The 57,671-nt window shown below is 59.3% G+C and carries 42 protein-coding genes, 2 tRNA genes, 2 pseudogenes and 2 riboswitches (2 of these 48 only partly in view); of the genes and pseudogenes, 23 read left to right on the forward strand and 23 right to left on the reverse strand.

The genetic code is table 11. The features are described 5' to 3' along the window. The 5 genes from EDC26_RS01140 to EDC26_RS01160 form a co-directional block, all read right to left on the reverse strand. Positions 1 to 605, reverse strand: the 5' portion of a protein-coding gene (locus tag EDC26_RS01140) for a transporter substrate-binding domain-containing protein (protein ID WP_243700746.1). Its footprint begins 148 nt before the window's first position; 605 of the gene's 753 nt are visible here — the first part of the coding sequence; the start codon lies at positions 603 to 605; its stop codon lies off the left edge, out of view. A 125-nt stretch (positions 606 to 730) separates the two neighbouring features. Then, positions 731 to 1,813 (reverse strand): ABC transporter ATP-binding protein, encoded by a 1,083-nt coding sequence (locus EDC26_RS01145; RefSeq protein WP_132579423.1) that lies wholly within the window; start codon positions 1,811 to 1,813, stop codon positions 731 to 733. A gap of 64 nt (positions 1,814 to 1,877) precedes the next feature. Beyond that, entirely contained in the window at positions 1,878 to 2,720 is an 843-nt protein-coding gene (locus tag EDC26_RS01150) for an ABC transporter permease (protein ID WP_132579424.1), read from the reverse strand. Next, positions 2,717 to 3,625 (reverse strand): ABC transporter permease, encoded by a 909-nt coding sequence (locus tag EDC26_RS01155; RefSeq protein WP_243700736.1) that lies wholly within the window; start codon positions 3,623 to 3,625, stop codon positions 2,717 to 2,719. Before EDC26_RS01155 ends, EDC26_RS01150 begins: the two co-directional genes overlap by 4 nt. A 12-nt stretch (positions 3,626 to 3,637) precedes the next feature. Continuing rightward, positions 3,638 to 4,732 carry an ABC transporter substrate-binding protein gene (locus tag EDC26_RS01160; protein ID WP_132579426.1) on the reverse strand — a complete coding sequence of 365 codons (1,095 nt, stop codon included), beginning with the start codon at positions 4,730 to 4,732 and terminating at the stop codon, positions 3,638 to 3,640. Between the two features lie 18 nt (positions 4,733 to 4,750). Between EDC26_RS01160 and EDC26_RS20030 the strand changes: the two genes are divergently transcribed. Next, a complete protein-coding gene (locus tag EDC26_RS20030) occupies positions 4,751 to 4,897 on the forward strand; it encodes a hypothetical protein (RefSeq protein ID WP_165930866.1) in 147 nt (48 codons plus the stop codon). Between the two features lie 207 nt (positions 4,898 to 5,104). After that, positions 5,105 to 6,004 (forward strand): LysR substrate-binding domain-containing protein, encoded by a 900-nt coding sequence (locus EDC26_RS01165; RefSeq protein ID WP_132579427.1) that lies wholly within the window; start codon positions 5,105 to 5,107, stop codon positions 6,002 to 6,004. A 211-nt stretch (positions 6,005 to 6,215) separates the two neighbouring features. On the opposite strand, the gene gcvP is transcribed toward EDC26_RS01165, so the two are convergent. The 9 genes from gcvP to apbC all read right to left on the reverse strand — a co-directional run bounded on the left by gcvP (position 6,216) and on the right by apbC (position 21,906). Next, the gene (gcvP, locus tag EDC26_RS01170; RefSeq protein ID WP_132579428.1) at positions 6,216 to 9,101 is read right to left on the reverse strand and encodes an aminomethyl-transferring glycine dehydrogenase; all 2,886 of its coding nucleotides are present in this window, start codon (positions 9,099 to 9,101) and stop codon (positions 6,216 to 6,218) included. A gap of 150 nt (positions 9,102 to 9,251) precedes the next feature. Further along, positions 9,252 to 9,632: a glycine cleavage system protein GcvH gene (gene gcvH, locus EDC26_RS01175; RefSeq protein ID WP_132579429.1), complete on the reverse strand. Its 381-nt coding sequence runs from the start codon at positions 9,630 to 9,632 to the stop codon at positions 9,252 to 9,254. A gap of 47 nt (positions 9,633 to 9,679) precedes the next feature. Then, positions 9,680 to 10,777 (reverse strand): glycine cleavage system aminomethyltransferase GcvT, encoded by a 1,098-nt coding sequence (gcvT, locus tag EDC26_RS01180; protein ID WP_132579430.1) that lies wholly within the window; start codon positions 10,775 to 10,777, stop codon positions 9,680 to 9,682. Between the two features lie 49 nt (positions 10,778 to 10,826). Then, positions 10,827 to 10,942: riboswitch (glycine riboswitch) on the reverse strand. 26 nt (positions 10,943 to 10,968) lie between these two features. After that, positions 10,969 to 11,057: riboswitch (glycine riboswitch) on the reverse strand. 64 nt (positions 11,058 to 11,121) lie between these two features. Continuing rightward, positions 11,122 to 12,357 (reverse strand): BaiN/RdsA family NAD(P)/FAD-dependent oxidoreductase, encoded by a 1,236-nt coding sequence (locus EDC26_RS01185; RefSeq protein ID WP_132579431.1) that lies wholly within the window; start codon positions 12,355 to 12,357, stop codon positions 11,122 to 11,124. Continuing rightward, positions 12,357 to 14,618 (reverse strand): arginine/lysine/ornithine decarboxylase, encoded by a 2,262-nt coding sequence (locus tag EDC26_RS01190; RefSeq protein WP_132579432.1) that lies wholly within the window; start codon positions 14,616 to 14,618, stop codon positions 12,357 to 12,359. Before EDC26_RS01190 ends, EDC26_RS01185 begins: the two co-directional genes overlap by 1 nt. A 14-nt stretch (positions 14,619 to 14,632) precedes the next feature. Continuing rightward, positions 14,633 to 15,196, reverse strand: coding sequence for a dCTP deaminase (gene dcd, locus EDC26_RS01195; RefSeq protein ID WP_132579433.1), 564 nt, complete (start codon positions 15,194 to 15,196; stop codon positions 14,633 to 14,635). A gap of 88 nt (positions 15,197 to 15,284) precedes the next feature. Continuing rightward, positions 15,285 to 19,046 carry a translocation/assembly module TamB domain-containing protein gene (locus tag EDC26_RS01200; RefSeq protein ID WP_243700737.1) on the reverse strand — a complete coding sequence of 1,254 codons (3,762 nt, stop codon included), beginning with the start codon at positions 19,044 to 19,046 and terminating at the stop codon, positions 15,285 to 15,287. Continuing rightward, entirely contained in the window at positions 19,043 to 20,815 is a 1,773-nt protein-coding gene (locus tag EDC26_RS01205) for an autotransporter assembly complex protein TamA (RefSeq protein ID WP_132579650.1), read from the reverse strand. The genes EDC26_RS01200 and EDC26_RS01205 overlap by 4 nt, the downstream gene beginning before the upstream one ends. 8 nt (positions 20,816 to 20,823) lie before the next feature. Next, positions 20,824 to 21,906 (reverse strand): iron-sulfur cluster carrier protein ApbC, encoded by a 1,083-nt coding sequence (apbC, locus tag EDC26_RS01210; protein WP_132579434.1) that lies wholly within the window; start codon positions 21,904 to 21,906, stop codon positions 20,824 to 20,826. Positions 21,907 to 22,004: 98 nt separating this feature from the next. Here apbC and EDC26_RS01215 point away from each other — a divergent pair, with 98 nt between their 5' ends. The 3 genes from EDC26_RS01215 to EDC26_RS01225 all read left to right on the forward strand — a co-directional run bounded on the left by EDC26_RS01215 (position 22,005) and on the right by EDC26_RS01225 (position 26,275). Further along, positions 22,005 to 22,253 (forward strand): hypothetical protein, encoded by a 249-nt coding sequence (locus EDC26_RS01215; protein WP_132579435.1) that lies wholly within the window; start codon positions 22,005 to 22,007, stop codon positions 22,251 to 22,253. A 241-nt stretch (positions 22,254 to 22,494) separates the two neighbouring features. Further along, positions 22,495 to 24,531, forward strand: coding sequence for a hydantoinase/oxoprolinase family protein (locus EDC26_RS01220; RefSeq protein ID WP_132579436.1), 2,037 nt, complete (start codon positions 22,495 to 22,497; stop codon positions 24,529 to 24,531). Positions 24,532 to 24,544: 13 nt separating this feature from the next. After that, on the forward strand, positions 24,545 to 26,275 hold the full coding sequence (locus tag EDC26_RS01225) for a hydantoinase B/oxoprolinase family protein (RefSeq protein WP_132579437.1): 1,731 nt from the start codon (positions 24,545 to 24,547) through the stop codon (positions 26,273 to 26,275). 37 nt (positions 26,276 to 26,312) lie between these two features. On the opposite strand, the gene EDC26_RS01230 is transcribed toward EDC26_RS01225, so the two are convergent. Beyond that, positions 26,313 to 27,233 (reverse strand): LysR family transcriptional regulator, encoded by a 921-nt coding sequence (locus EDC26_RS01230; protein ID WP_207915033.1) that lies wholly within the window; start codon positions 27,231 to 27,233, stop codon positions 26,313 to 26,315. Positions 27,234 to 27,370: 137 nt separating this feature from the next. Between EDC26_RS01230 and EDC26_RS01235 the strand changes: the two genes are divergently transcribed. The 7 genes from EDC26_RS01235 to yghU all read left to right on the forward strand — a co-directional run bounded on the left by EDC26_RS01235 (position 27,371) and on the right by yghU (position 35,453). After that, complete coding sequence (locus EDC26_RS01235) at positions 27,371 to 28,348, forward strand: Bug family tripartite tricarboxylate transporter substrate binding protein (RefSeq protein ID WP_132579652.1); 978 nt, start codon at positions 27,371 to 27,373, stop codon at positions 28,346 to 28,348. 53 nt (positions 28,349 to 28,401) lie between these two features. Beyond that, complete coding sequence (locus tag EDC26_RS01240) at positions 28,402 to 29,574, forward strand: NAD(P)/FAD-dependent oxidoreductase (RefSeq protein WP_132579438.1); 1,173 nt, start codon at positions 28,402 to 28,404, stop codon at positions 29,572 to 29,574. Continuing rightward, entirely contained in the window at positions 29,555 to 29,863 is a 309-nt protein-coding gene (locus EDC26_RS01245; protein WP_132579439.1) for a (2Fe-2S)-binding protein, read from the forward strand. The genes EDC26_RS01240 and EDC26_RS01245 overlap by 20 nt, the downstream gene beginning before the upstream one ends. Further along, positions 29,860 to 31,305 carry an FAD/NAD(P)-dependent oxidoreductase gene (locus EDC26_RS01250; protein WP_132579440.1) on the forward strand — a complete coding sequence of 482 codons (1,446 nt, stop codon included), beginning with the start codon at positions 29,860 to 29,862 and terminating at the stop codon, positions 31,303 to 31,305. Before EDC26_RS01245 ends, EDC26_RS01250 begins: the two co-directional genes overlap by 4 nt. A gap of 197 nt (positions 31,306 to 31,502) precedes the next feature. After that, positions 31,503 to 33,575 (forward strand): methionine--tRNA ligase, encoded by a 2,073-nt coding sequence (metG, locus tag EDC26_RS01255; protein ID WP_132579441.1) that lies wholly within the window; start codon positions 31,503 to 31,505, stop codon positions 33,573 to 33,575. Positions 33,576 to 33,614: 39 nt separating this feature from the next. Then, the gene (locus EDC26_RS01260) at positions 33,615 to 34,520 is read left to right on the forward strand and encodes a cation diffusion facilitator family transporter (RefSeq protein WP_132579442.1); all 906 of its coding nucleotides are present in this window, start codon (positions 33,615 to 33,617) and stop codon (positions 34,518 to 34,520) included. A 54-nt stretch (positions 34,521 to 34,574) separates the two neighbouring features. After that, positions 34,575 to 35,453, forward strand: a complete 879-nt coding sequence (gene yghU, locus EDC26_RS01265) for a glutathione-dependent disulfide-bond oxidoreductase (RefSeq protein WP_132579443.1) — start codon at positions 34,575 to 34,577, stop codon at positions 35,451 to 35,453. 12 nt (positions 35,454 to 35,465) lie between these two features. Here the strand turns inward: yghU and EDC26_RS01270 are convergent. Then, positions 35,466 to 35,539, reverse strand: a tRNA-Gly gene (locus EDC26_RS01270). A 113-nt stretch (positions 35,540 to 35,652) separates the two neighbouring features. Here EDC26_RS01270 and trmB point away from each other — a divergent pair. Both trmB and pip read left to right on the forward strand, forming a co-directional pair. Further along, complete coding sequence (gene trmB, locus EDC26_RS01275) at positions 35,653 to 36,411, forward strand: tRNA (guanosine(46)-N7)-methyltransferase TrmB (protein WP_132579444.1); 759 nt, start codon at positions 35,653 to 35,655, stop codon at positions 36,409 to 36,411. Continuing rightward, positions 36,408 to 37,346, forward strand: coding sequence for a prolyl aminopeptidase (pip, locus tag EDC26_RS01280; RefSeq protein WP_132579445.1), 939 nt, complete (start codon positions 36,408 to 36,410; stop codon positions 37,344 to 37,346). Before trmB ends, pip begins: the two co-directional genes overlap by 4 nt. Before the next feature lie 111 nt (positions 37,347 to 37,457). Here pip and ffh read toward each other — a convergent pair whose 3' ends face one another. After that, positions 37,458 to 38,873 carry a signal recognition particle protein gene (gene ffh / locus EDC26_RS01285; RefSeq protein WP_132579446.1) on the reverse strand — a complete coding sequence of 472 codons (1,416 nt, stop codon included), beginning with the start codon at positions 38,871 to 38,873 and terminating at the stop codon, positions 37,458 to 37,460. 101 nt (positions 38,874 to 38,974) lie between these two features. Between ffh and EDC26_RS01290 the strand changes: the two genes are divergently transcribed. From EDC26_RS01290 to ampD, 3 genes are read left to right on the forward strand one after another with little or no spacing between them, the layout of a single operon-like run. Continuing rightward, the gene (locus EDC26_RS01290; RefSeq protein WP_132579447.1) at positions 38,975 to 39,817 is read left to right on the forward strand and encodes a cytochrome C assembly family protein; all 843 of its coding nucleotides are present in this window, start codon (positions 38,975 to 38,977) and stop codon (positions 39,815 to 39,817) included. 1 nt (position 39,818) lies between these two features. Next, positions 39,819 to 40,082 carry a PP0621 family protein gene (locus EDC26_RS20035; protein WP_165930867.1) on the forward strand — a complete coding sequence of 88 codons (264 nt, stop codon included), beginning with the start codon at positions 39,819 to 39,821 and terminating at the stop codon, positions 40,080 to 40,082. Then, a complete protein-coding gene (gene ampD / locus EDC26_RS01300) occupies positions 40,079 to 40,657 on the forward strand; it encodes a 1,6-anhydro-N-acetylmuramyl-L-alanine amidase AmpD (RefSeq protein WP_132579449.1) in 579 nt (192 codons plus the stop codon). The genes EDC26_RS20035 and ampD overlap by 4 nt, the downstream gene beginning before the upstream one ends. A 134-nt stretch (positions 40,658 to 40,791) precedes the next feature. Here the strand turns inward: ampD and htpG are convergent, their stop codons facing one another. Continuing rightward, complete coding sequence (htpG, locus tag EDC26_RS01305) at positions 40,792 to 42,711, reverse strand: molecular chaperone HtpG (protein WP_132579450.1); 1,920 nt, start codon at positions 42,709 to 42,711, stop codon at positions 40,792 to 40,794. A 106-nt stretch (positions 42,712 to 42,817) separates the two neighbouring features. Here htpG and EDC26_RS01310 point away from each other — a divergent pair, with 106 nt between their 5' ends. The 3 genes and pseudogenes from EDC26_RS01310 (at position 42,818) to EDC26_RS20270 (ending at position 45,088) form a co-directional block, all read left to right on the forward strand. Beyond that, positions 42,818 to 43,651, forward strand: coding sequence for a DMT family transporter (locus EDC26_RS01310; RefSeq protein ID WP_243700738.1), 834 nt, complete (start codon positions 42,818 to 42,820; stop codon positions 43,649 to 43,651). Between the two features lie 154 nt (positions 43,652 to 43,805). Beyond that, positions 43,806 to 43,890: transfer RNA gene (locus EDC26_RS01315), tRNA-Leu, on the forward strand. Between the two features lie 132 nt (positions 43,891 to 44,022). Then, positions 44,023 to 45,088 (forward strand): annotated as a pseudogene (locus EDC26_RS20270) (site-specific integrase). Positions 45,089 to 45,364: 276 nt separating this feature from the next. Here EDC26_RS20270 and EDC26_RS01330 read toward each other — a convergent pair. Genes EDC26_RS01330 through EDC26_RS01340 form a run of 3 tightly spaced genes read right to left on the reverse strand, consistent with a single transcriptional unit; the run spans position 45,365 to position 49,796 of the window. Then, positions 45,365 to 47,797, reverse strand: a complete 2,433-nt coding sequence (locus tag EDC26_RS01330; RefSeq protein ID WP_132579451.1) for an AAA family ATPase — start codon at positions 47,795 to 47,797, stop codon at positions 45,365 to 45,367. Next, positions 47,794 to 48,372, reverse strand: coding sequence for a hypothetical protein (locus EDC26_RS01335; protein WP_132579452.1), 579 nt, complete (start codon positions 48,370 to 48,372; stop codon positions 47,794 to 47,796). The genes EDC26_RS01330 and EDC26_RS01335 overlap by 4 nt, the downstream gene beginning before the upstream one ends. Then, complete coding sequence (locus EDC26_RS01340) at positions 48,369 to 49,796, reverse strand: SIR2 family protein (protein WP_165930868.1); 1,428 nt, start codon at positions 49,794 to 49,796, stop codon at positions 48,369 to 48,371. The genes EDC26_RS01335 and EDC26_RS01340 overlap by 4 nt, the downstream gene beginning before the upstream one ends. Positions 49,797 to 50,337: 541 nt before the next feature. Here EDC26_RS01340 and EDC26_RS01345 point away from each other — a divergent pair. The 3 genes and pseudogenes from EDC26_RS01345 (at position 50,338) to EDC26_RS01355 (ending at position 53,804) form a co-directional block, all read left to right on the forward strand. Next, positions 50,338 to 51,134 (forward strand): annotated as a pseudogene (locus tag EDC26_RS01345) (type IV secretion system DNA-binding domain-containing protein). Between the two features lie 181 nt (positions 51,135 to 51,315). Further along, the gene (locus EDC26_RS01350) at positions 51,316 to 51,945 is read left to right on the forward strand and encodes a hypothetical protein (RefSeq protein WP_132579454.1); all 630 of its coding nucleotides are present in this window, start codon (positions 51,316 to 51,318) and stop codon (positions 51,943 to 51,945) included. Between the two features lie 386 nt (positions 51,946 to 52,331). After that, a complete protein-coding gene (locus EDC26_RS01355) occupies positions 52,332 to 53,804 on the forward strand; it encodes a S1 family peptidase (protein ID WP_132579455.1) in 1,473 nt (490 codons plus the stop codon). 741 nt (positions 53,805 to 54,545) lie between these two features. Here the strand turns inward: EDC26_RS01355 and EDC26_RS01360 are convergent. Continuing rightward, positions 54,546 to 56,072, reverse strand: coding sequence for a DEAD/DEAH box helicase (locus EDC26_RS01360; protein WP_132579456.1), 1,527 nt, complete (start codon positions 56,070 to 56,072; stop codon positions 54,546 to 54,548). After that, positions 56,069 to 57,671: the 3' portion of an ATP-dependent nuclease gene (locus EDC26_RS01365; RefSeq protein ID WP_132579457.1), read on the reverse strand. Its footprint extends 74 nt past the window's final position; the window shows 1,603 of its 1,677 coding nt (coding positions 75-1,677); the start codon falls outside the window, past its right edge — the gene reads right to left on this strand; its stop codon occupies positions 56,069 to 56,071. The genes EDC26_RS01360 and EDC26_RS01365 overlap by 4 nt, the downstream gene beginning before the upstream one ends.

The raw sequence follows: 57,671 nt of genomic DNA on the forward strand, positions 1-57,671 counted from the left end.
AACAACTGGAATTTCTGTTCGATACTGACGCTGGGATTTTTGTCGATAATCGTGGCGCCCACATCATTGCCAACCACCATCAATTGCGCCTGCCCGGACAGGAAAGCGGTAATGGCGCCACTCGGATCGTCAAAGCGTTTGATGACCGCAGTAGGAGGCGCCACCTTGGTAATACTTAAATCCTCCAGCGTGCCGCGTGCCACGGCAACCGTCTTCCCCGCCAGGTCCGCACTGCTTTTCACCGCCAGTTTGGCCCTCCCGAAAGCGGCCAGATAATAAGGCGCATAGGCATCCGAAAAATCGATCACTTTGGCGCGCTCCGGTGTTTCTCCGACCGACAGCAGCATGTCGGCCTTGTGGCCCGCCAAATAAGCCATGCGGTTGTCCCCTGTAACCTGAACCAGCTGGACCTTGGCCTTCAGCGCTTTGCCTATCATGTCGGCCATATCAATGTCGTAGCCCAAAGGCTTCATGTCGGGCCCGATGGATCCAAACGGCGGATAGTCCAGAAATACGCCTATCTTTACCGTGCCGGTCTTGGCGATATTGTCCAGAGTGTCGGCCTGGGTCGGCGCGGTGTGCAGCATCCCAAGAGCCAGGACCATTGCGGCGCCGACGCTCAAAAGCGTTTTATTGAAAGATATCGAAATACGGTTGGTGCTGATCATGATGATTTCCCTTTTTTTAGCTCGGCGAGCATAAATACCAGTTAAAGCTTTCTGAAAATGCGTCATTGCAATCCCGGACCGGCATCGAACAGCCGGCACGCATGCGCGGGCAGCCTGGCCGCCACGGACATGCCCACATGCAGGTCGGGCACTTCGCGCGGCGTGGTGGCGGCCGTCAGCGAAAAACCCGAACACGCAATGGTGACTTCCAGCGACGACCCGACATCGCGAATGAACTGAATCTCGCCCGCGACGCTGTTGGCCGCAGCAGGGTCGGGCGGCAAAGCAGGGCTCAGGCAAACATCTTCGGGGCGAATAAGCAGTCTGCATGATTGATCGGTGGCGAGCTTGCGGGAATGGTCGATGCCGATCCGCTGGCCTCCGGCCAGACGTACGCTGTTTTCACCATCGGCCACCGCGGAAATAATATTTCCCAAACCGATGAAATCGGCCACGAACTCATTGACGGGATTGCGATAGACCTCCAATGGAGAGCCGATTTGCGCAATCCTGCCTTGATGCATCACCACAATCACGTCGGCCATGGTCATGGCTTCGCGCTGATCGTGCGTAACCATGATGGTGGTGATCCCAAGCCGTTGCTGCAGGAGGCGGATCTCGACCTGCATCGCTTCGCGCAATTTGGCATCGAGCGCCGACAAGGGTTCATCGAGCAGCAGCATTTTGGGGTCGGAAGCCAGGGCACGCGCAATCGCAACCCGCTGCCGCTGCCCTCCGGATAATTTCGAAACCGGGCTTTGGGCCATATGAGGCAGCTGAATCAACTGCAGCAGATCGCTGACGCGCTGTGCCTGCTTGCTCTTGCCCGTACCGCGCAGACGCAGTGGATAAGCGACGTTGCCCGCCACCGACATATGCGGAAACAAGGCAAGGGACTGGAACACCATGCCAAAATCCCGTTTGTTGGCGGGTACGTCGGTCAGATCGGCGCCCGCCATGCTGATGCGGCCCGATGTTGGAATCTCGAGGCCGGAAATCATGCGCAAGAGCGTCGTTTTCCCACAGCCCGACGGCCCCAGAAAACAAACCAACTTCCCATCGGGGACAGTCAGGTCGACATGGCGAACCACGTCCACGGCGCCGAACCGCTTGCACAGGCCCTCTATGACCAGATCGTTGTTCATGCTGCGCACCTCATGCTTTTGTTCCCATACCATTCGCAATGACTAAAGGTTGTTGTGCTGACCATCAGAGAGAGACTCCCTTGTCACCCACCATTTTTTCCAGCAGCCAGATCAACACGAAATCGATCAATACAATAAATACGGCAAGGGAAAAAACGGTCGGATCCAGCGATGACACCGTGCGGCTATAAAGCCATATCGGCAAGGTCATGCTGTTGATGTCGTACAGAAAGAAGGTCACCGTAAATTCGTTGAAAGAAATAATGAAGGCGAACAACATGCCTGCCAGAATGCCGGGGCGCATCAATGGCAGCACCACGTCGATCATGGCCCGAAAGGGGCCGGCGCCCATGGAGAGCGCCGCCTCTTCAAACTCGATGCCGATGCCGGCAATCGAGGCGGAGCAATTCTTCACCACAAAGGGCAAGGACAAGATCACGTGCGCAATCACCAGGCGAAACAGCCCAAGATCGACCGGAAGGTAGCTGAACACCATCAACAGCGATATGCCCAACATGACCATGGGATAAACCAGAGGCAAGGCAATCAACTGCTCGATGCTTGCTTTCCCGGGGAAATCGTAGCGGTTCAAGGCATATGCGGCAGGTATCGATACGGCCGCAGCAATCAGCATGGTAGCCACGGCGACGATCAGGCTGTTGCTCAAGGCCTGCCCCATCGACAGCACGTCGCTGGCATCGGGTACGACAAACGTGCGCCAGGCGGCGTGATACCAATGCAGGCCATAGCTGGGCGGCGGGAACTGCAGCGTGTCGGACGCGCTGAACGACATGATGATCATGGCGATGATAGGCAGCGCGGCCAGCAGCAACACCACAGCGGCCAGAACGCTGGCCAGCCGGCCAGGCTCGCCGGGCATTGTCCGGCGCATCAGGCGAAGGCTCATTGAACACCTCCTTCAATTTTTCGCGTACGCAACACCAGCTTCTGCGATACCGCCATCACACCCAACGTCACCAGCATCAGAATAACGCTGGCCGCGGACGCCGCAGGCCAGTTGAGCAAGGGCGCAATCTGGTCGCGTATGAGGACGGCCAGCATCGTGACGCGCCGCCCGCCCAGCAGCAGCGGTATGGCAAAAGCGCTGGCGTTGTAGGCAAATACCAGCAAGGCGCTGGCCAGGATTCCCGGCATCGCGAGCGGCAACAGCACGTGACGCAATATCTGCCAGCGGCTTGCACCCATGGTGGCCGCCGCTTCTTCATACGTGGTCGAAACCGACTTCAGCGCGCTGGCCATGGGCAATACGGCCAGAGGCAACGCGGTTTGCACCAGCCCCAGCAATACGCCGTTTTCACGATACAGCCACAACACAGGCCGCTGCACGACGCCCAGGGCAAGCAAGGCGTTATTCAATACGCCGCCCGGGGCCAGAATGATGAGCCAGCCATAGCTTTGCAAAAGCAAATTGACCAGCAATGGCAACAGTACACCCGTCAACAGCAAACGGCGCGCCAGCGCCGACCGGGTGCGGGCCATTGCCATCGCCACGGGAACGGCCAGCAGCATGGCCAGCACGGTGCTCTGAAAAGCCAGGCTCAGGGTGAGCCACAGCGAGCGCGTGTAATAGGGTTCGAGCAGTCCGGCATAACTGTGCAGTGAAAAGCCGCTCCACTCGTGCCCCTGGACCCCGAAGCTCATGCGCAGCACAGCCAATGTAGCGATGGACAGCACTGCAAGAAATGACAGCACCGGCAACAACAAAAGCCAGCGGCGCGCGGGAAAGCCGGGATCCGGCGCATCGTGTGCCCCAAGCCCGGCTTTGATAACGCCCTTTTTGGTCTGTGTCATTTCCATGGCAGCTTATGCGGAGAACATCTCGGTATAACGCCGCACCCATTCGCCTTGCACCACCGACAGGGCCTTGTCGTCGTGGACCAGGGCCTTCTCTGCAATCTGTTGCGCAGTGGGTACATAGCGCAGGCTGTCGGCCGGTACGACCGCCTTGGAATTCACGGGGCCATTCAACACATCGGCCGCCATTTTCCCCTGCACCGAAGCGTCAAGCGAATGGTTGATGAAGGCGTGGATCAGGGCAACATCGCCAGGATGCGATTTTGGAATCACCGTATACATAAGCTGGGCGGCAAACCCTTCTTTCATGCCGTACGCGGCACCCATGTTGTACTCGGGCTTTTTGATGGCCGCCGGAAAGAACGCGGGCGAATAGATCCCGCCCAGGTCGAGCGACTTCGTGCGGAACAGTTCGGCCACCTGGTTCGGGTTTTCGCCCAGCATCAAGACTCGGTCCTTGAGCAGCGCCATTTTCTTGAAGCCGGGCTCGATATTGCTTTGCGAACCACCCGACATGCCTGCGGCAATAATGACGGTGTCGACCGCCTCGACAAAGCTGGGAGGGGGCAGGAATATCCGGCCGCTGTATTTTTTGTCCCACAAGGCTTCGTAGCTGTCAGGCGCCGCCTTGACCGTGGCTGTGTTGTAAATCAGGCCATCGGTCCACAGCAAATAGCCCACGCCAAAACCATTGGCGCCCGTACGGTAAGCCTGAGGCACATCCTTCAAATTGGGCAGGCGGTTCAAATCGGGCTGCATCAGCAGGCCCGCTTCGGCCAGGCCGCTCGCGCCCACTCCGGCCAACGTGATCACATCGTATTGCGGCTTGGTACCCGCGGCCTTCAGCTTGGCCACCATCCCGGAGGTTCCGTCAGCGCGATCGGCAATGACCTTCGCGCCGGTCTTCTCGGAAAAAGTGGCCGCAATATTGCGCAACGCCGCCAAGCCGGTGTCATCGGCCCAGGTCAGAAAACGCAGTGTCTTGCCCTTGAAGTTCTGCTCCTGGGCATAGACATTGACAAATGGCGCCGATATTACCGTTGCGGCCGTGGCAAGGCCCAGGGATTGAATGATCTGACGCCGCCGAGTATTAATATTTTGCATAGCTCTCTCCTGTAATGGATGAGTAAAATTGAAGGCGAAACCGAGGGTTTACGCGACCTGCCGCAAATAGAGAAACCGATCAACAGGGCGTGGCAAATGTGGCGAGGCATGGCGCAAGGCCGGCAGGCTGTCCGGGTTGAACAGCGCGCCAGTCAGCAAGAATGACCGAGGGGGTAAATGCCGCATATTGTCTCTCTCCGTATCCGGGGAATTTTTGATTTTTCGGGAATAGCCGCAGTAACGCCCATTTCCCTTTCTCATGACTGGCATTCTTATGTATTGCGATCGCCCCCACAATCGAAATATAATCATGGCAGCCATGCAAAATTCTAATGGCTTAATACAAAGTGATTCGTGCTAGCGGAGTTTTATATGAACAGGCTGCCGCCCCTGAAGGCCTTGCTGGTATTTGAAACCGTGGCGCGCCACCAGAATATTACGCGTGCGGCCAGCCACTTGTGCCTGACGCAAGGCGCCGTCAGCCGGCAAATATTGCTGCTTGAAGAGTATTTCGGTTTCCCCCTGTTCCAACGCCACGCACGCGGCATCACGCTCACCAGCGAGGGCGAATCGTTGCTGCCGACCCTGCGCGAAGCTTTCGCCCAAATCGAAGAAGTATCCACGCGCCTGATGCGCCGCCGTGTCGAGCTGACGTTGAAAGTGCCTACCTGCGCCATGCGCTGGATATACCCAAAAGTAATATCGTTTCAAGCCGAACACGCCGACATTCCTCTGCAAGTGACGACAACGCTGCAGCACAGCGTCGATTTTCAGCGCGAAACTTTCGATGCGGCCATCGTCTACGACATGCCGGTCGACAAGAACCTCCATGCACAATTGCTGTTCACGGAACAACTGACGCCCATGTGCGCTCCGTCTCTGCTCGATGGGCGCGACGCCATGACGCAAGAGGACTTGAGCCGCATGACGCTATTGCACCCGACCAGGGATCACCGCGATTGGGAGGCATGGGCGCGTTACGCGGGCTTTCAGAACATCGATACCGGGAGCGGGCAAAGCTTCGACACGCTGGACCTGGCCGTCAACGCCGCAACCCAGGGGTTCGGCGTCGCCATCGGCGATTGCGTGCTGGCCAGCGAAGACATCGAGATGCAACGGCTGGTAAAGCCGTTCGATTGTGTCATGCCCGGCCAAAGCTATTATTTCGTCTACCCCAAGGCAAGCGCCAACCAGGAAAAATTGGCCGCGCTGCATTCATGGCTAAGCCGCTATTGCGTCGACAATACGCAGGCCGAGATCGTAGCGTTTTAATGCGGGGTGGTATCCGCCAGCCCTGTATCGGCACCCCTGTAGCGCCACCCCTTGTGGGTGGCACACAATCTTGGCAATCAAGATCGTATTGCATAGATGACAGGCACAAGGCCTGTCGCTACAGGCCTGTCGCTACAAGCGACAGATACGTTTGTAGCGGCACCCCTTGTGGGTGCCATTCGCGGCAAGCCATCCTAAACCGCAAAAACGGTCAGGCCAGCGCCTTCTCGCCCGCGTCCAGATACGCTTCTATCGGCGGGCAGGCGCAGACCAGGTTGCGGTCGCCATACGCGTTATCGACACGCGCGACCGGCGGCCAGTACTTGCCGGCGCGCAGGCTGGCGACCGGGTAAGCCGCGGTCTCGCGGGTATAGTCGTGGTGCCAATCCTCGACCAGCAGCATTTGCGCCGTGTGCGGGGCATTCTTCAGCACATTGTCGTCGGCGTCCGCCGCCCCGCTTTCAACCTGGGCGATCTCGGCGCGGATGGCAATCATCGCATCAATAAAACGATCCAGTTCGGCCAGGCCTTCGGACTCGGTCGGCTCGACCATCAGGGTGCCCGCCACCGGAAAGCTCATCGTGGGCGCGTGAAAGCCATAATCGATAAGGCGCTTGGCAATGTCTTCGGCCGAGATTCCGCTGCTGTCTTTAAGAGCACGCATGTCCAGTATGCACTCGTGAGCCACGCGGCCGTTCTTCCCCGCATACAGCACCGGGTAATACTTGCGCAAGCGCTCGGCGATGTAGTTGGCATTCAGAATGGCGACTTCGGTGGCCTGCAACAGGCCTTCGGCGCCCATCAGAGTGATGTACAAATAGGGAATGGGCAAAATGCTGGCCGAGCCGTAGGGCGCGGCCGATACCGGTCCCACCGGCGCCTGCGCGGACAGCTCGCCCCGATCATTCAGCAGCCCGGGCAGATAAGGCGCCAGATGCGCCCGCACGGCGATCGGACCAATACCCGGGCCGCCGCCGCCATGCGGAATACAAAAGGTCTTGTGTAAATTCAAATGCGAAACATCGGACCCGAACTTGCCGGGCTGCGCCAGACCCACCATGGCATTCATGTTCGCGCCGTCCAGATACACCTGGCCGCCCGCTTCATGCACCATGGCGCAGATCTGCGTCACGGCCACTTCGAAAACGCCGTGGGTCGAGGGGTACGTAATCATCAGCGCCGCCAGGCGATCCCCTGTCTGGGCGATTTTGGCCTGCAAATCGGCAACGTCGATATTGCCGTGGTCGTCGGACGCGACCACCACAACGTCCATCCCGGCCAAATGGGCCGACGCGGGATTGGTGCCATGGGCCGACGACGGTATCAGGCAAACATTACGCTGATTTTGCCCTTGCGACTGATGATAGCCGCGGATAGCCAGCAGCCCGGCATATTCGCCTTGCGCGCCCGAATTGGGCTGCAGGCTGATCGAATCGTAGCCGGTGATTTCGCACAAGGCCGCCGACAGGCGGGCGATAAGCTTCTGGTAGCCCTTGCTTTGCTCGGGCGGGGCAAAGGGATGCATGGCGCCGAACTCGGGCCAGGTCACCGGTATCATCTCGGCCGTGGCGTTTAGCTTCATGGTGCACGAACCCAAGGGAATCATGCTGCGATCCAGGGCCAGGTCCTTGTCGGCAAGGCTGCGCAAATAACGCAGCATATCGGTTTCGGACTGAATTTTAGAGAATATGGGGTGAGCCAGAACGGCCGACGTACGCTGCAAGCCGGCAGGGATGCCGTGCTGCGGGGGTAAAGCCTCGCTGGCCGTCCAGGTCTTGCCCAGCGCGCGGGCAAAAATCTGCACCAGTTGCGTCACATCAGACACGGTCACGGTTTCATCGAGCGACACCGCCAGTTGGCTCGCGCCCACCTGGCGCAAATTGATCGAAGCCGCCTGGGCACCGCGCACGATCGCCTGCGTGTGCTCGCCGCTATCGAGCAGCAGGGTGTCGAAAAAACTCGCGTTGCGGCTGGCCAGGCCCAGCGACTGCAGCGATTCCCGCAAATAGGCCGTGAGGTACGCCACGCGCTGGGCTATGCGTGTCAGGCCATGCGGGCCATGCCACACCGCATACATGCCGGCCATCACGGCCAGCAGCACTTGCGCCGTGCAGATGTTGGAGGTGGCTTTCTCGCGGCGTATGTGCTGTTCGCGCGTTTGCAGGGCCAGGCGCAGCGCAGGCGCGCCCTGGCTATCTTTGGACACCCCGACCAGGCGTCCAGGCATGCTGCGCTTGAAGGCGTCCTTGCAGGCCATGAAGGCCGCATGCGGCCCGCCAAAACCCAGCGGCACGCCAAACCGTTGAGCCGAGCCGATGGCGATATCGGCGCCCCATTCTCCAGGCGGCGCGAGCAAAACCAAAGCCAGTAAATCGGTGGCGACCGAGACAACGCCGCCCGCCGCGTGCACGGCCTCGGCAAGACCACGATAGTCTTCGATCGCGCCCAGGCTATGCGGGTATTGCAGCAACACGCCAAAACAATCGGGGATGCCTTGGGATTCGTCGCCCACGACGATATCTATACCCAGCGCTTCGGCCCGGGTGCGCAGCACGGCCAAGGTTTGCGGGTGACAATGCTGCGAGGCAAAGAACACATGGCTCTTGGAACGCGAACTGCGCCGCGCCAGCGTCATGGATTCGGCGGCCGCGGTTCCCTCATCGAGCAGGGACGCGTTCGCAATGTCCAAGCCCGTCAGGTCGGCCACCATGGTCTGATAGTTAAGCAGCGCCTCGAGGCGCCCTTGCGAGATTTCGGGCTGATAAGGCGTGTAGGCCGTATACCAGGCCGGATTTTCCAGAATATTGCGCAGGATGACGTTCGGGACATACGTACCGTAATAGCCTTGCCCGATGTAGTTGCGAAAAACCTGGTTTTCGCCAGCCAGCGTTTTCAGTTCGGTCAACGCTTCGGCTTCGTTGCGCGGCCCGGGCAAATCAAGCACACCGCGCTTTAGGATGCTGGCAGGCACCACTTCCCGAATCAGGCTCTCCAGGCTATCCACGCCGATTGCCGCAAGCATTTTCGCCTGGTCAGCCCGGGCAGGCCCAATGTGACGAGGCACAAAATCGGTATGGGGATCTAATTCACGCAACATGGAAAGAACCTAACTATGTAGCGACACCCCTTGTGGGTGTCATTGATGGTGATGATGAGTTCGTTTTTGTAGCGGCACCCCTTGTGGGTGCCATGGGCGGTGGCACCCACAAGGGGTGCCGCTACAACAAGGGGTGCCGCTACAAAAGAATTAACCCGCGTTGACCACGGCCTCGTAGGCCGCGGCATCGAGCAACGCGCTGACGTCAGCGGCGTTCGTGGGCTTGATCTTGAATATCCAGGTATCAAAAGGCGCTTCGTTGATCAGATTCGGTTCGGCATCGAGCGCCTCGTTGAAGGCCACGATTTCGCCGGCGATGGGCGCATAAATATCCGATGCGGCCTTGACCGACTCGACAACCCCGGCGGTTTCATCCGCCGCCAGGGTCGTGCCCGGGTGAACATCGCCCACAAAAACCAGGTCGCCCAGTTGATCCTGGGCCGTGTCGGTAATGCCAACGAGGAACACATCACCCTCGGCTTTGACCCATTCGTGAGAGGACGTGTACTTGCGATCGCTGGGTAGACTCATGATTGACCTCGTTTGAAAATTGATAAGTGTTTTATAAAGCGCAAGCCCTAAGGGGCCAGGATTTTACCGTGGCGCACGAAAGGCAACGGCGCCACCACCGCAGGCGCCCACTTGCCGCGAATTTCGATTTCGACCTTGTCGCCGGGCTGCGCGCCGCTGGGGACGCGGGCCATGCCCACCGAAATGCCTATCGTAGGAGACATGGTGCCACTGGTTACTTCGCCCTCGCCCTGAGCGGTGCGCACCTTCATGTGGGCGCGCATCACGCCGCGCTCGAGCAATTTGAGCCCTACCAGCGAATGCGCCACCGGCACGGCTTCAAGGGCGGCGCGGCCAATAAACTGGCGTTGCGCGTCTTTCAGCGATACGGTCCACGACAGGCCCGATTCCTGCGGGTGCACGAAATCATCCATATCCTGGCCGTACAAGTTCATGCCGGCTTCCAGGCGCAAGGTATCGCGCGCGCCCAGGCCGCAGGGGCGCACGCCGTGCGCAGCCAGGTCGCGCCACAACGCTTCAGCCTGCGTGGCGGGCAACACGACTTCAAAGCCGTCCTCGCCGGTGTACCCGGTGCGCGCGACCAGGGTCAATTCGTCGACCAGGGTGGCCACGAACGGGGCCAGCGCCTCGGTCGCAACGCGCCAGGCCGGGCGGGTTGCCCACAATTTTTCGCGCGCGTTGGGGCCTTGTACGGCAACCATCGCCAGATCGCGGCGCGGATTAAGCACCACATCGAAATGCTCGGCGTGCGCCACGCGCTGCATCCAGGCGATGTCCTTGTCGGCGGTGCCCGCGTTGACCACGACACGCCAATTGTCGGCCGCGAAAAAGTAGACGATCAGGTCGTCGATAACGCCGCCCTGAAAATTCAGCATGCATGAATACAAGGCCTTGCCCGACACACTGAGCCTGGCCACGTCATTGGCCAGCAGGCGCCGCAAAAAGGCCTTGGAATCGGCCCCCGTCACGTCGATATTGAGCATATGCGACACATCGAACATGCCGGCGTCTTTTCGCACGGCATGATGTTCTTCGAGCTGCGAACCGTAGGCCAGCGGCATTTCCCAGCCGCCGAAGTCAACGACCTTGGCGCCGGACTCGATGTGCACATTGAATAAAGGGGTACGCTTGAGCGCAGAAGACATAAAAACTCCGAAAAGGAACAGGACACGACGCACAGCAGCCCGCTGGTGGCACCGCCCCTCTGTCCTTTTGCCTGAGAGTTAGCCCGCAACCTTCGCGCGGGTTTTCACCTTCGGCGCTCGCGACGCCGCCCAATGGGGTGCGCGAGTCTCTCCAGAGTGCTGCCCCGTCTGTCTCGGCCGGAGATACAGACAGCACATGAGCGGTACCGGGTGCCTGAGCGATTCTGGGCGAATTGCGCCTTCGGCGGTCGAAAAATCGACGCTCTCCCACTTCATATAATGACAGCAAGCGCAAAGCATAACTCGAAAGACAGCCCAACGCCAAATCAATTCAGTGCGCGCGGTCAGGACCGTTGCAGCCGCTGCAAGGCACGCCCGCAGGCCGCGCCGGAGGCCCAGGCCCACTGAAAGTTGTAGCCCCCCAGCCAGCCGGTTACATCCAGGGCTTCGCCCACGATATACAGGCCGGGCACGGACTTTACCTGCATGGTTTTTTGATCAAGGGCGCGTGTATCCACACCCCCGCGCATGACCTCGGCCTTTTTGTAGCCCGCGGTTCCGGTCGGAACCAGCGGCCAGCGGTGTATCTGCCCGGCCAGGCTGCGCAACAAGCGGTCAGGCGCATCGGCCATGCGCATGACCGCGATATCGTGCTGGGCGTCCCGGGCATTGGCGAGCCACTGCTCGGCCAGGCGCCTGGGCCACAAAGTGCTCAGCACCGAGCCAAGCTGCTGGCGGTTGCCCGCTTTGGCCCCCAGCAACTCATGCTCGAGATCACGGCCCGGAGCCAGATCCAGGACGATGGGCTCTCCCGGGTTCCAGAAACTGGAAATCTGCAAAATGGCGGGTCCCGACAGGCCGCGATGCGTAAACAGCAAGTCCTCCAGAAACTGCGTCCCGCCCTTACCCGCCCCGGTGCGGACATTGACCTCCAGCGCCACGCCGCTCAAGGTGCCAAACGCCTTCCAGTGTTCGGGCTCGAAGGTAAGGGGCACAAGCGCCGGACGCGGTTCAACCACTTTCAGGCCAAACTGGCGCGCAAGCCCCAACGCGAAATCGGTCGCCCCCAATTGCGGGATGGCCATGCCGCCGCAGGCCAGCACCAACTGATGCGCGCGTATCTCGCCCAGCGAAGTCCGAAGGGTGAAGATACCGTTACCGCGCGCCACTGCGGCAACCGAACAGGGCATGCGCCAGGCCACCCGGCCCAGGTCGCACTCGCGGCGCAACAGGTCGATAATCGATTCGCTCGAATCATTGCAAAAGAGCTGCCCGCGGTGTTTTTCGTGCCAGCCTATGCCGTACCGCTCTACCAGGTCGATGAAATCGCGCGGCGTATACGCCGCCAGCGCCGAGCGGCAGAAATTGGGGTTTTGAGAAAGAAAATTGGCCGGACCCGTGCCAATATTCGTAAAATTGCAGCGGCCCCCGCCCGAGATGCGGATTTTTTCCGCCAATTTGGCGGCGTGGTCGATAAGCGCGACCTGCAAGCCACGCTGCCCCGCCATCGCCGCCGCCATCATTCCGGCGGCGCCGGCGCCTATCACCGCCACATCAAAAACGCCCGCACTCCCGCGCATCAGTCTTCGTGGATGCAATCGACGTAGTAGCGCACCGTGCCGTCGTCCGTGGTGTCTTCGGCCAGCCCATGGATATCGGTCTCGAACCCCGGGAACATCGCATTGAATTTGCGCGCGAACTGTAGATAATTCACGATGCGATGATTGAACCGCTCGCCGGGAATCAGCAGCGGGATGCCCGGCGGATAGGGCGTCAGCAATACGCCAGTGACGCGCCCTTCCAGATCGTCGATAGACACGCGCTCAGTCTCGCGATGCGCCATTTTGGCATAGGCGTCCGAAGGCTTCATGGCGGGAATCATATCGCTTAAATACATCTCGGTCGTCAGGCGGGCGACATCATGCTCGCGATAGGCCTCGTGTATACGCTGGCACAAATCCTTCAAACCCATTTTTTCGTAGTACCGATGATTGCGGCAGAACTCCGGCAAGATGCGCCACAAAGGCTGGTTGCGATCGTAGTCGTCCTTGAACTGCTGCAAAGCCGTCAGCAACGTATTCCAGCGGCCTTTTGTGATGCCGATGGTAAACAGGATAAAGAACGAGTAAAGACCGGTTTTTTCCACGACCACGCCGTGTTCGGTCAGGTACTTGGAGACGAGCGCCGCGGGGATTCCCGTTTCGGCGAACGTACCCGAGATATCCAGACCCGGATTGACGATCGTGGCCTTGATCGGGTCGAGCATATTGAAGCCTTCGGCCAAATCGCCGAAGCCATGCCATTCCGCCCCCGACTCGAGCATCCAGTCATCCCGGTTGCCTATGCCGTCGGCCGCCAGCCGATTGGGACCCCACACCCTGAACCACCAGTCGTTCTTGCCGAACTCGGACTCGACCTTGCGCATGGCGCGGCGAAAATCCAGGGCCTCGCGGATGCTTTCTTCGACCAGCGCCGTCCCGCCCGGAGGCTCCATCATGGCCGCCGCCACGTCGCACGACGCAATAATGGCGTACTGCGGCGAGGTCGACGTATGCATCAGATACGCTTCGTTAAACACATTGCGGTCAAGCTTGCGGGTTTCGGACTCTTGCACAATGATTTGCGAGGCCTGCGAAATACCTGCCAGCAATTTATGCGTAGAGTGCGTCGCAAACACCATGGCGTCTTTGCTGCGCGGCCGATTCTGGCCGATGGCATGCATGTCCTGGTAGAACTCGTGAAACGCGGCATGCGGCAGCCACGCCTCGTCGAAATGCAGGGTGTCGATTTCAGAGCCGAGCTTCTCTTTGATCATCTCAACGTTGTAGATAACACCGTCGTAGGTGCTTTGCGTCAGCGTCAGGATGCGCGGCCGCTTGTCCACCGCCTCGCGCGCAAACGGGTTGGCTTCAATTTTCTTGCGGATATTTTCGGGCTCGAATTCCGCCAGCGGTATCGGCCCGATAATCCCCAGATGATTGCGCGTAGGGCGCAAGAATACGGGGATGGCACCCGTCATGGTGATCGCATGCAGAATCGACTTGTGGCAATTCCGGTCAACCACCACCACGTCGCCCGAAGCCACATTGGCATGCCACACCACCTTGTTGGAGGTAGACGTGCCATTGGTGACGAAGAAACAATGGTCCGCGTGGAAAATGCGCGCGGCGTTGAGCTCCGACTCGGCAATGGGACCGGTATGATCGAGCAACTGGCCCAGTTCATCGACCGCATTGCAGACGTCGGCGCGCAACATGTTTTCGCCGAAGAACTGATGAAACATCTGCCCCACCGGGCTCTTCAGAAAAGCCACGCCCCCCGAGTGCCCCGGACAATGCCACGAATAAGAGCCGTCCGACGCATACTTGACCAGCTCGCGGAAAAACGGCGGCGCCAGTCCATCCAGATACGCGCGCGCCTCGCGAATGATGTGGCGCGCCACAAATTCGGGCGTATCTTCGAACATATGAATAAAGCCATGCAGCTCGCGCAGAATATCGTTCGGGATGTGCTGCGAGGTGCGCGTTTCGCCATACAGATAGATGGGGATGTCTTCATTGCGAAAACGCAGTTCGCCGATAAAGAGGCGCAGATTCTTGATGGCATTGGCCACGTCTTCGGGCGAATCGACGTCGAACTCTTCGTCATCGATCGATAGAATGAACGCGCTGGCGCGGCTTTGCTGCTGGGCAAAAGAGCTAAGGTCGCCATAACTGGTCACCCCCAGCACCTCGACCCCTTCGGCCTCGATCGCCGACGCCAACGCGCGGATGCCAAACCCCGAGGCATTCTCGGAGCGGTAGTCTTCATCGATAATGACGATGGGAAAACGAAATTTCATCAAAGTGGTTCCGGCTAGGTTCGAGGCAGGGTCACGCCTTGCTGGCCCTGATATTTTCCGCCGCGATCGCGGTACGAGGTTTCACACACCTCATCGCTTTCAAAAAACAACATCTGCGCACAACCCTCGCCGGCATAGATCTTGGCAGGCAGCGGAGTGGTGTTTGAAAATTCGAGCGTAACGTGGCCTTCCCACTCGGGTTCCAGCGGCGTCACGTTAACAATAATGCCGCAGCGGGCATAGGTGCTCTTGCCCAGGCAGATCGTCAGGATGCTGCGAGGAATACGGAAATGCTCGACCGTACGGGCCAGCGCAAACGAATTGGGCGGAATAATGCACACATCGCCTTCAAAATCGACAAACGATTTTTCATCGAAGGCTTTGGGGTCGACGATAGTCGAATTGATGTTCGTAAAAATCTTGAACTCTCGGGCACAACGCACATCGTAGCCGTAGCTGCTGGTTCCGTAACTGACGATCTTGCCGCCGTTGGCTGTCCGCACCTGGCCCGGTTCGAAGGGTTCTATCATACCCCCGGGGGCCACGCGCTTGATCCAGCGATCACTTTTAATACTCATCGAAACTCCCGAGAAACCATCACCTTTTGCATGGGCGCTTATTTTATCGCTTACCCACCGAAGAATGTACGGCTGTTTGAAGAAACCTTCAGTCTTTGAAAATAGTCCGGTAAATCAGCGCGATCCCATTGGTTGTGCCCACGCTCAAGTCGGCCGTCAGGCCGCGCGCCAGCGTGTAGCTAAGCCGCCCCACCGTGCCAGTGTCCGAAAGCGCCTGTTCAAGGCTCACCGTAATCGTTTCAGAAAGCTTTTTGCTTGCCCTGACAAACCGCTTTTCGAGCGTGTCGTTGCTATTATTGACATCGTTGACCACCGTCTGGACGGGCAGCAGGCTTCCCGTGCTGCCCAGCTCTCCGGACTGTATGCTGACCTCGTCAAGGCCCAACTGGCGGTAAAACGGCGCCCCATCGCCCAAAAGCGAAGTCCCCACGGACAGCAGCAAGGCCGCGTCGCTGCCTCCCTGATCGGGGCCACGCCCCAACAATAGCCAGGACAGCTTCTCGACATCGCTCACATCCGGATAAGACACCAGGCCAATCCGCGGGCGCTTGGCGGTGCCTGCCACACGCACGCCGGCCTCGACCGCCACGCCGGTGCGCAACGCTTCGATATTCAGAACCGGATTGGCGATATCGCCCTGGAACGTAATCGTTCCGCGCCGCAACTGCAGCCGTTGCCCGTAGGCCAAAATGGCGCCGCCGCGGGTTCGCAACGCACCCTCGGCCACCAGTTTGTCGCCTTGCATCAGAATCTGCATCGAACCCACCAGACCCGAATCCAGCCCGTAACCGGTAATGTAGAAACGCGGCCCCAGATCCACTTTCAGATCCATGGAAATATCCATGGGCACGCTGACTTTTGCAGTTTCGCCGCGGCGCATGACCACCACGTCGCTATCCAACGTCGGAATACTGCTGAGCATATCCAGATCGAACCAGCCGGCGTCGGCGACCACGCTGCCGGTAATCGCAATCTTGGGGACCTGCGCATCGATGCGAAGCGCCCCCGTCACCATGGCATAACGATCGGAGCGCTGCAAGAACGGGTAGCGATATAAATCGATGTTGACCACTCCGGCGGACTTCAACAAGTCCCAATCGCCGCTCAAGGTGAGGTGGCCGCCCTTTGCGCCGGGATCGGTGTGCAGCCATTGGCTGGTGCGCCACTCTTTGGGGTCGACGCGCAAGCTCGCGGGGAAGCTCAGCTTGTCGAGTATTAGGCGCTCGTTGACGAAATGCGCCGCCAGCGTGCCGTCGAGCAGGCGTATGCCATCGTCCAGACGCACAAACCGGATGTGCTGCCCGTTCACCGCCCCCTGGATCGTCCACGCGCCGTGAGCGCCGCTTTGCGCCTGTACATCGGCCTGCAAGGCGCCCCCCAGGTCGGTCGCATCGCCTAAAAACAAGCTAAGCCAGCTTAAATCGGCCATATCGGCATGCAGCTTCAGTGTTTTGGGGTCGTTCGGGTCAAACGTCAATTGACCGCCGACCGAGGTCCTCAGCGTTGTTGTGCCGGTCGCCGTGATGCGCCCGCGTTTGGCGGTCCGGATATCAAGATCGGCGCTTATGCGGCTTGACGCCGCGCCGGCCCGGCTGGCGCTGACATCCAGGGTGAACGCCTGCAGGCCCAGCGGAAAGCCCGGATCGCCCGGGACGATAATGTCGCCCGACAGACGCCGGATTCGGGCGTGACCGCCGAGCGTGCCGGCAAACTTCAGATCCCAATCGGCCCCCAGCACAATTTGTTTGCCGTCATTGCGGCGTCTGGCCGGGTTATTGACACCGCCACGATCCGCCTTTTGTCCGGCAGGGGCGCCGAATATCTGCTGCAGCTCGTCGATAACCGGGCGCGAGATAACGGCCTGGGCTATCGCCCCCTGAGTTTCCCATCGCCCGTGAGAACCGCGCGAACCTTGATGCTGAATCGAAAAGCCTTGCTTCGAAGGCAGTTCAAACGCGACAGTGGCCGCCCCCACCTGCCATTGCCAGGCCGGCGCCACGGCGTCGGGAACGAAGGAAATGGCCACAGGGCCTTGCAAACGAGCGGTGATGCCGCGTGTGTTGGCCTGCAAAAGATCAACCTTGCCGCGCCAGCCGTCGGGGCCGTTGCCCGACGGCCCCCAGGATCCGGTGGCGACTATGTGGGCCTGGATGGGGGATTGGGTTGAGAACTTGGTTGGTGCAGGCTTGGGAGGCGTGGCACCCACAAGGGGTGCCGCTACAGATTTGGCGGGTGCCGCCACAAATTTGGTAGGGGTGTAGCCCCACTTCATATCCGCGTGATGTTTAGCCAGGGAACCGCCAAGCTCGCCTTGCAGCGTCGTTGCGCCGGCGAGTCCGGGCCAGAAGGCGGCCAGTTCAGGGGCGAACAGGTCAAGCTTCAGGCGGCTGGCGTCACGGCCCAAAGAACCTTGCGCACGCACGCGGTTCTTGCCCAGGCGCACGTCCATGTCCACATCATCGAGCCTCAGGAATTTCCACAGATCGGAGGCGGCCGGAACCGCGGCAGATGTCGCCGTGGCTGTTGCCGCGGACGTGGCGGTTGTAGCGGTTGTAGCGGCTGTCGAAGATGTCGCAGACGTCGAAGATGTCGAAGATGTCGCAGACGTCGAAGATGTCGAAGATGTCGAAGATGTAGCAGACACGAGGGATGCCGCAGGCACAGCGGACACTACAGCCGTATTCGTGATCCGGGCTTTGATCGCGCCCGACAAGGCCTGCCTGTTCCAGCGCGACGCCGGGTCGAACTGCACATTCAGGTCGGCCGAAACCAGATCGCGCTGATTGCGCAAACGCGTATCGAATGTAATCGTCGACGTAAGCAAGGCGGGCGGAATCGCAGAACCCAGCAGCTCACTGAGATTCAATCGGGTGCCGGCAATCGACCCCTGTATGCGATCGTCCACTTCCTCGCCCGCCGCCTGACGGTTCCATTCCACCTGCGCCTGCAGTGCCGAACCATCGGGCAGATGCAGGTTCAACATCGCGTCACGCAAAGGGAATCCGGCACGCGGCGCAAGGTTGGCGTTGCCGTCCAGCGTCAGGCCCTGGCCATGCGCGGCCAGCACCACTTTCAAGGCATCCAGCGACCCGTCGACGGTGGTCTGCACATCCACCACGCAAGCCTCGGCCGACGCATTTTCCTTATCGCCCTCGGGAATCGTTGGAACAAAATGGCGCGCGCACAAGAGCGAATCGGAGGGCAGCCCTCGGGCATGGAGCGTGAAGCGCCCCTGCATGGGCCAGGGATCGGCCAGATCCAGCAGCTTCAACTCGCCATCCATATCCATATTCATGGACTCATATCCCAAGCCGATATGATGCACCGACACCAGCGCCCCCTTATCGGCCGTCGAGAGCGAAGCAACCACATCCTTCACCGACATGACGATAGGCTGGCCATCGAGCTGCACCTTCAGCGTGCCCAGCGCAAATCGGTCCAGCACGATGCCAACCGGCAAAGGCGGCAGCTTGAACGGCGCCGCGGCCGGCGCAGGCACGGGCGGCGCGGGGACATCCAGCTCCAACTGATCGGCGGTCAGCAAACGGATGTGCAGGCGGTGATCCAGAAACTCGCTCCAGTTCACGTGTGCCTGCAGGCCCTGCGCCTTGATGGTCACTTCGGGCAAGGCAAGATCTAGGCGTCCTATGCGAACCCCGCTCCAGATCGACCCTTCGACATCTTCTGCCTGGCCATCGAGCTGTCCGACCGCCGTCTGAACCACCCAGCGGGTGCCCGCATCGGTCGCCACGCACCAATACACAAAACCGCAAGCAACCGCCAGCAACAGGACTGCCGCCGGGCCCAGCCCGACCACGACGCGTCGACTCCATCGCAACAAGGCGCTCAAAATGCAATACCCAGAGAAAAATGTATGCGCAGCTTGTGATCGCGCTGGCCATAGGCCACATCGGCATAAAACGGACCCGCGGGGGTGCGCACCACGGCTCCTATGCCATAGCCTACGGCGAGCTTCATCTGCCCAAACGAGGCCGCAGCGTCGCCTGCATCCACAAACACGTCCATCCCGTAACGATCGTTAAAGTAATGTATGTACTCAACACTGGCTACGGCCAGCGCCGGCGCGCCGACAATCGCGGCGCCTTGCACGATCCCGATGCTCTGATAGCGGTAGCCTCGTATGGTACTGGCGCCCCCTGTGCGGTAACCGAAGTCTTCGGGCAAGCGCGCCGTATGCGACCAGACCTTGCCTACCTGGGCGCGCACCGTCAGGACATCGCGCCGGCCGACCGGCCACCATTGCTGAGCCCGTATGCTTGAACGATAAAACGGTTCGCCGCGATCCAGCGTGACTCCGGCGCCCAATCCCACGGCAATCAGGTTACCCTCGCGCGGATCGGACTTATCGTCGACGTCGCGGCGCAACCAGTCCCAGGTTCCAACCAGAGTGGGCACCTCATACTTCCCAAAGTCGGCAATCTTGGTTTTATCGTAAGCCGCCAGCAACGCCCACTGGGTTTCATACTGTACACGGCTATCGCCGGCCGCATTGCGCTCGATCTTGCGCTTCCACCCCAGACCGACGCGACTCGTGTCCAGCCCCTCGATATTGGAATGGCTAAAGAGCACCCCCACGCTATCTTTGTAGCCGTTCACCGTGGGTGCAAAGTGCACATCGTAAAACGCCCGCTGGCGATTCTTGTCGGCCCCGGCACCCGTTTCGATCCATACGGGCTGCCCAAACACCACGTTCTGACGATACAGGACTTCGCCGCGTACGCCGTTGTCGCTGTCTATTCCCAGCGAGGTGGAAAACCGCCGCGCGGGCGCTTCGGACACGCGCACTTGCAGGGGCAGTTCCACCTCGCCATTGGGCAGCACCGTGCGATGGGCGGGGTTGCTGTCCAGAGTGACGAACGCGCCCCGAAAAAACCCGGTGGACTGCAAGGCCTGCTGCCAATCATCCAGCTGTGTCTGGTCGTACGGCTCGCCCGGCTCGTAGCGCACATAACGATCGATCAATTTCTGCGGTACGCGCTTCAAACCCGTGGTTGTCATGGCGCCCAGGCGCACGCGCGGCCCGCTATCCACATCCATACGTAAATCGGCGGTGGCCGAGTCGGCGTCTATCCTGGCCTGCGAACTGAGTACGTGTGCCAGAAAAAAATCTTTACTGCTCACATTGTCGATCAGCGAGGCCTTGGCCTGACGCCAATCTTCGTTGATAAAAGGCTGGCCGGCCTTGAGCTCCCAATGATTCTTGATGAGCGTGACCCGCCCCGCAAACTCGGGCGAGGCAATCTGCCCCTTGAACGAAAGATCGACCGATTCGACCTTGGTGCGCTCGCGGGGCTCAATGGTGATGTCCCAGGTTTCCCCGCCCACGTCGCGGCCCACATTAAGCGTTACCTTGGGCGAAAAATACCCCTGGGTTTCCAGCGCCGAAATGGTGGCTTCGCGCGCTCGGCGCCGCAAACGCGACAATTCGCTGGCGTCCTGGTCTGTGGCCAAACGGGTAATCACCCCCACCGAGCTGGTAATCGACTGCAGGGCCGCCGGGCCCACCCCTCCGGGATCGATAATCACTTCGGGCGCCGCGGCCCAGGCATCGTAGCCCAGGCCCAGCGCCAACAGCAGGCAGGCGGCGCCCGCACGCATCACAACCATTAATGCTTGACAATGGGAGGCACCTGGCCCGCCGTGTCACGCGGCAGATCGGCCACGATCGTTGCCACCTTGTGGGCAATATCCAGGTATAAGGCCGCGTATTTTCCGGCGGGATCGGCCGCGACGGTGGGCGTGCCCGACTCGGTCTGGGTGCGGATATCCATGACCAGAGGAAGCGCGCCCAGCCACGCCAAATTGAATTCGGCCGCCATGTTCCTGCCGCCGTCCTGGCCGAAAATCGGTTCGGCATGTCCGCAGTTGGAACAAATGTGCACCGACATGTTTTCGATCACTCCGAGCACCGGTACATTGACTTTCTGGAACATGCGCAAGGCCCTGCGGGCATCGGCCAAAGCCAGATCCTGAGGCGTCGTCACGATGACGGCGCCCGTCAACGGCACCTTCTGCGCCATGGTCAGGGCGATATCGCCCGTTCCGGGCGGCATGTCGACGATCAGATAATCAAGATTGTCCCAATTGGTCTGGCGCAGCAATTGCTCGAGCGCCTGCGTCACCATGGGGCCGCGCCATATGGCGGGCGAGTCGGGGTCGATCAGAAAGCCGATGGAATTGGCCTGTAGGCCATGCCCGATCAGGGGCTCCATGGTTTTGCCGTCCTGGCTTTTTGGGCGGCCCGACAAGCCCAGCATCATGGGGACGCTTGGGCCGTAGATATCGGCATCGAGCAGGCCCACGCGGGCGCCTTGCGCCGACAAGGCCAAAGCCAGATTAACGGCCGACGTACTCTTGCCCACGCCCCCCTTGCCGGAAGCCACAGCAATAATATTGCGTACCGACGGCAAGGGCTTCAGACCCTGCTGCACCGCATGGGTTGCCACGGCAGCCCGGGTAATGCGCAGGTCTTTCAGATTCAAGCCCTGCGGCGCCAGTGCGGCTTCGATGCGCTTGCGCAATTCCGTCTGCCGATTGTGCAAACCCTGACCAAGGGCCAAAGTAAGGCTCAACTCGGACTCATTGAGCACAAGTTCACTGTTTTTGGGCGTCAGACCCAAGGGCGCTCCACTATTGGGGTCGATTACCTGCGCCAGCACTGCACGTACTTGTTCCAGATTTACACTCATCACATTCCAGGCCTTTTAGGGGATTACAATACCTATACCCTAAAGAATAGCGGATTGGCGGGAATCTTTTCCAGTGCAGCCTGGTCTATATACACAAGATGAATACATTTAATCAGATACTTCGCATCGCTTTCTTTTTAGTGCTGGCTGTTTTCGGCGCAATCATGGCGTTTATTTTCATGGCGTCCACGGCTATTGCCGTGGCTGTCCTGTATGTGGTCGCCCTCGTAAAAGGGCGCCCTTTCGGCGCACGCGCCTACTGGACCCAGCGCCACCAGCCTCGCGGCAACAAAAACACCTTTAAAAACAAAGACGTGGTCGACGTCGAAATGCGCGAGATCCACTAAGGCGCAAACCCGCAGCATGCGCTTCAGCCCGACTGCAACAATTCGTTAGCGCGCTAAGCTTGACGAATCCTGACGACTCGTGCGCATCGCCCACAACCAGAACCGAAGAAACACTCCTCGCTTTGCCGGATTGCCATAAGCCGGACTGTATATCGCCATAACTGCGCCCCCCCTTCACGCTACCTGGCCCGGCTCGTACCATCTGTGCTGGTTATGAAATCAAGCCACAAGGGGCGCAAGCATGTATCGAATAGGTATCGACGTCGGCGGTACGTTCACGGATTTCACATTGGTGAACGAGAACGAAGGCGGCGTCGCATTTTTCAAAGAACCGTCTACGCCGCACGATCCGTCCGAAGCCATCGACAATGGCATCCGCGGGTTGATGAACGAACACGGCATCGCACCGGACCAGATCAGCCATATCGGCCACGGAACCACAGTTGCCACCAATCTGATCATCGAACGCAAAGGTGCCCTGTGCGGGCTGATCACCACCAAGGGATTCCGCGACGTCCTGGAAATCGGACGCCAGGTTCGCCCGCACCTGTATGACTATAGCGTCATCAAACCGCCAGCGCTGGTGCCGCGGGCACTGCGCTGCGAAGCCGCCGAGCGCATTTCGGCCAAGGGTGCCATCCAGCTCGGTCTGAACGAGGATGACGTGCGCACCGCCGCGAGATATCTGCGTGACGCGAGCGTGGAAGCCATCGCCATCTGCTTCCTGCATTCGTACCGCAATCCGCTGCACGAACAGCGCGCTCGCGACATCGTCAAGGAAGTAGCGCCTGATGTGTATATCAGCATATCTAGCGACGTCCTGCCGGAGTTCCGCGAATATGAACGACTCTCGACCACCGCGCTCAATGCCACGGTCGGGCCACGCATGGAGCGCTATCTGCAGCGTTTCCTGGATCGGGTATCCGCGGCGGGAGTTCCGGCGCAACCGCTCACCATCCACTCCAACGGCGGCTTGATGTCGGTCGAAACAGTGCGTCACTATCCGGTGCGTACCTGCTTGTCCGGCCCGGCGGCCGGTGTGGTGGGAGCAGCCGTAGTGGGCCGTGTTGCCGGATTTCCCGAATTGGTGACCTTCGACGTCGGCGGCACCAGCACCGACGTATCGCTCATACACGAAAGCAAGCCGATCTTCACCTCGAACCGCCAGGTCGCAGGGTATCCAGTGAAGACTCCCATGGTCGACATCCACGTGATCGGAGCAGGCGGAGGCAGTATCGCGTGGCTCGATGACTCGGGCTCCTTGAAAGTCGGCCCGCACAGTGCGGGCGCCGTACCCGGGCCGGTCGGCTATGGCCGTGGCGGCACACTACCCACCATCACGGACGCCATGTTTGCACTGCAGCGCCTGAATCCCCACAGCCTGCTCAAGGGCAAGATGGCCGTTCAGGCAGCCGCGGCGCGTGCAGTCATCATGGAAAAAGTTGCCGAGCCACTGGGCTTGACGCTGGAGGCGGCCGCCGAAGGCATTATCCGCATCGCCAACGCCAACATGAGTCGGGCGATCCGCTCGGTTTCAACCGAACGCGGCTACGAATTGTCGAAATTCGCCCTGTTTGCCTTTGGCGGCGCCGGCCCGCTGCACGCCATGGACGTGGCCCGCGAATGCGGTATCCCTGTCGTCGTGGTGCCGCAGGAACCCGGCACCATGTGCGCACGCGGCATGCTGCTGACCGATATTTCGTTTGACTTTGTCGAGAGCGATATCGCACTGGTCGACGCATCGAGCTGGGCCCGCATCATCGAAAAGATCGAGAGGCTGACGCGCGATGCAGCACAATGGCTGGCCAGCGAAGGCGTGGATGGCGCCGATCGTGCCTACGACACGGTGATCGATGCGCGCTACGTCGGACAGAACTTCGAAGTGCAAGTAGCCATGGCGCGCGGCACCGTCCCGGATTATGCGAGTTTCGAATCGAACTTTCATGCCGCGCATCTGCGCGAGTACGGATACAACGTGCCAGAGCGCGCCATCGAGGTCATCAACTGCCGCGTCAAGGCGGTAGGCACCGTCGTCAAGGCGCCATTGGCCAAGTTGGCCGTCAAGCCAGTGCCGGCCCCCGTGTCACGGCGCGAGATTTATTTCGGCGCCGACCACGGTTGGCTGCCGGCGAACGTATACGATCGGGATCAGTTGGGCGCAGGCGCCGAATTCACAGGCCCTGTGGTCCTCGAGGAAATGAGTTCGACCACCGTGATTGCCCCCGGGCAACGCGCACGTATTGACGACTACGGCAACCTCGTCGTACGCATCGCTTGAACAGGAAACAGCCATGAGCAACATAGATATCATCAGCAACCCGATCGAAATGGAAGTATTCACCAATCGGCTGCTGTCGATTACGGAAGACATGAACAACACTTTGGTCCGATCGTCTTTTTCCACGAACATAAAGGAGCGCAAAGACTGCTCCGTCGCACTGTTCGACGCACGCGGACGCCTGGTTGCCCAGGGCACGCAAATTCCCTTGCACCTGGGATCCCTGAACGGTGCCATGGCGGCGGTGCTGGCGCAGTTCGGAACAGCGGCCATCAAGGACGGCGACGCCTTCATCAGCAACGACCCCTATATGGCGGGCGGCAGCCATTTACCCGATATCAATATCGTTACGCCGGTATTTCACCATGGCAAGCTGGTATTTTTCGCAGCCAATGTCGGCCATCATTCGGACGTAGGCGGCGCGGTGCCAGGCTCGATAGCCGGCGGCTTGCGCACGGTTTTCGAAGAAGGCATCCGCATTCCGGTGGTGCGCATCGCACGCGAGGGCAAGACCGATGACGACATGCTGCGCCTGATCTGCGGCAACACGCGCGACCCCGAAGAGCGCATGCTCGACCTGAAGGTGCAGGTCGCCACCAACAACCGCGGCTCGGAAGCGGTCAAAGGCCTGCTGAGCCAGATGGGTGTGGAGCGTGCGTTGACCGCGGTCGAAGATGTCATTCGCTACACCCGGGCCAGGCTGGTGCGGCGCATTTCCGAACTCAAGGCCGGCTCTTATTCATTTGTGAATGTGATGGACGACGATGGCCTGGGCGGCAGCGAACCGGTAGAGATCCACGTCAAAGTAACCGTAGGCAATGGGCGCCTGGCGTTCGATTTCACCGGCTCGGGAATACAGGCGCGCGGCGCGATGAATCTGCCGGTCAGCGCCCTGAATGCCTGCGTATACTATTCGGTCAAGGCCTTGCTCGACCCGGAACTGGCCGCCAACGCAGGCCTGTTCGACCCCCTGGATATCACGGCGCCGGCCGGCACCATCGTCAATCCGCTGGCCCCGGCCGCGGTGGGCGCCCGGTCGCTGACCGCCCAAAAGGTGGCGGGCGCCATTTTCGGCGCTTTCCGCGGCGTGCTTCCGGAATCGCGCATCATGGCTTCCGGAAACGACGTCTGCCCCGCCATTGTGTTCTCGGGCAGGCTTGAACGCCGCGCGGGCGATTTCGTCTATTTGGAGACAGTAGCCGGCGGTGCCGGAGCAAGGGCCGACCTGGACGGCATGGACGGCGTGCACGTGCACATGACAAACTCGTCGAACCTGCCCATCGAAGCGCTGGAAAACGAATATCCGCTGCAGGTCGACGAATACGCGTTCGTGCCGGAATCGGGCGGCATCGGCCGCATGCGCGGCGGCATGGCCATTGCGCGCCAGATATCTTCCCTGGCTGACGGCATTGTGTTTTCCGCCAGGTCGGATAATCACACCGCCGGCCGCTCCATCGGCGTTCTAGGAGGCGGCGACGGGCGGCAATCTCGGCTGCAGCGCTTCGCGATCGACGGAACAGCCGAAACCCTGTCGTCAAAGACGGCCAATATTGCGCTCAAACGAGGTGAAAGCGTGCGCCTGGAAACCTCCGGCGCAGGCGGCTTCGGCATACCCTCCGAACGCACAGCCAAGGCTCTGGCCCGCGATCTGGCCGATGGATTCATGGGTGAGAGCGCGGCGCGGGCGGCCTATGGCCCGCTGGTGGACCTGGCGCTCGCCCAACTGAATTCTCCTGCCAAGTAGGCGCACGGGCCCAAGCCGGGCCTCGCCGCCGACTCCATTACGGGGCAAGCTTCAGGCCGGCGCCGCCGAATGCCGCCCCTATGCATTGGCGCAGCCAGGCATGCGCCTGGTCGTTCTGGTAGCGCTCGTGCCAATACAGCGAAATACTCAACGGCGGCAAAGGTAGCGGCGCGGGCAGCATGGCCGTCCCGGAAGCCGCCGCCAGGCTTTGCGCAATGCTTGATGGCAAGGTAGCCACCATATCGGTGGTCGCCAGCACGAACGGCGTGGCCACATAGCTGCTAAGCACAATACCAACCGTGCGACGCTGCCCTTGCGCGAGCAGGGCGGCGTCGACCTGCGTATTGAAGTAGCCAGCATAGCCCGACGCGTCCATGTGCTGGTATTGCAGATAGGCCGCCATGTTCCATTCGCGGCCCAGCGCCGGATGCCCCTTGCGAACCAAGCAGGTGCTGGCCTCTTCAAACAAAAATCGCGCCCGCAAGCTGTCGGGCGGCTGTGGGTAGTGTCCTATGTACAACTCGACATAGTTGCCCGACAGCATATCGAGCGCGCCGGAAACCTTGGGAGGAAGACATTGAATCTGAATATTCGGCGCCTCGGCCCTCAAGCGAGGCAGCACGCGCGGCAACACTACGTACTGCAGGTAGTCGCTGGCGTAGATAGTGTAGCCATGGGCGCTGGTGGCCGGATTGAAGGAGGCTTCCGGCGACGTCGAACGCTGCCAGGCATGCAGCAAGGGCTGGAATGTGCGATGCAATTCCTGCGCGCGCAGCGTCGGCGTCCACTTATTGCCATCACGCTCCAAAAGAGGGTCGCCAAATAAATAGCGCAAACGGCTCAAGGCCGAACTCATCGCCGGCTGGCTGATTCCCAGAGCCTCCCCGGCCTGTGACACACTCTTGCATGTGATCAATGCATCGAAGTGAACGAGCAGGTTCAGATCAGTTGATTTCATAAGGTAAAAGTTATGCGCTTATAAGTCTGGCATTGTCGACGCCCCAGAGAGCCCCGCGTACTATTTCAACACGGTAGCATTTTATCCAACAAGCGACCGCCAAAGCTAAAAATCCAAGGAGAAATGCAGTGCTGAATATGCGGAAAACGCTGGTGCAACTGGCATTGGCAACCATGGTCCTCCCTCTTGCCGGAGCAGCGTCTGCGACGGATAGCTGGCCTGGCGGCAAACCCATACATCTTATCGTGCCCTATGCCAATGGCGGGTCCACCGACCTGGTCGCACGGCAAATCGGCAATGCGCTCGGCAAGCGTCTGAACCAGACCATTGTGGTCGAAAACAAGGCCGGCGCCAGCGGCATGATCGGCACCTCTTATGTCGCGCGCCAGCCGCCGGACGGTTACACATTGATGATAGGCACAGTATCCAGCCACGCGATCGCGCCCAGCGTCACCGCCAATCTGCCCTACGATGTAAGCAAGGACTTCACCCCTATCACCACAATAGGCACGATACCCGACCTGATTGTCGTCAACCCCACTGTTCCGGCCAACACATTGGCCGATTTCATCAAGCTTGCCAAATCCCGCCCCGGTAAAATCAGCTACGCTTCGGCCGGGCCCGGCACCTCCAGCAACCTGGGTGCCGCCTACTTTGCCGCCGAAGCCGGCATCAGCCTGAACGGCATTCCCTATCGCGGATCGGGGCCGGCCCTGATCGACGTCCTGGGCGGTCATGTCGACATGATGCTCGACGTGATCATGACCTCACTTGCACCTCTCAAGGCAGGCAAGCTCAAGGCTCTTGCCGTCACTTCCAAGACCCGCTCGCCGCTGCTGCCCAATGTCCCCACCGTGGCCGAAAGCGGTCTGCCAAACTTCGAAGCCATCATCTGGTTCGCCATCCTGGCTCCCGCCCACATGCCTGAGGCCCTGCAAACCAGGATTGCCGATAATCTGGACGCCGTGTTGGCCGCTCCGGACATGAAGCAATTCCTCTTGAGCCAGGGGATAGAAGCAGTCGGCACTGGGCCAGCCCCTTTGGCGCAAACCATCAAGGCCGACACCGAAAAATGGCGTCGAATCGCGCAGATCGCCAACATCAAACCCCAGTAGGCCTGACGGCCGGCCATTGGCCTGGAAACGATCTTCATGGCCAAAGGACGCCAATGACACAAACCGTACAAGTGCCCGTGCCGGGCAAGGCCCGGGAACGGCGCCACCAAGGCATCTACGATGCAATCGTAGTTGGCGGCGGACTCGTGGGCGCAGCCATCGCCTACGGTCTGTCGAGCCACCTCGGTCATATCGCCGTACTCGACGAAGGCGATGTGGCTTATCGCGCCTCACGCGGCAACTTCGGGCTGGTGTGGGTGCAAAGCAAAGGCATGGGCATGCCTGCCTATGGCCAGTGGACCATGAGTTCGCAACAGCTATGGCGACAATTCGCCGACGATCTGCTGGATTTGACCGGCGTGGATGTCCATCTTGAACAACACGGCGGCCTGCATGTCCTGCTTACCGAAGAAGAAGTCGAGGCGCGCATCGGATTCTTGACGCGCTTGCATGCACAACCCGGCATGGCGCAATACCCCTGGAAAATGCTCGACCACAAGGAAACGGCGGATCTGGTGCCCGGTTTGGGGCCGGAGGTGCTGGGCGCATCCTGGACGCCGGTGGACGGTATCGCCAATCCGCTGAAATTGCTGCATGCCTTGCATGTCGCCTTCGACCGCCTCGATATAGACTATCTGCCGCAGCACCCAGCCACGAAAATCGCCCACAAGGATGGGATATTCGAAATCGACACGCCCCGTGGCACCGTGCGTGCCCGCAAGCTCGTGCTGGCCTCGGGCCTGAGCAACAAGATGCTGGGCGAAAAAGTCGGGCTCGACGTTCCCGTGCGGCCTCAGCGCGGACAGATCATCGTCCTGGAACGTACCCGCCGCCTGCTGGAAACACCCATCGGCAGCCTGCGCCAGATGGATGAAGGCACTTGGCTGATTGGCGATTCGCAGGAAGAAATGGGTTATGCCGACCAGACGACCGGCCTGCCCGTACTGGCCACGCTGGCCGATCGCGCAGTGCGCACCATTCCGGCGCTGCGCGAGGTGCGCATCGTACGCAGCTGGGCCGCGCTACGCGTGATGTCGCAGGATGGCTTTCCCATCTATGAAGAGTCCCAGACCCACCCCGGCGCGTTCGTGGCAACCTGTCACAGCGGCGTGACCCTGGCCGCAGCGCATGCGCTGCGTTATGCACCCATGGTCGCCGCCGGCTGTATCGACGACGACATGATCCCCTTCTCTACCCGGAGGTTCCATGTTCAAAAGGCTGCATGAAGCGGAGGCCGCCGTCGCGCAGGCACCGGTTTCGCTGACACTGAACGGCAAGGCCGTGGCCTGTCGCGCCGGCGACAGTGTCGCGGCCGCACTTTTCGCAGCCGGATTCAGTCAATGCCGAGACACCGCGGTCAACAACGTGCCGCGCGGTCCGTATTGCATGATGGGCGTATGCTACGACTGCCTGGTCACCATCGACGGTCAGGAGAATCAGCAGGCTTGCATGACAACGGTGCGCGCCGGCATGACGATAGAACGCCAGCCCGGCGCGCGCAGGGTGCCCGAATGACATCGATCCGGAAATGCCAATTGCTGCTGATCGGCGCGGGTCCGGCCGGGATGGCGGCAGCCACGCAAGCCGCGACTCTGGGTGTGGACACCTTGCTGCTGGACGAACAGACGGCGCCGGGAGGCCAGATCTACCGCGCCATCACCAGCACTCCGATCCAGGATCGCCGCATACTGGGCGCAGACTACTGGCACGGCGCGACGCTGGTCGAGTCCTTCAGGCAATCGGGCGCGCGCTACGAACCGGGAGCCACGGTATGGGCTATCGAAGACATGGCCGCTTCCGCCGAAGCCGAAGGCTACGAGGTCGCCTATTCCGTCGGAGGCGAGGCGTACATGGTCCATGCACGCCACATCCTGCTGGCGACCGGCGCGCAAGAGCGTCCATTTCCGATCCCCGGCTGGACACTGCCCGGCGTAATCAGCGCGGGAGCGGCCCAGATCCTGCTCAAACAGGCAGGTATCGTGCCCTCGGACCGCACAGTACTGGCCGGTTGTGGCCCCTTGCTCTACCTGATCGCCTGGCAGTATCTGAATGCCGGCGTCAAGATTGAAGCCATACTGGAAACCGCTCCACCCGGGCGCATGGCCAAGGCCCTGCCGCATGCCTGGGGCTTCCTGCGCTCGCCTTACTTGGCCAAAGGGCTGAAGCTGCTGCGCACGGTCAAAGCGGTGGTTCCCATCATCAAGAACGTCACGCGCATCGAAGCGCAGGGCGACCAGGGCACGCTGGCCCGAGTCCATTTTGAAACAGCCGGCGAAAACAGGACACTGGACGCCAATCAATTGATGCTGCATCAAGGCGTAGTGCCCAATATCAATCTATCGCAGGCCTTGGGCATCGCGCACCGCTGGGACGAAGCGCTGGCGTGCTGGGAACCCACGGTCGACGAATGGGGAACGACCTCCACCCCTCACATCGGCATGGCCGGGGATGGCGCGGGCATCGCCGGCGCATTGGCGGCGGAACATCGCGGCCGCATCGCCGCGCTGCAAGCCGCGTTCATGCTCGGCGCCATAGACTCCGGCGCACGCGACCGTCATGCGCAGACACATCGCGCCGCCCTGGCTCGCGCCGTGCAAGGACGGAAATTCTTCGACACCCTGTACATGGCGCCGGAGGCGTTCCGGCGCCCCGTAGGCGACACCATAGTCTGTCGTTGCGAAGAAGTCACCGCGGCCCAACTGCGCGACACCGTAAAGCTCGGAGTGACCGGGCCCAACCAGATGAAGTCTTTTCTGCGTTGCGGCATGGGCCCCTGCCAAGGCCGTTTCTGCGGCCTGACAGTCAGCGAGATCATTGCCGAGGAACGCGGCCTCTCGCCCGAGGAAGTCGGCTACTACCGGCTGCGCTTTCCCACCAAGCCTCTGACACTGGGCGAACTGGCCTCCTTGCCGCAAACCGAGGCCAGCCGCAAAGCCGTCATCCGATTCAAGAAATAACAATCAATATGATCGCCCCCCTCGGCGCTCGAGTCATCACCGTGCGCGGCGGTCGGGCACGACCGCTCGACGGCCCTGCCCGACCGGATTCCCGTCACCGGCGCTGGAACTGGAACTGGAGCCGGCCGTTATGCCATACTGTACGCTCCGCCCAAAAGCCCTAAAATCGCTTTTTCACATTCCCATACGCATCACACATGTCGCGCACGCTATTTGTTACCACTGCCCTGCCCTACGCCAACGGCTCATTTCACATCGGTCACATCATGGAATATATCCAGGCCGATATCTGGGTTCGTTCGATGCGCATGGCCGGGCATACTGTGCACTTCGTCGGAGCCGACGACGCACACGGCGCGCCCATCATGCTCAAGGCCGAAAGCGAGGGCATCAGCCCGCAAGACCTGGTGGCGCGTTATGCCGGGGAACGCCCGCAGTATCTGAACGGTTTCCATATCCGCTTCGACCACTGGCATTCCACCGATTCGGCTGAAAACGTGGCGCTGTCGCAAGACATTTACCGCCGCTTGCGTGATGCAGGCCTGATTTTCTCTCGTCCAGTCGAGCAGTTTTACGACCCCGTAAAAGGCATGTTCCTGCCCGACCGGTACATCAAGGGGGAATGCCCCAACTGCCACACCAAGGATCAATACGGCGATTCCTGCGAGTCCTGCGGCGCCGTCTATGCGCCCACCGACCTGATCGACCCCTATTCCACGCTGACCAAAGCCCGCCCGGTGCTCAAATCGTCGGAGCACTTCTTCTTCAAGCTCTCCGATCCGCGCTGCGTCGAATTCCTGCAGGCCTGGACGACAGGCAGCAACGCCAGCGGCCAAAAGCGGCTGCAGGCCGAAGTGCTGGCCAAAACGCGCGAGTGGCTGGGCAGCGGCGCGCCCGACAGCGAGTCCAACCTGGCCGATTGGGACATCTCGCGCGACGCCCCCTACTTCGGCATCCCCATCCCCGACGCGCCGGGCAAGTTTTTTTATGTCTGGCTCGACGCCCCCGTGGGCTACCTGGCATCGCTGCAGGCCTATTGCACCAAACAGGGCCTGGACTTCGAGGCCCTGCTCGACCCGCAAAGCAGTACCGAACAAGTGCATTTCATCGGCAAGGACATCGTGTATTTCCATGCATTGTTCTGGCCGGCGATGCTTAAATTTGCCGGACGCAAAACGCCCGATGCGTTGAACGTACACGGTTTCATTACCGTGAGCGGCGAAAAAATGTCCAAGAGCCGCGGCACCGGCATTTCGCCATTGCGCTACCTGGATATCGGCATGGACGCACAATGGCTGCGCTACTACATCGCCGCCAAGCTTAACGCGCACGTCGAAGACCTGGACTTCAACCCCGAGGACTTCACCGCCCGCGTCAACAGCGATCTGATCGGCAAGTATGTCAACATCGCGAGCCGCGCCGCCAACTTCATCAGCAAACACTTCGACGGCCAGTTGGGCTACCACGGCGACACCCAAGCCTTGCAGGCCGAACTGCGGCAAGTGGCCCAAAGCGTACAGGCCGACTTCGAGGCGCGCGAATACGGCCGGGCCATACGCACCATCATGGGCCATGCCGACCGGATCAATCAGGCCTTCGATACTGCCCAGCCCTGGGTCATGGCCAAGGGCATTGCACAGGCCGATGCCGCGCAAAAAGCAGTGCTGCAAGACGTCTGCGCCCGGGCCCTGGCCGGGTTCAAGGCCTTGTCCGTCATGCTGACCCCGGTGCTGCCCGTGTTGACGGAAACAGTCGCGCTGGAGCTGTTTGGGGCCGCGCAGGCCTTTCGGTGGTCGGACGCCGACCAATTGCCCACCCATATCGCGCCATTCAAGCATTTGATGCAGCGGGTCGACCCCAAAATGCTCGACGCCCTGTTCGAGCCGCCCGAAGTCGCCACCCCGCTGCCCGGCGGCAGCGCCATCGCCGAGATCATCGACATCAAAGACTTCGGAAAAATCGATTTGCGTATCGCCAAAATCATCGACTGCCAGGCGGTCGAGGGCTCCGACAAATTGCTGCGCTTAAGTCTGGATGTGGGCGAAGGCCGTTACCGGCAGGTGTTTTCGGGCATCAAGTCGGCCTATGCGCCGCAAGACCTGATCGGACGCCTCACCGTAGTGGTGGCCAACCTGGCGCCGCGCAAAATGCGTTTCGGCATTTCCGAGGGCATGGTGCTCGCGGCCAGCCATGACGACGAGAAGATCGACGCCGGCCTCTATATACTGGAACCCTGGGCCGGCGCTCAACCCGGCATGCGCATCAACTAGCCGCGGCCCTCGATACCGCCACGGCCCCAAGAATTTCCCATGGACGCACGCTTCGAAACAAAACGCCAGACCGCAGGACATCGCAGCACGTTGGTGAGCGTAGCGGTCAATATCGTATTGACCCTCATCCAGATAATTGTAGGCGTCCTGGCTCACTCGCAGGCCTTGATTGCCGACGCGATCCACTCCCTGTCGGATCTGATATCGGATGCCGTCGTCCTGGTTGCCAACAAGCAGGGCCAGAAAGCACCCGACGCCGATCATCCCTACGGTCACCTGCGCTTCGAAACAGCCGCCTCGCTGATCCTGGGCGCATTGCTGCTGACGGTCGGCCTGGGCCTGTTGTGGGCGGCCTTCGTCAAACTTCAAAATCCCGCCGCCATCCCCAAAGTGCATGCCATTGCCCTGATCGTGGCAATCGTCGCGCTGATGTCCAAGGAACTGTTGTTCCGCTACATGCTGCAAGTCGCCCAGGGTGTGCGCTCATCCATGCTGATTGCCAATGCCTGGCACGCCCGTTCGGACGCCGCCTCGTCGCTGGTGGTGGCGATCGGCATCATTGCCAATCTGGCCGGTTTCCCGATGGCGGATCCCCTGGCCGCGCTTATCGTCGGAATCATGGTGGCGCGCATAGGCTGGAAATTTTTCTTCAGCGCCTTCAACGACCTGATGGATCGCGCGGTCGACGTGGAAACCGAGAACCGGATTCGCGGCCACCTTGCCTCAACGCCCGGCGTACAGGGCATACACGGGCTTAAAACCCGGAAGATGGGAGACATGATCTGGGTCGAGGTCGATCTTGAAATGGATGCTACATTGACCATAGCCCAGGGCCATGCCATTGCCGAAGACGCACGCAATCGGGTCATGCAGCACGAAGCCGTGCTCGATGTCACGACCCATTTCGATCCGGTGCAAGTCAATCGCGCCGGCGCGCCGCCGTAACGCAAACGGCATTCATAGCGGTCGAGAGCTCTTTGTTTTTTCTGGAGATGGAATATGACGGACACCCGCGAGTACACACCCCCTAAAGTCTGGGTCTGGAACAAGCCCAATGGCGGCGCCTTCGAGAGCATCAACCGGCCCATCGCCGGTCCCACCCACGACAAGGCGCTGCCGGTCGGGCGCCACCCGCTGCAGCTCTATTCGCTCGCCACGCCGAACGGCCAGAAGGTCACCATCATGCTGGAAGAGCTGCTTGCCCTGGGCCACGCCGGCGCCGAATACGACGCGTGGCTGATCAGGATCCGCGAGGGCGACCAGTTCGGCAGCGGTTTCGTCGAAGTAAACCCGAACTCCAAGATCCCGGCGCTGATGGACCGTTCAGGCCCGAAACCGGTGCGGGTGTTCGAATCCGGCGCGATCCTCCTCTACCTCGCCGAAAAGTTCGGCGCCTTGCTTCCGGCCACGCAACCGGCCCGTGCCGAATGCCTGTCCTGGCTGTTCTGGCAGATGGGTAGCGCGCCCTATCTAGGCGGCGGCTTCGGCCATTTTTACGCCTACGCACCGACCAAGATCGAATACGCCATCGATCGCTTTGCCATGGAGGTCAAGCGCCAGCTCGACGTGCTGGATCGCCGCCTGGCCGAAAGCGAATTTCTGGGTGGAGCCGACTACACCATCGCCGACATCGCGGTGTTTCCCTGGTACGGCCGCCTGGCCAAAGGCTGGCAGTACGGCGCGGGCGAGTTCCTGTCGGTGCAGGACTACAAGCACGTCGTGCGCTGGGCCGACACGATTCTCGCGCGGCCGGCGGTAGTTCGCGGGCGCATGGTCAATAACGTATCCGGCGATCCCTCCACGCAGCTGCACGAGCGCCACGACGCGGACGACTTCAATACCAAAACGCAAGACAAGCTTGCAGAAGAACCATCATGAAAATCGAGGAAATGGAGCGGGTGAAGGGAATCGAACCCTCGTCTTAAGCTTGGGAAGCTCGCGTTCTACCATTGAACCACACCCGCCCTGGGCTGAAAATTTACGTGGCCAGCCTTCGGCCAGAAAAATGCAGCGCTCGCATTATAGCGCCTGTATGCAACCCGCACGCAAACCGGCCGCAGTGACTACAATTGCGCCCATGAACACCATCAAACCCACCTTGCAGGGCCAATCGCCCGACTCGGCCGGCCCTGCGGCCGGCGAGGCGCTGGCCGCGCACCCGGGCCCCGGTCACATTCGCAGCTTCGTCCACCGCCGCAGCCACATTACCCCCGGCCAGAAAGAGGCGCTGGACAGCTTGATGCCGCTATGGGCCCTGCCCTATCGGGCCGCCGTCCTGGAGTTCGACAAGGTCTTCGGGCGCCATGCGGCGACCATACTGGAAATTGGCTTTGGCATGGGCGAGACCACCGAAAAAATCGCCACGACGCGATCGGGCGATAATTTCCTGGGCGTCGAAGTGTTCAATGCGGGCGTGGGCGCCCTGCTCAAGCGCATAGAAGCCTGCGGCCTGCAAAACATACGCATCATTCAACATGACGCGGTCGAAGTCGTGCGCGATATGATCGCACCGGATTCGCTGGCCGGCATTCATATCTACTTTCCCGACCCCTGGCCCAAATCACGGCACCACAAGCGCCGCCTGATCCAGCCGCCCTTTATCGACTTGCTGGCAAGCCGCCTGGCCCCGGGCGGCTATATTCATTGCGCGACCGACTGGGAAAATTACGCCCAGCAAATGCTGGCGGTGCTGGGCGCCGAGCCCCGCCTGAAAAATAGCTGCGAAGGCTATGCGCCGCGCCCCGATTTCCGCCCTCAGACCAAATTTGAAACGCGCGGATTGCGCCTCGGTCACGGGGTCTGGGATCTGATTTTTACCCGCAAGGAAAAGCCCTGATGTATCCCGAAATCCAGCCCTATCAGCACGGTTTTTTAAACACCGAAGACGGCCATCAGATTTATTGGGAGCTGTGCGGCAACCCTCACGGCAAGCCCGCCGTGTTCCTGCACGGCGGCCCGGGCAGTGGCTGCGCCGCCGCCCATCGGCGCCTGTTCAACCCCGAACGCTACAAAGTGCTGCTGTTCGACCAGCGCGGCTGCGGCAGGTCGACACCACACGCCAGCCTGGAAAACAATACCACCTGGCATCTGGTGGCCGACATCGAACGCTTGCGCAGCAAGGTTTTGCAAACAGAAAAAAGCCTGGTCTTCGGCGGCTCCTGGGGTTCGACTCTGGCGCTGGCTTATGCGCAAACACATCCGCAACACGTCAGCGAGCTGATCCTGCGCGGCATCTTTGCCCTGCGCCAGGCGGAACTGCACTGGTTCTACCAGGAAGGAGCCTCCTGGCTTTTCCCCGACTTATGGGAGCAATACCTGGCGCCAATCCCCCCCGCCGAACGCGGCGACCTGATCGCCGCCTACCGCAAGCGCCTGACCAGCAGCGATCGCAGCGTCCAGGTGGAAGCCGCTCACGCATGGACCCAATGGGAAAACCAAACCATCAGCCTGCTGCCCAGCGCGGCACATAAGCAGGCCCACGCGGACGATGCCTCGGCCCTGGCGTTTGCCCGGATCGAAAACCATTACTTTGTAAACAAGGGGTTCATGGGAGAAGGGCAATTACTGCGCGACGCCCATATTCTGCAATATATCCCCGGCATCATCATCCAGGGCCGCTACGACGCCTGCACACCGGCCCGCACCGCCTGGGATCTGCACAAGGCCTGGCCCCAGGCCGAGTTTCATCTGGTGCCTGATGCGGGTCACGCGTTTGATGAACCGGGTATTCTGGCCAGGTTGCTGGCCGCGACGGATCGGTTTAGTCAGTAGATTGGTGGGCGATAGGTATTTTTAGGAATATGGCACCCACAAGGGGTGCCGCTACATGATTCACCGACACGTTTTTGTAGCGGCACCCCTTGTGGGTGCCACCACCTCCCCCTACCGCATCCCGCCAAAACCACCCTTGCCCAAACCCTTCATGCCGCCCATGGCACGCATCATTTTGGCCATGCCGCCTTTTTTCATCTGCTTCATCATGCCCTGCATCTGATCGAATTGCGCAAGCAAACGGTTGACTTCCTGCACGGGCACGCCGGCGCCGGCTGCGATGCGGCGCTTGCGCGTGGCTTTCAACACCTCGGGCTTGCTGCGCTCCGCGGGCGTCATCGAATTCAATATCCCTTCGCTGCGGCGCAACTGCTTTTCGGCCTGGCCGCCCTGCAACTGTCCAGCGGCCTGCGCAAACTGCGCGGGCAATTTTTCCAGCAAGGACCCCATGTCGCCCATTTTCTTGACTTGCTGCAACTGGTCGCGAAAATCGTTCAGGTCGAAACGATTGCCCGACTTGATCTTGGCCGCCAGCTTTTGCGCCTCGGCGATATCGACATTTTTGTGCGCCTGCTCGACCAGCGACACAATATCGCCCATGCCCAGCACCCGTTGCGCCATGCGCTCGGGATAAAAAGGCTCCAGGCCGTCGAGCTTTTCCGACACGCCCACGAATTTAAGCGGCTTGCCGGTTACCTGGCGTACCGACAGGGCCGCGCCGCCCCGCGCATCGCCATCCAGCTTGGTGAGCACCACCCCGGTCAGCGGCAGGGCGTCGGCGAAGGCTTTGGCCACATTGACCGCATCCTGGCCCTGCATGGCATCGACCACAAACAGGGTTTCCACAGGATTGAGCAAGTCGTATAAGGCGCGAATTTCGCGCATCATGGCCTCATCAATACCCAAACGCCCGGCGGTATCGACAATGAGTACTTCGTGGTGGTGGAGCTTGGCATATTCGAGCGCCGCTCGCGCGATATCTTCAGGCTTTTGCGACGGATCGGACGGCAGGAAATCCACTTGGGCCTGCCCAGCCACGGTTTTCAACTGCTCGATAGCCGCCGGGCGATACACGTCGGCGCTGACGACCAGCACCTTTTTCTTGCCCGTTTTGCGCCCATTTTGAACATGGCCACCCTCAGCCAGCCATTTGGCAAGCTTGCCTGTAGTAGTGGTTTTACCGGCCCCTTGCAGGCCCGCCATCAGGATGACCGCGGGGGGCTGCGTGGCAAGCGACAACTCGCTTTCCTGGGCGCTTTGCTCGCCGCCCATCAGCGCCGTCAACTCTTTATGCACGACACCCACGAGCGCCTGGCCCGGATTCAGGCTGCCCACCACCTCCTGGCCCAGCGCGCGTTCTTTGACGCGGGCCACGAAATCGCGCACCACCGGCAGGGACACGTCCGCCTCAAGGAGCGCCATGCGCACTTCGCGCAGCATTTCCTGCGTATTGGCTTCGGTAAGCCGGGCCTGGCCACGCATGGTTTTCACCACGCGCGACAAACGTTGAGTCAGATTGTCGAGCATAACGATGGTTTCGCTTAAACTAGTTGGTCGCTGGGGATAAAGGCTAAAATCACCGGGTCGGGCATTGTGCCCTGCCCGGTTCAATCAGAATATCAGGGATTATGTCTGCAGGTATTGTATTTCACTCGCTCGCCGCGCTGGCTTACGCCGTTTTGGCCGTTTCGCTCTGGCGCCCGCTGACCCGCGGCGACGCACAGGCCCATGCAGGGAAAGTCGGCCGGATCTGCCTGCTTAGCGCCATTATCCTGCACGGCATCGGTCTGCAACAGTCCATACTTTTACCCAACAGCCTGCACCTGGGCTGGGCGCTGGGTCTGTCGGCCGCCATCTGGCTGGGCATGATCATCTTCTGGCTCGAAAGCCTGGTTTTGCGCATCGATGGCCTGCTGCTTATATTACTGCCCGCGGTCACGCTCGTTGCCATCCTGGCCGCCGTATTTCCGGAAGGCCATAACGTTCCACACGCCAACAACGACTGGCTGCGCGCGCATCTGCTCATTGCACTGACGGCCTATGGCCTTATCACCGTTGCCGCCCTGCAGGCCATGCTCATGACCGCTCTGGACCGGCAACTGCACCGGCCCGTCGAACAAGAGGCCAACCGCAACTTCATCAGCCGGGCGCTGGATTCGATGCCGCCCCTGCTGGTGCAGGAGCACCTGCTGTTTCGCCTGATCTGGATCGGTTTTTTCGTGCTCACCCTGGCGGTGATCTCGGGCGCCGTGGTGTCCGTGGGGCTTACCGGCAAACCCTTTCCACTCGATCACAAGACGGTTTTCACCCTCTTGTCGTGGCTGACATTCGGCGGGCTGCTGCTGGGGCGCTATGCCCGCGGCTGGCGCGGCCGCGTTGCCCTGCGCTGGACGCTGGTGGGGTTCGCCTTTTTATTGCTGGCCTATACCGGCAGCCGATTTGTGCTCGACGTAATACTGCAACGAGGTTAATGTGGGAAAAGTCATATTCTGGGTCGTCGTCATTATTGGCGGCCTGTTCCTCGCCCGCATCCTGGCCCAGCAAAACGCCAAAGAGCGGGCCGACGAGCGCCAGCCCAAGCAAGCCGCAAAGCGCAATAGGCCGCCCATCCAGCATCCTGAATCCATGGTGCGCTGCGAACACTGCGGCATCCATTTGCCGCGCTCCGAAGCCGTGCTGATCGGCGGCAAGACCTGGTGCAGCCAGGAGCACGCCAAGCTGGGCAAGCGCGCGTGAGCCTGGCGCTAGACCGCCACGGCTGGCTGCAGCCCCAGCGCAAAGTCCGCCGCGCCCGGTCACCCAACCAGGATGCACGCCCGGCTGGCAGCGAACCCATTTTGCTGGTCATACACAATATCAGCCTGCCGCCGGGCGTATTCGGCGGCACCGAAGTGGCGGATCTGTTTCAGAACCGGCTGGATGTCAGCACCCATCCATGGCTGGCACGCTTGCGCGATCTGCGTGTATCGGCTCATTTCTTCGTGCGCCGCGATGGTGGCGTTGTGCAGTTCGTCGCCAGCACCCAACGCGCTTGGCACGCTGGCGTTTCAACCTTTGAAGGCCGCGAGCGCTGCAACGATTTCTCGATAGGGATCGAACTGGAAGGCACCGATACTGTGCCTTATACCGACGCGCAATATCAAACGCTGGCGGAGCTGACCACAGTGTTGCGCGCGCGCCATGCATTGAAGGCGGTGCGCGGCCACGAGCATATTGCGCCGGGGCGCAAGACCGATCCGGGGCCTAGTTTTGATTGGGAAAGGTATGGTCGTGAGGCCGGGTGGTTCAGGCGGCAATTGCCGCCTGTTTGAAGAGCGACTGGCACGTCTTTGTAGCGGCACCCCTTGTGGGTGCCATCTCCGCCAGCAACGGCCCTATCATTTGCAACCGCCGCCTTGGCCATCAAAGATTTTTGGCAGCCACAAGGGCTGCCGCTACATTAGCCTTAGCCGGCGCTTCCGCCCAACAACAACCGATTCATGCGCTTCACAAACCCGGCGGCATCGGCTAAATGCGCGCCTTCGGCCAGCATCGCCTGATCGAGCAGCAACTGCGACCACTCGCCGAAATCCCCATCGGACGACGCCTGTATGCGCGCAATCAAGGCATGCTCGGGATTGATCTCGAGTATCGGCTTCACATCAGGCGCGGTCTGCCCGGCCGATTGCAACATGCGCAACAAATGCGGGCTGAGCTCGTTTTCATCCACTACCACGCACGCCGGCGAATCCACCAGACGCCCCGTAACGCGCACGTCTTTGACCTTCTCGGTTAGCGCCGCCTTCAGGCGCTCGACCAAGGGCTTGAACGTTTCGGCCACTTCCGTCTGATGCTTTTTCTCGTCGTCATCGGCCAACTGGTCCAGGTCCAGGCCGCCCTTGGCAATCGACACCAGAGACTTGCCGTCAAAATCGCGCAGATACGACAGCATCCACTCATCGACCCGGTCGGACAGCAACAAGACCTCGAGCCCTTTCTTGCGGAAAATCTCCAGATGCGGACTATGGCTGGCAGCCGCAAACGAATCAGCGCTGACATAATAAATCTTGTCCTGCCCTTCTTTCATGCGGCCAACATAATCCGCAAACGATACCGTTTGCGCCGCGTTATCGGCATGCGTCGACGCAAAGCGCAGGAGCTTCGCGATGCGCTCTTTATTGGCCGTGTCTTCACCCGTGCCTTCTTTAATCACCTGGCCAAACTGCTCCCAGAACGTCGTGTACTGCTCGGGCTTGTTCTCGGCCAGATCTTCCAGCAACGACAACACCCGCTTGGTCGACCCCTCGCGGATCACACGCACATCGCGGCTTTCCTGCAAAAGCTCGCGCGACACATTAAGCGGCAAATCGGCCGAATCGATCACCCCGCGCACAAAGCGCAGATACATGGGCAACAGTTGCTCGGCGTCGTCCATAATGAAAACACGCTTCACATACAGCTTGACGCCGCGCTTACCCTCGCGATCCCACAAATCCATAGGCGCGTGCTTGGGGATATACAGCAACTGCGTATATTCGCTGCGGCCTTCCACGCGATTGTGCGTCCAGGCCAGGGCATCCTCATAATCATGCGCAACGTGCTTGTAGAACTCCTGATACTGCTCATCGGTAATATCCGACTTGCCGCGCGTCCACAAGGCATTGGCCTGGTTAATCGTTTCCCATTCAGTCTTTTTAACCTGCTCGGATTTTTCGCTATCCCACTCTTCCTTCAGCATCTGGATAGGCAGCGAAATATGGTCGGAATAACGGCGCAGCACCTCGCGCAACTTCCAGCCGCTCAGGAATTCGTCTTCGCCCTCGCGCAAATACAAGGTCACCGACGTACCGCGATCGGCCTTCTCGACCTGAGTCACCGAAAACTCGCCCTGACCGTCGGACTCCCACAACACCGCATCCGTTTCCACCGCGCCCGCGCGCCGGCTTAGTACCGACACCTTTTGCGCCACGATAAACGAAGAATAAAAACCCACGCCGAACTGGCCGATCAGCTGCGCATCCTTCTGCTTGTCGCCCGTCAGCCGGGAAAAGAATTCTTTGGTGCCAGAGCGCGCGATCGTCCCCAGATGGGAAACTGCCTCGTCGCGCGACATGCCCACGCCGTTATCGGATATCGTTACACTGCGCGCCGCCGCATCGTACTCAACGCGGATACGCAAATCGGTATCACCTTGCAACAAATCGGGCTCATCAATGGCCTCGAAACGCAGCTTGTCGCACGCGTCCGACGCATTGGACACCAGCTCGCGCAAAAAGATTTCTTTGTTACTGTACAAAGAATGGATCATCAAATGCAGCAACTGTTTGACTTCGGCCTGAAAACCCAGTGTTTCAGCGCCGTGAACAGAAGTATCGGTTTCGCTCATAATGGCTTTAATTAATCAATAATTTAACGAAGGTAGCCCTGTATGGGCTTGAGTGGCGTATATGAGGGCGAAAATCGGGAATTCAAGGGTAGGCACAAACGCCAACATGGGTATCTGCTACATGCTCTTCGGCATCCTGACCCTAAGCCTGAGCGATGCGGCCGTCAAATCCCTGGACGGCCGCTACCCGGCCATGCAAGTCCTGTTCCTGCGCGCAGCCATTGCCCTGCCGTTCGTCACCGCCCTGGCCCTAAGCCTGGAAGGACGCCGCGCACTATACACCCGGCAACTGGGCCTGCACATGACGCGTGGTTTACTAAACGTAATAGGCGCCACCGCCTTTTACCTGGGACTGGTGCATCTGCACCTGGCTGAAACCACCGCCATCGCCTACGCCGCCCCCATTTTCGTGGTGCTCCTGTCCAGGCTAGCCCTGAAAGAAAAGCTCGACGCCTACCGCAGCATGGCCATCGCACTGGGCTTTGCCGGAGTCGTGATCATCGTGCGCCCCGGCGGCGACGCCTTCCAGACAGCTTCCTTTTACCCGCTGATTACCGCCATGACCTATGCCACCATGATGGTCAGCGCCCGGCGCATCGACCCCACGCAAAGCTTTCCCAACCTGATGTTCTACTCCGTCATGCCGCAAGTGGTCTTCAGCGTCATCCCCCAGCCCTGGATATGGCAGCCCGTGGCCGGCCCCGACTGGCTGATCATGATCGCCATCGGCATCTTCAGCAGCATAGGCATCAGCCTGATATCCCAGGCCTTCCGCTTCGCCCCCGCCTCCATCGTCGCCCCCTTCGACTACACCGGCCTGCTGTGGGCCACCTTCTTTGGTTGGCTGATCTGGGGGGAACTGCCCGATGCCGTCAGCTATGTGGGGATGGTGCTCATCATCGGGGCGGGGTTGATTGGGGCGCTGCGCCGACGGGCCTAACCGGTATCGCACTTATATGGCGGCGCCCTGTAGCGGCACCCCTTGTGGGTGCCATAATGAAAAGAACCCGTTTTTGCAAAGTCCGCCCACGCTGCGTATAATCGCGTTCTCTTCTATCAGGCGTTATGCGGCTGCGCATAAACGTTCCTCTCAGGCCCGGGTGGTGAAATTGGTAGACGCAGGGGACTCAAAATCCCCCGCCGCAAGGCGTGCCGGTTCGATTCCGGCCCCGGGCACCAGCTTAAAATCCCTAGTGTTTATAAGGCCCTAGCGCGATTTATAGCTTCTACCCCAAGACTGGGGGATTTTCCAAGATTGCGAGTCAGGTACAGTGGTGCAGCACCGCGTGTACTTTCGGAGCTTTTCCTCGCATAGCTACTATTGTTAAGACCCCTTCTGGAACCTGGAAAGCCGTCATTCGCAAGATGGGCTGGCCAACTGCATCCAAAACATTCAGGACCAAACGGGATGCAGAGGACTGAGCCAGGCGTACCGAAGATGACATGGTGCGCGGCGTGTACATTCAGCGAGTACCGGCTGGGCGAATGGCGGTCGAGGCAGCGCTGAGGCGCTACCTGCGGGAAGTGACACCGACCAAGCGGGAATCCACCCGCGTATCAGAGCATAAGAAAACACAGCCCTTGCTACGACATCTTGGCAAATACTCACTGGCTGCCCTGAGCGCCGACATTGTGGCGCAGTACCGCGACATGCGCCTGGCTGACGACCCGGATGAAAACGGCAAGCTGGTACCACGCAGCAACAACACCGTCCGGCTGGAACTGGCACTGCTGAGTGCACCTGTTTACCGTAGCCATCAAAGAGTGGGGTATGGGGCTGCCCTTTAATCCCGTATCTCAAATCCGCCGCCCTGCTCCCGGTGCCGGTCGGAATCGCCGGCTGACGCCGACGGAGAACAAATGCCTGCTGGCTGCGGTGGATACCGTACTCGAATCCGATCTTCAGCTGGATCGTACGGATCGCCTTGGAAACGGGGATGCGGCTGTCAGAGATCGGCGGACTACACCTTGGTCAGGTGGATCTGTAGAAGCGGGTTGTACGGCTGGACATCACGAAGAACTCATCGTCCCGGACTGTACCGCTGACGAAAGCCGCTACGGCAGCGTTTCAGGCCGCGATTGATAACCCGATTCAACCGCCCGAGACCGACCTGGTGTTCTTTGGTGAACCTGGTCGGGATGGAGTGCGACGGCCTTATTTGATAAGGCTTGGACTGACGCCAAGAAAGCGGCTGGGCTGACGGATTTCCGGTTCCATGATCTGCGGCATGAGGCGGTGAGCCGACTGGTGGAGGCGGGGCTGTCAGATCAGGAGGTGGCAGCGATCAGTGGACATAAGTCTATGTAAATACTGAAGCGGTATACTCATTTGAGGGCTGAAGACTTGGTGGGGAAGCTAGATAAGATACAGAGCTGAACGCCTGTTTTCGACCGAGGCTATGCGAAAACGCAGAAATAAACTGCGCTTCGAAAGGTTGACGCATCAGAACGCTCGCCATTCAATTTTTTCGTGCTCGGGAACGGTAAGAGCACCCGAGGAAATAGGCTATTGCTGCGTTTTCACACAGCCTCGACCCAAAGCGGAAATCCGATCCTAGAGAATGACTGCTACCAAGTGGTCGTTGGTCTATGCGATCAATAACGTACTACCTGCTATGGAGTCCGGTTAGCTCGCACAGCCTAGTCATAAAATTTAGGCCGCAACCGCCTGATCGGGCACCCAAATTTGCGGCTCGTAGTTGACGACTGTCTTGCCATCTGCAGCACGGCCAATATCGATCGTGATTAGACGGTCACTCTGAAATGCAGGGCTGAGTTCAAGGGCCAAATAGTCGAATAGTGGCTTCTCATGGACCGCGACTACGATCTGGCGACCGTGCTGCTTGGATAGTGTCCGCAGCAATGCTGCAAACTGCGCAATGTGAACTTCGTCCATGCTTTGGATGGGGTCATCAATCAGCAACCAGGGAAGCGCTGGCTTTACCGATAGGTGAAGCGCCAGGAACAGCGTCAGTGCGGCCGTGTTTAAGTTGCCTGCACTCAACATAGCGCGCGGATTCCCGCCCTTGCCACCACTGCGGTAAAGAGTCTCCAGGACAGCCTCGACCGCGCCTCCATCTGATTCAGGCAAGGCGAACGCTGGCACGAATGGCTCATCTGGCGCCAAGCGAACGAACAGGTCGCGCCAAATTGCGTTCAAAGATTCGTTAAAGACTCGGCGGACAATTGCAGTACGTTGATCGCGCGCGCGATGACTGAGCTCTTTAGCCTGAGTTATGCGCCTGTCGGCAACTACCTTGAGTTGGCTCATCCGCGCGAGTCGCCTCTTGTTGTCAGCAATCACTTTGGTCAGCGATTGCGTCTGGCCGTCCAGGATGTTGAACTGCTTCAGGCCGGCATTCGCATCCCTACGCGCCGACTCTTTGGCAGTAAGGACGTCCGCGGTCGTCGATACGTGGCTCTGAAAGCGCTGCAGCGCCTCAACCAGCGGCTCACTCTCACCAATTGGTTGAATGCTCAGATCAACGGTGAACTTCTGTGCAGCGGCCCGAATGGTCGTAGCCTTCTGATCCTTCGCGCGCAACACATTCAAACTTGCCGATGCGTCACTGGCATCATTTAGGCACTTCTCGCCCTCAATGGCTGCGGGCTCGAATTGTTGCAGTGCAAGTTCGAACTCAGAAAGTGTTGCCACTCTCGTCTTGAGATCATCACGGGCCTCATTTGTCAACAGTCGTCCAGCAACGAGTGCGCGGCTCTGCTCTGCGTTGGTCAACAAAGTGGAGCCTTCAACCCGTTCCTTGGAAAGTGTCCGAAGTCGTCCTGCGCTCGCGGTCAGCGCGGAGATCTGGCTCGCCAAATACTCACTAAGCGGTTTGTCCGAGATTTCGCCGAAATCTCTGCTGCAAACCGGACATTCCTCCGAATGCACATGAGAGAGGACACTATTGAGTGCCTCCGCCAAGCTGCCAGATGCGGCGGCATGCTTCGCAATTTGCTCATCGAGAATCGCGATCCGCGAACGTGACTTGCCGATTCCTTCATCTAGCGCTGCAAGCTGCTTGGTGTCGTCGACATCGCGTGCCAGGATGGACCTACAGCGCTTCAACTCAGTTGAGACGGTTTCCAACGCGACCGAGCGCGCGTGGGTTGGACGTGTGGAAGACGGCGATGGTAGGTCAGAAAAATAGGCTGCCATCGCCGACAAGACCGACTCGAGTTGTTTGCCGTCGCCATCACGCCAGCACTGCAACACTTCACTTGCAATTTTCAATCGCACCTCCGCTGCGTCGCGCTCCTGCGCTGTGACGCCAGACTGAACCGACGACCATTGCTCTATAACGGCACCAATGTCGCGACTGATCTTCGCGAGCCTCTGCAGTTCGGGCTCGCTCGCCTCGCTTTGCAACTGATTCAAGACTTGTTGTGATCGAATATCGGTCTGTTCTGGCAAACCCATCACCATCAATCTGGACTGCACACTTTGGGTCAGGTGTTGGATCTCGACATTCAATGCCGACTGCTCCTTTGTGAGTCGTGCGATCTCACCTTCGAGCTTTGGAATCGCGTCTCGCATGTCCCAGTACAATGGTGCACCATTTCTTAGGCGCCTGACGTTACCTGCATCGTGCAGGCCCTCCACCAGCGCATCCAGTTGGTCGAGGCCAAGCAAGTCCTTTACAAATTTGGTCAAGGGCGAATCGGTGAGCCGCGCGTCCTTGTGCTGGTAGATCTCCAGCAACCGCGCCAAGGTTGACTGGGCCAAGTAGCAACGCTCCCCGTAGAACCGGGAGAGCTCCGGAGACAGAAGCCCCTTCCCACTGAAGCTCCTATTGGTGGACGTGATCTTCACGGACTGGTCCAAGTCAGCCAGACCCTCAACCGTGACGGATACTTGTCCCTCCGTTGCTTCCTTGTGCACCAAATGAGAACTGGATGTCGAGTCTATCTTGACCAACGATGCAACCTGTCCCGTCAGGCCAAGCTCAATGGCTGACAGCAGGCTCGTCTTTCCAGCACCATTCTGCCCGTGAATTAGTACCACTGGACTATCAAGTGGGACCGTTACCGTGCCACGAATGCTCCGGAAATCAGTGATCGTAACGGATTTCAATCGAGGAATCATGTGGTACCGTCCTCTTTGATGTCGTCCACTGCGGCGTCGATGATCTTGTGTAGTTGCACCTGAACGGCTCGGCTGCCTTGCTTTGCTGGAACTACCAAGTCGGCGATCTCCTGGTCGAGACCTTCACCCAGCTTTGAAAACTGCTCAACGGCGTCCGCAATGGGTGCTTGTGCCTCTGGCAGTCGCAGAGGCAGGAGCACGGCAAGCCAGTTTCGGAGTGAATCTTCCGCGTCCTTGTCGAGCACGGTTCCCGTGGGAAGCACTCGGCAAACACGGGCCATAGCCTCGAGATTCGCCGAAGTGGGGCGTGGTCCAGCAACCACAACAGTCAGAGGCCGCTTCGATCTAGCTACATCAAGCGCGCGGGCAACACCCTCCAGCTTGACTACAAGACGTTCTTCCAGCTCGAACGTAGTGTCGGCGATCAGTATTAAGTCCGGCGAAGGCTCGGTTCCGACCAGCGCAGCTGGAAAGACGAACTTCAGTCCACCAATGACAAGCGGTGCTGAAACGGATCGATAACCTGCCTCCTCCAACAAGGTTGTAATGCGTCCCACCGGGGTGGTGTCGTTCATATCGCGAGCTCCTCGCGGAATCGCTGAAACAGATCATCAAGGGTCGCCGAGGACTCCATCAGGGTGGCAATGCTCACCTCCCTCGCGACGAGTCGGCCCGTCCGTCCTGGAGCACTGCGCGGCGATCGGGGCATAGCGGGCACGAGCTTATGCCCGTGTATCACGACTGGCTCGTCGGCATCCACCACATGCCCATCTTGCCTTAGCTGTAGAGCCGAGATCGGCCCGGATGTCAGAAACACCTTGGCCTCCCCCGACGAAGTGTTCAAACGAAACATTCCATCACGTACAGAGTTCGCTGCTGGGGAAGCGATTTTCCACTCACCGCGCGCGGCGCCATACCCAAGGACTCCAACCGCTACACCGGTCTCGCACATGCCTGATGCAGGCAAATTTGGATTGATGTGAATGTTGGCAATCGACTCAACCGTCAAGGGCTGGTAGCGACCTGTCACACGGGTCAAGCTTCCGTTGCGGATCAGATTCAGAGATCGTCCCCACTGATCGATGAAGGCGTTGATGAAAGCCAACGGATCTGGCGCGACGCACGCGGCCAGTTGATCCCTGAGCGCAACGACACCGTCTCGCAGTGGCTGGCGATCGGCCGGCGGTATCGCACCCGCAGCAAGGTCGACAAGCGTCCGGACCTTGCTGCAAAGCAGGTGGAGTACTAGAGCAAGCAACAGCGGCTTCGCATAGGCTTGAATCCGAGACCCGTCGACGATCTGCTGGCGATTCGCAGGCGTGAGGTCCTGCCGATAGACGTTTTGGAGCAGCCCCTGCTGGTCTCCGCCTAATTCGTTTGCAGAGAACACGTAGCTTGGTCGGTCGCCCGGCCACCGCCACGGCATGTTCACTGCAGCCTCTGCGAAGAGCGCTTGGATGTTGGCATCCTGGGCTGAGAGGCCAATCATGAGCGTTGGCTTTGTCGCGACAAGGTCCTCCAGTCGGCCTCGGAGCGCTGCGTTCTCCGGACGGGTAAGCCAGCCGTTTATCTGTGACTGCCGCGCAACCAAGAACGGCCGGTAGGCCGCCTCGTTCTGTGTGGCCCGTACAGCGCACCCGTGGAACTTGATCAATCGGCCATGGGCCGCTGGTTCTCGCAAATCCTCAGGGCGGGCGCACACCGAAAGCGCAGGCTGCCCACCCGTCAGAGCGGTGATGGAGCCCTCGATGAGACCATCCCAGTTGGCCGATACGATGTCAGAGCTCGCGCCTTCCAGGACGAGGATCGCGAGACACATGTGTTCTACATCAGGCAGCTTGCCCGGGGCCGCGAACGTCCCTCGGACATCAACGGCCTCCCAGAGCAAGTAATCATCGGGCTCGCCCTCCACGTTGACGTCTAGCAGCCGGGCGTAGTTGTTGCACAACCGATCAACGATCTCGTTGTGATCAGGCCAGTCTGCAAACGGCTGGGTCAAGTCGACTCGGGCGTTTTCTGGATCGGTGAGTGGAGCAAGGTCCAGTGCGGCTCTCAGCGCCCTGCCGAACCGGCAAGCTGGGTCGCCTGGTGTGATTCGTACGCGTAGGAACTCCAGAACCCGTGCGATAATTTGACGAAGTCCATCGACGCGACTGAGGGAAATTCCGGATCCGAGCCAGAGCACGTATCTATCCTCGGCAACTCCTTTGGCCACAGAGGCGAATGACCCATCTAGAAGGGCCAATGTCTCAGGTACAGTGATCGTTGCCGCTATGGGCGCATCGGGTGGCATGTAAGTCGTATGTGAATGGTCTCAGGGAACGGGCAGGAGAGGCTGCGGCACCAAGTGGCTGCTCGCGGTTGACAGTGGCTGTTGTCAGCCTCACGATAACGAAACTAACAAAATATATCAATACGTGTCCATGTTAATACACTTTAAGACAATAATTTCTTTACCGACGGACAACTAACGCGTCGCCCCATCTAGAGGCCCCCAATGAACGAACGCTGAAGAATGGAACGACTTCGGTCGCCCGCTGCTGCGGGAGACGGCCAAGAAACTCTATCAATCGCAGGGCGAGCAATCCAGCATCATGGACTTATTCCGCCTGTGCACCATCGAAGACCCCAAGGTCTTGAAGCAATTCCTTGAAGGCACCCTAGCCGAATCTCTGTTTGTTGGCTCCAGCAAAGCCCTATCCTCCGCCCGTTTTGTTCTGTCGAACAAGCTATCGGAACACACTCGCATGAAACCGGGAAAATTCTCCATCCGAGATTGGCCGGGCAAGCCAGGCAGCGGTAACTTGTACATCAATTGGCGCGAAGACATGATAAGTTCCATGAAGCCGCTGGTGTCGTCGTGGGCCGACGTGTTCATCACTTCGATTCTGTCTGTGCCAGAAAGCGCCCACCGGCGCTGGTGGCTGTTTATTGATGAACTGCCAGCCTGGAAGCCCTGCCTTCATTAGAAGCCGGTTTGACCAAAGGGCGCAAGAACGGCCTGCGCATCATCGCTGGATTGCAGAGCACATCCCAGCTGGAACACATCTACGGACGCACAATGGCCACCACCATCCGGGCGAGCTTCCGTAACCTGGCTGTACCGGGCGGCTCCCGCACTGACCCGCAAACGGCAAAGGACATGAGTGAAAGTCTCGGAGAGCACGAGGCCGAGCGACCAAAGTACAGCATCAGCCGCAGTGTCGATCATCGGAACACGTCGGACAACATGGACCGCACGACAGAAGACGTCGTGACGGCTGCGCAGATACAGGCACTGCCAGCGCTCGGGGGTTATATGTTGCTTTGGCGGGGGATTTCTCGATTGCGAGGGTAAGCTTGCCGTTCATGGAGTTTGCTGTTTCTGCGACGGCATTTCAAGAGTCAGGGAAAGTGCTTAATACTGCTGCATCCACGACGATGCAATCAAACAGATAGAATACCCGGAAGATCTTAATCGGCCAGAAGCCGACACGCCGCTGATCCAGAAATTTTTAGGTTTGCCTAGGTATACACATATGAGCACTTCGTCTTTCACCCCCAATCCCGAAACTCACGTCGGTGCCGGCGGGGACTTTGCGCGAGTGTTTGACCATGAAGACTATCTGATCATGTTTAACTCGCTTGACCAAGTCAGCGTGGTGCTTCGAGCACACATGATCTTGGAGGAGTTTCTAAACATATGGTGCAGTCGAACGACTGGAACAGAAGACCTTTTCGCCGGTACGTTTGTCCCCTTCAAGACTAAGTTGATCGTTGCACGCAATCTGGGGCTAGCGTCGGAATACGAAGAAATTCTCGATAAGTTCAATGAATTTCGAAACCGCTACTCTCACAGACGAAAGTACGAACTTGAACAATCAAAGTTGGACAGTATCAAGGATAAGGTCAACGCCTTGCACTCTGAACCGCCTATGCTTCCATGCGAGCAGTTTCACATCTATGCGCAGGGAAAGGATCAATTTGGACGTCCTCAAGAGGTCCAGCACGAATGGTCTTCAACCGACACCAAGAAGAAAGTTCTCTTGGTTGTCATACAGCTCGTGATGAAATTCGTCCAATGGATGCAGGCTGAGTTCAATCATCGTGGAATTCAATACAACCTGGTGGTTTGGCCCGCTCAAGAAAGCTATGGCGGCGCGGCCTAACCTTTCATTGCAGCAGACCGCCCCCCCCCCGGCGCCGCTGAGTTGAAACGTTAGACCATAGGGAGCTTCTCATCAAATCGCAAGAACTCTTCGAGTACATGCTTAAGCTCATTGAGCTTCTCCGGCCAACGTTCTACAACCGGATCCACATGGGTGATAGTGGTTGCAGGATTTACTTAACGTTAACGCCCATGGTTAGCGCCCATCGGAGACAACAGGGGAGAGTGAAGCTATCGAAGAATGCCGACGAGGTGTGTTCCACCAATCAGCCATACCCACTCGCCGCAATCAGTAGAATGCCAACATCGACGCCCGGCACGGCCTCTGGCAGCGGCATTCCGAAACCAAGGAGTCGTCAACGAACCTTTGAACATGGATAAATACTGATGACTTCAGCCCGCATCACCGAAGACAATCCAGCACTGGCGACGCTGCGACGATCCTGGGTCACCGCCGTCTACACCAGCGATGACGGTATTGCGCCTATGGGGTCGTTGCACGAGGCTGGGGATGCGCTGGTTGCCCTCGCCTTGATGGAAGAAAACGGCCCCACCGTCTTGGGCAGCGGCGTCATGATTGGCCCCGGATTGGTCGTGGCTGCCACGCACGTCCTTGCAGAGTTCACTGCGCAGAATGCCGATCCGGTGCTACTGACATTCCTGCCAGACGGGGCGCGTGCTTGGCTGCCACGCGAGAGATCAACATTGACGGGCCCCAGTATCTTCGAAGCGGATCGCCGGATCGTCTCAGACGTCTCGCTTTTGAGCTGCACGCTGAACTCCGAGGCGCTCGAGCACCATCCACTGACGCTTGCGCCATTGCAGATTTCTCTGCCCCTTGTCGGTGAGCGCCTGTGGGCGTTCGGCTACCGACACGACGCGCTGCAAGGCGCTGCGGCGCTGATCACCCCATTGGTTACCTCCGGGGTAGTGACTGCGGTATTCCCGCAAGGCCGAGGCGAACGCATGCCTTCCGCGTGCATCGAGGTGGCGATGGATACGAAGGGTGGCATGAGCGGTGGGCCGGTAGTGAACGCTAACGGTGACTTGGTAGGCATCGTCTCATCGTCATTCGATGGCGGACCGTCGTACGTCACTCTCATCTGGGAGGCGCTTCGGATAAAAGTCTCCAGTCGGCTGCCATCGCTTGCGCTGAGGGGCGAAATCGACCTGTTCGCTGCCCGGGATCTCGGACTCGTAAAGCTCAAGGGGAAGGTCAAAAGGAGCAAGCGCGGCAACGTCACGATTATGTTGAGCGAGCCTGAGAGCGAACTGATGGCAGTGTCGGCGAATCCCGAGTCAATTGTGTTGCCGCCGCCAGGCAGCAGGCCTCTTGTCGGTCTGCAGTTGGAGGACTTCGAAGAACGCTGGCCGTCTGAGGTAGAGGCAGCAGCAGCCGACGCCGCACTGGCACACTTGAAAAGGTTAGAACTGCCGTTGGTACGTAGCTTTCTGTCGGCATCTGATGTTCCCGAAGCGTGCTTAGCATCGATCTGCGAATTCACTGTCGAGGACTTCGAGGGGTTAGAGAATCCCGACCTTCAGTCTGCCCGGGAGGACGAGGATGGTACCGTCGTCATAGCCTTCGCCTTTGATCTGCTATCGGTCGTGTGGACGATGCAAGTGCCCGCTTCGGACTATCTAGCGCAGGCTAGAGACTACGACTCTCACTTCATGAACATCACGGTCGATAGCTCAACGGCAAGCATGGAGTTAGTCCAGCGCTGCCATTTCGAGGCGACGCTGACCCTTGAGCGAGAGGCCGCAGAGTTCACGAAAGCGTCGATTACTTTTTCTGGCGTGATACGCCCTAAGCCGCGTGCCCCGCGTATGTACCACATTCCTGCTCTTAATGGCTGATCGCTTCTTTGCCCACCTGTGAATAGCAACTTCAAAGATAGGGGCGCACGCCGAGTCAATGTCCTCAATGGGTCGAGGCTGTGTGAAAACTCAAATGTCGTGAAAACGCGTGGGTAGGGAGACCGTTCCCAACGCCAAAAATTTGAATAGCAGTCGATCTGAAAGGTCGATTTTTTAGCGCCCCAAGATTTTTTAACGTTTTCACACAGCCTCGGTCGTTAGCTGCCGCCTACTCATCACAGAATCTGTGGATAACCATGTGTAAGCCCGTCCTCCCTCCCCTCAAGAGTCAGCACTGACGCGGGTTAGCATGAGGTAACGTGTTCCATTTTCCTGTTCCTTCAAAAGCCGGTTGGTTTCCTGCTGACCAGGGCCGAAGATTTCGAGCCTGGTCGTAGGTTTTCGGCGTTCGCAGTAATACGGTTCCTGCGGGGTTGCCGCCGTTGCCGTGAGTTCGTCGCCTTGCCGTGCTGAACTGCTGGCCGGGGCTGATGAACAGGAGCGTGGAATATATGGAGGGGACCCGCCTTGCGGGGAGGAAGCCGTTTATGCCGCGAAAGCCAGGGCAGCGGATACGGATGGCGGTACAGTCGGCGTTTTGGGCCGTGCACTCATGACAACGGGACCGACGGCCCGATATGCACTGATTGCGAATGCTGGCCCGCGCGGCGCGCGCCCCTACCGCCTGTTGGCGGTCTTATTTATATTCTTACAGTCCGGTGGTAGCGAAACTCGAAGGCTTCAGAGCTTGAAAAGAGGGCTGGGATTAGATGTTGGAACCACTAAAGTCAGACTCTTCTTCGCCCTGCTGAGGGCGACATACATTTTGGACTTCGCGTACAAAGTTGATGTGAACTGCATCTTGTCACAAGCCATCAGCATCACATGGTCGCATTCTAGGCCCTTCGCTTTGTGAATGCTGCTGACGACCTTCTTTGGCGGAGATGGACGAGCGTATGAGCGAATACGCGATATCTCAGCGAAACCTTCGTCGGGATCCGCGAACTGTCCGATTCGTATCGCATCTCTGAACTCAGAACGATAATCAATCTTCACCTTATCAAAGCCCGGAGCAGTCTCTTGTATCAAGGCGTGAATCTTCTGCAGTGCAATCGAGACTCCAATATGCGTTGGATCATTCAGGAGGCATCGTGCAATTGCCTGTATGCTGGCAGGCTTTCCAGTAGTGGGTTTGGCTGCTTCAGTACGGACCTCTTGAATCAATCTGTTTCCATGGCTTGATGGGCTAAATCCGGCAGCAACACTGTCCATAAAGGAAGCTACACCTTGCGCCAACGCCTCCGCATTCCCCTGTTCGCTACGCAGCGTCTGTACAAGCGTAACCAATGCCTCACGCGTATGCCCTTCCCATATCGGGACCGATCTTCCCCAGAAGGCCCGAAGCGCAACCACTAGGTCATTCTGCGAGGCCAAGATCATCAACTGAGTGGTGTTGCGCAACACCCTGTCAATCGAGACTCGATGTTCCCTGGACAGTTGATAGCCAGTACGCATCTGGGATAGGTTGTTGCCCACTAACACCCTAACCGACGAGGGAAGGTTATTTTTTAAATCGATTGGCAACCCTTGCTCCATACTCTCCCGAGCCTTGATAATCCAGGCTCCCAGATGAGGGCAGCCATCTTGCCAGCGATGCGGAATGATCAATTTTTCGCTGGCTCCTTGCGCCTTCAATGCATCCCAGCGAGCACGGTCCTCTCGCGCAGCCTTATCGCTCTTGGCGCCATAGATCCGCTGCATGGGATCACCAAAGATGCGGACTATCGCACCAGCGGCCAACAGCGACATAACGACACTATGCTGGTCGAAACTGGAGTCTTGATGCTCATCACAGACGATTACTGGAAATCGCCGTGCAAGCGCACGCGCCACCATAGGCTGTAAGCAAAGAAATCTCGCCACCTTGGAAGCCATGATCTCGAACCCCTGTCCGCCGTCCTGCCAGGCCCAGGACATTATGTTGGGAGGGAGATCCAGAGCCTTGTGATATGCCAGAGCAATTTGCGAAATCAAGGCATCAATAGTCTTGATTTCCACACGGGAGCCAGCTGTTTTAGTGCGAGCTGCAAATACGGAACATGCAGCATGAGTATGCGTCAAGATGAGCAAACGGCCATCACCAAGGTGCCCAACTACGTCCTTGGCGTAAGCGGCACCCTGGTATGTTTTACCGCAGCCTGCGGCAGCCTCAATGACCACCAGTGGCTCGCGCGATCGAAGAAGCGTAGCGACGGCCTCGTCACTCATAGATCAAGTTTTTCCAAAGCGGGACGCCCCGCTGCCACTAGCACCGAATTAATAAGCGGAAGCAGTTGCGGTTGTATGTCGCTCCATGCACCCAGTGCGACCATCCTCTCGGCTAGCTCACGCCCACCAGCATTAGACTTGAACCATTGTTGAGAATGTTTCTTCCAGGCTTTACCCTGCCCTTCGGGAGCGTCCTCTTTATTGCCAGTGGCAGCCGCAATAATCAGAGTTCGCAAAGTCTGTCCCGATATATGCAGTGCGGTGCTGATCGCATCCAGCGTCTTTTCCTGAATACCGAGCCGATCCGCCAAAGTTCGCAGTCGGTAGCCATCTAGTTCGCCCTCACTATCCTTCAGCAGCTCAAGAAGATTTTCTTCAGACACAGCCCCAAGCACATAGTCTTCCGTGCAACCATTTGGCCATTGATACAGGCGTTCCTTCAATTTCCCCTTAAGTCTCATCCAGCGTTGAGGCGCAGTACCCTCATTATCCACCAACCCAGCGAATAACAACCCGGAAGTGGCAAGCGTCTCAAGCAGATCTAAGGTGGCATCGTTGCCTTGGCCGTCACATACTCGAACACCATGGTCTAGCGGATTGCCTCCAAAAGCCTCTTCCAACAAATATTGCAGAAAGCCGACCTCAGTAGGTCCTTCCGCTATGACAGCAATACGTGCTAGAAATGTCTCAGGATCCCTCTTTTGCTGCGGGCCAATCTTGTCCCGCGGTAGCGAACCTATTGCGCCCTGGTTGTCCAAATACCAGAGATGTGCTGACTCCGCGCAGGCGATGGCAACCGGACTGTGAGTCGTAATAAATATTTGTCCCGGTTGATCGGCCAAGGCGTTGATCAGCTTGCGCAGGCGGTAAGGCTCCAAACCACGCTCAATTTCATCGACCAAGGTGACACTTGCCTCCTTCTCCGTTGACGAGGCAATTTCCAGCGCAGCCATCCGACGCGTGCCAGCCCCCCAACTGCTTAGGGGCAACGTAATGCCATTTTTGGCCGCCAACAACCCGATCAGTGCACCGATGGACAACCCTTGGCTGCCCATGAGGCCAAGCTTTAATGCATTAGGAAGGGCTGCATTTGCCATGCGTGTGTCCAGCAACTCAATTGCCTGCATCCCCTCATCATTGAGAGCCTTGTGCAGGTCAAGGCCAGATACCTGTTTGCCAAGGCGGGCACGCAAAGTATTGTCGGAGAGCAACCGATCCAGAGCAGATCCGTAGACCAAGCGAAGGTCACGGTCATTGCGCCCATCTGCGCTCATCCGAACCAAGCCAAGGCGCCGGCGTATAGCAGCGGAGAAATGATTACATTCATCGTTGGGCTGGACGATCTCCCATACAAGTTCCAGCTCTGTGGTCCCTCTTACACGCACTCGGTACACCGGCTCGCCAGAGCTTGACAGATCATCGTCCGTATCTGCAGGTGGAATAATGGCATCCTGCCCATCCCACAACCATGGCCATGCGAAAGTGTTCTGTGATCCAATCCCTGTGGCATCGGACAGTGTCATAACTGCTTCGATTTGGAACTCTTGCGTACTGTCCCGCTCCCAATAGTCGACCTCGGAGAGGACTGTAGTGTTCGAT

Origin of the sequence: Paralcaligenes ureilyticus, from assembly GCF_004346225.1 — a bacterium.
In the GTDB taxonomy this organism is placed as follows: Bacteria; Pseudomonadota; Gammaproteobacteria; order Burkholderiales; family Burkholderiaceae_B; genus Paralcaligenes; species Paralcaligenes ureilyticus.

Bases quoted from the DNA above. Each gene is read 5' to 3' on its own strand.
- EDC26_RS01145 (WP_132579423.1), bottom strand. From the start codon at position 1,813: ATGAACAACGATCTGGTCATAGAGGGCCTGTGCAAGCGGTTCGGCGCC.
- EDC26_RS01150 (WP_132579424.1), bottom strand. From the start codon at position 2,720: ATGAGCCTTCGCCTGATGCGCCGGACAATGCCCGGCGAGCCTGGCCGG.
- EDC26_RS01155 (WP_243700736.1), bottom strand. From the start codon at position 3,625: ATGACACAGACCAAAAAGGGCGTTATCAAAGCCGGGCTTGGGGCACAC.
- EDC26_RS01160 (WP_132579426.1), bottom strand. From the start codon at position 4,732: ATGCAAAATATTAATACTCGGCGGCGTCAGATCATTCAATCCCTGGGC.
- EDC26_RS20030 (WP_165930866.1), top strand. From the start codon at position 4,751: ATGAGTAAAATTGAAGGCGAAACCGAGGGTTTACGCGACCTGCCGCAA.
- EDC26_RS01165 (WP_132579427.1), top strand. From the start codon at position 5,105: ATGAACAGGCTGCCGCCCCTGAAGGCCTTGCTGGTATTTGAAACCGTG.
- gcvP (WP_132579428.1), bottom strand. From the start codon at position 9,101: ATGTTGCGTGAATTAGATCCCCATACCGATTTTGTGCCTCGTCACATT.
- gcvH (WP_132579429.1), bottom strand. From the start codon at position 9,632: ATGAGTCTACCCAGCGATCGCAAGTACACGTCCTCTCACGAATGGGTC.
- gcvT (WP_132579430.1), bottom strand. From the start codon at position 10,777: ATGTCTTCTGCGCTCAAGCGTACCCCTTTATTCAATGTGCACATCGAG.
- EDC26_RS01185 (WP_132579431.1), bottom strand. From the start codon at position 12,357: ATGCGCGGGAGTGCGGGCGTTTTTGATGTGGCGGTGATAGGCGCCGGC.
- EDC26_RS01190 (WP_132579432.1), bottom strand. From the start codon at position 14,618: ATGAAATTTCGTTTTCCCATCGTCATTATCGATGAAGACTACCGCTCC.
- dcd (WP_132579433.1), bottom strand. From the start codon at position 15,196: ATGAGTATTAAAAGTGATCGCTGGATCAAGCGCGTGGCCCCCGGGGGT.
- EDC26_RS01205 (WP_132579650.1), bottom strand. From the start codon at position 20,815: ATGCGTGCGGGCGCCGCCTGCCTGCTGTTGGCGCTGGGCCTGGGCTAC.
- apbC (WP_132579434.1), bottom strand. From the start codon at position 21,906: ATGAGTGTAAATCTGGAACAAGTACGTGCAGTGCTGGCGCAGGTAATC.
- EDC26_RS01215 (WP_132579435.1), top strand. From the start codon at position 22,005: ATGAATACATTTAATCAGATACTTCGCATCGCTTTCTTTTTAGTGCTG.
- EDC26_RS01220 (WP_132579436.1), top strand. From the start codon at position 22,495: ATGTATCGAATAGGTATCGACGTCGGCGGTACGTTCACGGATTTCACA.
- EDC26_RS01225 (WP_132579437.1), top strand. From the start codon at position 24,545: ATGAGCAACATAGATATCATCAGCAACCCGATCGAAATGGAAGTATTC.
- EDC26_RS01230 (WP_207915033.1), bottom strand. From the start codon at position 27,233: ATGAAATCAACTGATCTGAACCTGCTCGTTCACTTCGATGCATTGATC.
- EDC26_RS01235 (WP_132579652.1), top strand. From the start codon at position 27,371: ATGCGGAAAACGCTGGTGCAACTGGCATTGGCAACCATGGTCCTCCCT.
- EDC26_RS01240 (WP_132579438.1), top strand. From the start codon at position 28,402: ATGACACAAACCGTACAAGTGCCCGTGCCGGGCAAGGCCCGGGAACGG.
- EDC26_RS01245 (WP_132579439.1), top strand. From the start codon at position 29,555: ATGTTCAAAAGGCTGCATGAAGCGGAGGCCGCCGTCGCGCAGGCACCG.
- EDC26_RS01250 (WP_132579440.1), top strand. From the start codon at position 29,860: ATGACATCGATCCGGAAATGCCAATTGCTGCTGATCGGCGCGGGTCCG.
- metG (WP_132579441.1), top strand. From the start codon at position 31,503: ATGTCGCGCACGCTATTTGTTACCACTGCCCTGCCCTACGCCAACGGC.
- EDC26_RS01260 (WP_132579442.1), top strand. From the start codon at position 33,615: ATGGACGCACGCTTCGAAACAAAACGCCAGACCGCAGGACATCGCAGC.
- yghU (WP_132579443.1), top strand. From the start codon at position 34,575: ATGACGGACACCCGCGAGTACACACCCCCTAAAGTCTGGGTCTGGAAC.
- trmB (WP_132579444.1), top strand. From the start codon at position 35,653: ATGAACACCATCAAACCCACCTTGCAGGGCCAATCGCCCGACTCGGCC.
- ffh (WP_132579446.1), bottom strand. From the start codon at position 38,873: ATGCTCGACAATCTGACTCAACGTTTGTCGCGCGTGGTGAAAACCATG.
- EDC26_RS01290 (WP_132579447.1), top strand. From the start codon at position 38,975: ATGTCTGCAGGTATTGTATTTCACTCGCTCGCCGCGCTGGCTTACGCC.
- htpG (WP_132579450.1), bottom strand. From the start codon at position 42,711: ATGAGCGAAACCGATACTTCTGTTCACGGCGCTGAAACACTGGGTTTT.
- EDC26_RS01310 (WP_243700738.1), top strand. From the start codon at position 42,818: ATGGGTATCTGCTACATGCTCTTCGGCATCCTGACCCTAAGCCTGAGC.
- EDC26_RS01330 (WP_132579451.1), bottom strand. From the start codon at position 47,797: ATGATTCCTCGATTGAAATCCGTTACGATCACTGATTTCCGGAGCATT.
- EDC26_RS01335 (WP_132579452.1), bottom strand. From the start codon at position 48,372: ATGAACGACACCACCCCGGTGGGACGCATTACAACCTTGTTGGAGGAG.
- EDC26_RS01350 (WP_132579454.1), top strand. From the start codon at position 51,316: ATGAGCACTTCGTCTTTCACCCCCAATCCCGAAACTCACGTCGGTGCC.
- EDC26_RS01355 (WP_132579455.1), top strand. From the start codon at position 52,332: ATGACTTCAGCCCGCATCACCGAAGACAATCCAGCACTGGCGACGCTG.
- EDC26_RS01360 (WP_132579456.1), bottom strand. From the start codon at position 56,072: ATGAGTGACGAGGCCGTCGCTACGCTTCTTCGATCGCGCGAGCCACTG.